Genomic DNA, 56,912 nt, shown 5'->3' on the forward strand with positions numbered 1-56,912 from the left:
CAAGGGTAATTCAATACCATGAGCGATACGTTCTCTCTCTGGGGTATTGTCAGCGCCATTGGCATACTCACTGGCTTAGGGGTTGGCTTCGGCGCTCTATTAGGAGCCGTTAGCGAGCGCTTCAAGGGCGACGAGCATCCGCTTGTTGACCAGATTGATGCGCTGCTGCCCCAAACTCAGTGCGGCCAGTGCGGCTTCCCAGGCTGCCGCCCTTATGCTGAAGCGATTAATGAAGGCGATGCCCTGAACAAGTGCCCGCCTGGCGGCGAGGCAACCATTCATGCCCTGGCCGATTTACTTGGCCGCGAGCCCGAGCCGCTTGATGGGGACGCCCCCAGCGAAGCAAAGGTAGCGTTTATCCGTGAAGCTGAGTGCATCGGATGTACCAAGTGCATTCAGGCGTGCCCAGTGGACGCCATTATTGGCGCCGCCAAACAGATGCATACCGTTATTGAAGATGAGTGCACGGGCTGTGACTTATGCGTCGACCCTTGCCCGGTAGACTGTATCGATATGCTTCCCAGGAGTACGCCCCTTAGCCAGTGGCAACCGATTGTGTCTCCCGATCACAGTGTCATTGCAAGCGACCGTATACCAGCAACCGTACACCAACAACCAGGGGGCTAGATGGCACGCCTATTTGATTTCCCAGGCGGTGTTTATCCTCCCGAGCGCAAAGCCCGTTCGGCGCAATCACCGCTACGCCGCGCTCCCCTACCTGCACAGGTAGTGCTCCCCTTGCGTCAGCATAGCGGCCGCCCGGCAACGCCCTGCGTTAGCCTCGGCGATAACGTCCATACGGGTAGCCTGATCGCTAAACGCGATGGCCTGATATCCGCCGCTGTGCACGCAACGGTCAGCGGCACGGTTAGCCAGATGGATGGCGATACTATCGTAATTGACAGTGATGGTCAGGATACCCGGCAAAACCTGCCCCCGCTTGATTGGCGCGCAACAGATGCGCCTGTTCTGCTTACCCGCTTGGACGAAAGCGGTGTGGTTGGGCTAGGCGGTGCCGGGTTTCCAACCCATATCAAAGCCCGGGTGATTGAGCGCCACGCTATCGATACGCTGGTGATTAATGCCGCCGAATGCGAACCCTATATTACGGCCGATGACCTAACTCTGCGCTGCTACCCAGACGAAGTGCTCGAAGGTGCTCAATTAATTGCCTCGTTGTGCGGCGCCCAGCAGATTGTTATCGGTATTGAAGATAATAAACCCGAGGCCATTGCCGCGTTAAAGCGCGCCATATCACAAAGCCAGCCTGCAAGCGTTACGTTAACGGTTATTCCTACACGTTACCCAAGCGGCAGCGAGCGACAGTTAATTAAAAAGCTGTTGAATCGAACGGTGCCGAGCCAAGGCCTGCCGGCGGATGTGGGGGTGCTTTGCCACAACCCCGGCACGTTATTGGCAGCACTTTACGCGGTGCGTGATGGTCAACCGCTGGTTGAACGGGTAGTAACGCTAAGCGGGGAAGCCATTGCCCAACCGGGCAACTACTGGGTGCGTTTGGGCACGCCTATTGAGATACTTTTAACCCAAGCAGGGTTGGATAACGCCCGGCTCAGCCGCGTTATCCAGGGTGGGCCGATGATGGGCAGCTCAGTTGAAACGCTTGATGCGCCCGTCACAAAGACCACTAATTGCCTGATTGCAGCAACGCTTGAAGAGTTGCCTTTCGCACCAACGGAGTCACCCTGTATTCGCTGCGGTGCGTGTGAACACGTATGTCCCGCCCAGCTTCTTCCTCAGCAGTTACACTGGTACGCCCGTGCCCAGGACGATGACAAGCTTGAGCGCTACCACCTTTTTGACTGCATTGAGTGTGGTGCCTGCAGCTACGTTTGCCCGAGCCATATACCGCTGGTTGATGATTACCGCGAAGCGAAAGGCCGTCTTCGTCACAACAGGATTGAGGCAGCCAAGGCCGAACATGCCAAACATCGCTTCGAGTTTCGTCAGGCACGCTTAGCCCGTGAAGAAGCCGAAAAGCAGGCTCGCCGCCAGGCCCGGTTAGCTCACAACAAGCCCACCGATGGGGATGTCAACAACGAGAGCGCCAGCGCTCCTCCCGTCGATTTGCGTAGCCTGCGCATTGCTCAAACGGCGGCCAAGGCGGCGGTTAGAAAAGCCGAAAAAGTCCTTGCACGAGCAGCCCAGCAAGAGCCACAGCAAGCTCATGAAGATCTGGAAACGCTGCTGGCTACCGCCCAGGAAAATCTTAAAGCCGCCGACTTGCAGCTGGCCCAAGCGCGTGAAAGCGCTAAAGCACCTACCGCTGAGGACACTCCATGAGTATGTTTCACGCCTCGCAGGTTGATGATGCCTCGTCTCTATTAATGGCTCCGCCAACGGCCTCATTAATGCGCTGGGTGGTGATAGCCACGCTGCCTGGGGTGTTGGCCATGACCTATCACTTTGGCTTGGGCGTACTTAGCAATATTGCCCTGGCGTCGATAATGGGCGTCCTTCTTGAGGCGGCCATGCTGCATGTTCGTAGCCGCCCCATAGCGCCAGCGTTAACAGACACCAGCGCATTACTGACCGGTGTACTGCTAGGCGCTTCATTACCCCCGGCAAGCCCTTGGTGGCTAATAGGGGTAGGTATGCTAGCCGCCGTAGTGATCGCCAAGCAGCTTTATGGCGGCTTGGGGCATAACCCGTTTAATCCGGCCATGGTGGGCTATGCCCTACTCCTGGTCTCGTTTCCTACCTATATGACCCTATGGGCGCCGCCTCAGCCGCTGATTAACGATACGCTTTGGGCACAAATCCTGGGCACGTTACCTACTCCCCAGCTTGATGCGCTTAGCGGTGCCACGCCACTGGATGCGTTTAAACATAAAGCAGAGGAGCTGTCTGCCCAACAGTTCTGGTTAAGCAGCCCGCTGCCTGAAAAAACGCTCACCGCCTGGTACACCATTAGCCTCGCCTGGCTTGCGGGCGGTGTACTACTGCTGACTAAACGGATTATCAGTTGGCACATTCCCGCCGCCCTGCTGGGCAGTTTAGTGGCACTCGCAGCGCTATTTTATCTGAGCGACTCTGACCGCTTTGCATCGCCGATTTTTCACCTATTAACCGGCGCCACGCTGTTTGGGGCTTTCTTTATTGCCACCGATCCGGTATCCGCCGCGACCAGCCAGCGCGGCAAGTTGCTGTATGGCGCGGGTATTGGGGTGCTGATTATGGTGATTCGCAACCTGGGCGGCTATCCGGATGCCGTGGCCTTTGCCGTTCTATTGATGAACCTTTGTGTCCCGCTGATCGACCTATATACAGTACCCCGCCCAACAGGGCACGCAAAAGACGCACCTGGAGTACCACGATGACACCCATGAGTGCCATGCGGCGCGGTGCTTTCACACTGGGTGTCTTTGCGCTGATTACTGCGGGCAGCGTTGCCGTCACCCGCGCGTTGACGGCTGAGCGCATTACACAGCACCAGCAGGCCTATCAACACCGCCAGCTGCAGGCGGTACTGCCTCAGGCCTTCGCCGACACATCGATTGATCAGCTTCTGGAAAGTACATTTGACCTGCCTGATGCTGATGCCTTAGGCCATCGCAAACCCGCTATAGGCTGGCAAATAAGCCGTGACAATCACCGCGCCATTATTCTACCGGTCATTACCCGTCAGGGTTATAGCGGTGAGATTGACTTGTTAGTAGGAATTGATGAGCAGCAGCGCATTAGCGGTGTGCGGGTTACCTACCATCAGGAAACCCCAGGCCTGGGCGATAAGATCGAACGCCAGCGCAGCGATTGGATTACCCGGTTTAACGGGCTAAGTCTTGATGAGCTGCCACCCAGCGCCTGGGCGGTTAAAAAAGACGGTGGGCAGTTTGATGGATTTACCGGGGCGACCATTACGCCTCGCGCTGTCGTTCAGGCAGTTTACACGGCCTTGCAGTATGTCGCCGAGATGCCGTTACCCACTAGCGCTGAGGAGCCCTCTCAATGAATCAATGGCAAACGCTAACCCATGAAGGCCTGTGGGCCAATAACCCCGCATTGGTGCAACTGTTGGGGCTGTGTCCGCTTCTGGCCGTCAGCACGACCGTGGTCAACTCGCTGGGGTTAGCCATTGCTACGCTGTTTGTGATGGTAGGCGCGAGTACTGCCGTATCCCTGGTGCGTCATCAGGTTCCCAGCACCGTTCGGCTCCCGGCGTTTGTGATGATCATCGCCGCCTTTGTTACCTGTGCGGAGCTATTAATGGCCGCCTATGCCTACCCGCTCTATCAGCTGCTGGGTATTTTCATTCCGCTGATTGTCACGAACTGTGCCATTTTAGGCCGTGCCGATGCGTTTGCCTCCCGCCAGCCTGTTGGTCTTGCCGCACTCGATGGCCTGATGATGGGCGTTGGGTTTGGTAGCGTTCTGGTGGTGCTGGGAGGGCTGCGCGAGCTGCTGGGTCAAGGCACGCTGTTTAGCGATATGGCGCTACTGTTTGGCCCGTTCGCGGCCAACTGGCAGCTTACCCTGGTAGACGATTATCAATTTCTGTTTTTTGTTCTGCCACCCGGGGCCTTTTTCGTTGCAGGCCTGCTGATTGCACTGAAAAACGTGCTGGACCAGCGCAGCGCCGCGCGCGCCCTACCTGCAGCGGCCTCACCGCGCTCAGAACGTCGCGTCCGGGTCACCGGCATTATCAAGTAACCGTAGAGACACGCCATGAATGCCCAAAAGCGCCATGAAATTTTTGCTCGCCTTCAGGCAGCGGACCCGCACCCCACGACTGAACTCAACTGGACCACACCTTTCGAGCTGCTGGCGGCGGTGCTACTTTCTGCGCAAGCCACCGATGTCGGCGTCAATAAGGCAACCGCGCGGCTCTACCCCGTTGCCAATACGCCCCAGGCAATCATCGATTTGGGTATCGATGAGCTTAAAACGCATATCAAGACGATCGGCCTCTATAACACCAAAGCTGAAAACTTGATGAAGACCTGCCATATTCTGGTTAATCAGCACAGTGGCGTCGTGCCCGACACACGCATCGCGTTAGAAGCGTTGCCGGGTGTGGGGCGTAAAACCGCCAATGTGATTCTAAATACGGCGTTCGGGCAGCCAACTATTGCGGTCGATACGCATATCTTTCGTGTTTCAAACCGTACCGGTATCGCCAAGGGTAAAAACGTCGTTGAGGTGGAGCAAAAGCTGATACGCCATGTGCCCAAAGGATTCCGGCAGGACGCCCATCACTGGCTTATCCTTCACGGCAGATATACATGTATTGCCCGCAAACCGCGTTGCGGAAGCTGCATAATCGAAGACCTGTGCGAGTTTCCGGATAAAACCGAACTCGCCTAGCCTACTTTTACACTAGGATGCCCTTATGCCGATGCCTGCTACTCTGCTACATAGCCAACCCATTGAGCAGCGCATCGATGCTCTATTTGCGTTATCCCGCCAGCACGCTGAACACTTCTGCAGTCCCGGCGCCTGGCTTTCGCGCCAGCGCTATCTGGCGCAGCATCCGACATCCATCGTAGTCATGAAGTGCATGGATGGACGTATCCATATTCCCCACGCCACCCGCACACCGTTGGGTATCATTACCCCATTTCGCAACCTTGGTGGAATTTTCGATTTAGGCTGGCCGTATCTGGGTGAGCTACTCACCGACACCGTCGTTGATGCCGCTAACGCTGGACGGGGCACGTTACTGCTGATCACCTATCACTTTTCTCACGGCAATCAAGCGCGGGGGTGTGCCGGGTTTGGTTGTGATACTCAGGCAGCCAAAGCGCACGCCTATGCGATTGCCCGCCAAGCAGGTCAGCTGTTTGGCGAGGACCATCAGCAGGTCTACCCGCTGGTATGCGGGTTTGAAACTGACAGCGACGCGTTGATACTTCATGGCCAGGATGACGCGGTTCTGGATATTCGCGAATGGCTCGGGCAGCCTATCGAAGCCCTAAGTGCTCATCTACAGGCCGTATGCCCCGACATGCCCGCCGATATGCGCCGGGACTTACTGCCTCTGCTTGAGGGTAATCTGGCTCACGTTAATGATCTGCAAGGTGTTGAGCGTGAACTGGATATCGAACATCGTGAGTGGGCGATTTGTATCGGACGTGGGTTCGACTTTTTACATTTGCCGAATACCGCACTCATTATTGGCCCTTACGGCCCCGATTTAGCCGAGCCGATCGGCACCGCTGCCACCATCCTCGAAGCCAATATGCAGGCAGGCAGAATTCCTGATGACGGTTTTATGCTGCTGGCCTCAACGCCTTATCAGCATAGCGGCGTTGACCGCGCCCGCGCGATGTTGAAGTCACGCTTTTTATCCGATTTCGCCGAGCAGGTGATTCGTCGCGAGCATCCCGTTCTTGCTCAAAAAATGCGCCGTCACACGGCCGTCGTTCACTGGCCAACGCGGCGCCTTGACTCACTTGTCTGACGCAACGCCTGCCATGTCCGGTGCAAGCAACGAACGATACGCCTCACGCCAGGCAGACCACGCCCAAGCCTCGGTGTTTAAAACACTGGGGCGTGTTTCAGGGGTAGTAAGCCAGGCATGTAACCGCTGATAGAGCCCTTCTGAAGTGCCATCGTAACGGTAGCTGTCAGTATATAGTTCAGGAAAGCACAGCCTGTCCGGCACCAATGGCAGAGCACCCTGCTGGGCGGCTTCCATGATCGCCAGCCCCTGAAACTCATGCCAGGTAGTTGATACCACGATACCGGCGGTCGCCAGGAGTTCACGGTATTCCTGCTCCAGCTGCGGCCCCCAGGCCACTATATGCGCTGCCAGCTTCTCCTGAGCAATATCAAAAATGGGCGGTGTTTGTCGAAAGCGCTGGCCCAACACGACTAGCTCAAAATCAACCCCCTGCTCGCTTAAAGCGATTAACACATTAAAAAAATCGTCTGGGTTCTTGTCGTATTCCCAGCGGTGGTTCCACACAATACGCTGGGGCACCGAACGGCTAGCGTTCGCCCCAGTAATCGGAGCAAGCGGCACGGGCAGTACGTGGGCACGCGAGCGTAACGCTTCAAGGGGCTTTGCGGCAGGCAGGTTTTCGGGCATTTTCTTTAGAAATGCGCGTACGCCAGCAAAGAAAGAGTCGCGATTATAAGCGGTGTTAAATACAACGGTATCGGCGGCAAGCGCGGCGTAGAGGTTTACCATCTTGGCCTCTACCTGGGGCATCTGGTCGCTGGACTCCGGGTAGGCAAACTGGTTTTCGTGAAAATAGACAATTTTCCTGGCCCGCCCTAAATGGGGAAAAAGCCCGATCAGCGTCGCCAGATCCACCATGGACGTTGCCAGCACCACATCATAGGGTTGGTTGAGCGTCTCATGCTCTTTTAGCCACCAGCTAAGCGGGTTACCGCGGATTCGCCAGGCAAAGTGACGCGGCGGTAAACTCAGCGTTTGCCACGCCACTTCAGGAAGATTAGCCATTAAACTGTCTGCCCAATAACGGTGACTTACCGCTTCGTACGCCGAGAGTAATAGAACGCGCATCAAAACCCTTATTAAAAACCAGCATTAAAACTCGCTATTAAAAACCCTGGTGCTCAAGCTTATCAGCCAGCGATTCTAACACGTCGATCCCTTGTACATCGGTCGCCAGCCAGGGCAGTGTGGAGCGAGGAAGATGCTTAAACAGCGTATCGATGCGCTCAAGGTAGGTCGCCTCCTGCACGCGTCGTGCCTGCAAAAAAGCACCATCCGCCTCCCTGGGTATCACTCGATTAACCAGCACGCCCGCCACGTTAATATTAACCTCTTCCAAAGCGCTGACGGCTCGCTGTGTCTCAAGGATTGGTAGCCGCTCGGGAGTCATCACAAATAAAAAGCTGCACGCCTTGGCATCTTCTATACGCCGCCGAGCCTGGTGAAACAGCCGCCGACGGTTGATTAGCGTTTCCGCTACTTCTCGGGTCCGCTCATCCAGACCGGAAAGCGCATCTTCCGTGGGGTTGTCAAAGGGGGTGGCGACATCCTGCCCGCGTGAAGGCGTGAGATGCTTTAACACGCCACTTAACTCAGCCGATTTTCGGTTGTGCGCCAACAGTCCATCCGTCCAGGCTGCCATGGCTTCGGGCAGAGTTAAAAGGCGCAGCGTATGCCCTGTGGGCGCCGTATCGATAATGACCAGATCATACGGTGCGTCATCATCCAGAATCAGCCGAGCTAATCGCTCAAGCAAGGCCGCTTCCTGAGTGCCAGGGGACTGACGCGTGAGGCGCATTTGCCGCTCAAGCTCCTGCATCATTTCAGGCGCAGCGAAGCGGCGCATTTGTTGGGTGACTCTATTTAAATGCGCTTCAACCTCACTATCAGGATCTATTTCCATGGCATCCAGGTTCGGCAACAAACGGCGCGGCGTATCGCCTAACGTGCGATCAAACACATCACCCAGGCTATGCGCGGGATCAGTTGAAACCACCAGTACGCGCTTATTGCGCCTGGCCGCAAGAATCGCCAAAGAGGCCGCGACGGTTGTTTTACCCACGCCGCCTTTGCCGCCTACCCACAGTAAGCGGCGGTTGAGAACTGATTGCATAGGCTACCTATCTATAAGTTCATTTACCTATTTATAAGTTCATTTAGCTATCTATCTATGAGGCCATTTATCCAGGATGTATTAACCCCGAAATGACGCGTTAGCAGCAGCGAAAATGATCCAGCGGCGAATGCTCCATGCCCATTCGCGTATGCCAGTCGTGAAAACGCTCAAGCAACAGCGGCTGAAGCTCCAGCGTGTAATAGGACGCGGGATTGGGTACTCCCATCATTTCTGAAAAGACTAACAGCATGAACAGGTCATCTTCATCACGGCGCGCCCGTGCAATAGCTCCACGGTAGCGCGCGCTGTAGACCTCTTCGGTGAAAAAACGGGCCTGCCCCAACCAGGCCCGCAACGTATCACGCTTGGATGACGCCACTTTATCCGAGTCATCGCGCATTATGATGCCCTCTTATTTAGTCGCCTTGGGCCGCCATTTCAGCGCGCGAGCGTTTAAGCGCTGCGGCACACTCCATCGCAACCAAAATCGCCGCCATCAGCACCACAATATCCAGCACTAACAGGAACATGTTGCCCTGATTCCAGAAGGTACGCAGCTGGATAAGAAGCGCCAGAATAGTCATGACCAGCAAGAAGCACAGAGGCGCCAGGGTGTACCACATGGGGCGCCGCAGGCGTACCAACATAACCGTAATCACCAAGAGCGTTAGCCCGGCCAGCAGCTGGTTGGTGGTGCCAAACAGCGGCCAGATAATCAAGCCACCGGAGCCATTCGCACCGCCGGCGCCAAACGCCAGTAAAAGGCAGGTGCCAACGGCAAGTGCGGTTGCTAGCGAAGGTTTTTTCATCCATTGCTGGTTATAGATATCGCCCCACTCTTGGAAGATATAGCGCTGCAAGCGTAAGCCGGTATCCATGGTAGTGCCTGCAAACAGCGCGGCCATGACGGTTAAAAGCGTCGCCGCGGTAGCCTGGGGCAGCCCAAGGCCGTTATGGATGATAAATGCCCCGCCTTCTACAAACGCATTTACCCCACCTTGGCCAAAGGCGCTGTACATGGCCTGCCAATCGCCAAATGTCGCAAACCCTGCGGTGGCTGCCAGAATAGCCGCTAGCGCCAGCATGCCTTCGCCTACCGCACCAAAGTAGCCTACAAACCGCGCGTCGGTTTCTTTATTGAGCTGCTTGGAAGTGGTACCTGAAGAGACCAGCCCGTGAAAGCCTGATATTGCACCGCAAGCAATCGTTACAAAAAGCAGCGGTATCATCGAAGGCGTGCCGGCAGGCACATTGTCATTAAAGGCAGGCGCGACCAACGTTGGGTTAAGCAGTACCAGCGCTCCGTAAAGAATCAGCAGGCCGATAAATAGCTGCAAACCGTTGATGTAGTCCCGTGGCTGCAGCAGCATCCATACCGGTAAAAGTGATGCGATGGCCGCGTAGCCAAATAGAATTATGATCCAGATCGCATTACCCGACATCCCGGCAACTTCGGCTGGCATTTGTACGGGCACCATAGGACCAATGCCAATCAGCGCATAAAGAGCGATAACGCCTACTACAGATACCACCGCTAGGCTCATTATCCGCCGATAGATCAGTTGGCCAATGATCAGGGCCACAAAAATCGCGCCCCACACCGGCACCACCGCACTGGGGAAATTCATCATCAACCCGGCAATTACCACGGCAAACACGGCATTGACCATGAGCAGCACCAGGAAGATCACGATCATGAAAATGCTGCGGGCCCGCTTACCCACCACATCGCCCGTCAAGGCGCCTACCGATTTGGCTTTATTGCGCACGCTTGCCCAAATAGCGCCAAAATCATGTACACCGGCAAAAAAGATGGTGCCAAACACCACCCATAAAAACGCGGGTGCCCAGCCCCATATTACTGCAATAGCAGGCCCTACGATGGGTGCCGCCCCAGCAACCGAGGTGAAGTGATGCCCCCAGAGCACGAAGCGGTTGGTCGGTACATAGTCGATACCGTCTTCGAATTCATGGGCAGGGGTTTTGAAATTGGGGTCTAACTTATAGATCTTTTGAGCAATAAATTTGGAATACACAAAGTATCCTAAAGCCATTGCCCCAAGTCCGATTAATAGCAGGATAACAGCACTCATATGCGCGGCTCCTTTGGTAATGATTGTTGTTGTTTATTAAAACCAAGGCACGTATAGGTGTTTCTGTTTACATGTTGGTACGGCTTATTGAATACGTCTATGCCTAAATTCCTTTAAACCCCACTCTTCATCCAAAAGTCTTAAGCTGGCGTCCGCATTGGCTTTCTATTCGGCCAAGGTCGTCTTGGCTCGTCCTGCTTGGCTATCTACACTCTTAATGGTGTAGCGTATTTTAAATAACAACCGATTAGGTGGGCTCCATGGCAAAAGTGCTGGTGGTCGATGACGAACCGAACATTGTGCTATCGATCGAGTTTTTAATGGAGCAGGCAGGGTTTGAAGTTACCAGTGCAGCCGATGGTGAACAGGCACTTGAACAGGTAGCGACCCATACGCCAGATGTCGTGCTACTGGATATCAGCCTTCCAGGCATTAGCGGGTTCGATGTGTTAGAAGCACTGCGCACCCGCTCGGCGACGGCATTACTACCGGTTATCATGCTCACGGCCCATGGGCGAGAGGTAGAGCGAGAGAAGGGATTTGCGCTGGGCGCTAACGCCTACATTACCAAGCCGTTTTCAACCCAGGCCCTTGTCGATCAAGTGCAAGCCGTGCTGGCAGAGAAAACCTTATGAAGCCCAAGGGGCTGCCTAAACGACAGCGCTTGATTGGCGCCTGGTTGTTACTAACCGCTTTTAGCCTGCTAGGCGGCGCCCTGTTTGCCGTGTGGCTGGATAGCCAATTGGAAGTGACCGGCGTCTATCAGCTGCTGCTCTGGCTGGGATGCTTTTCAGGTGGCGCCACAATATTTGCAGTGGGTTTATTGCTTGAACGCATGCTGTTTAGTCCTGTGCGTCAGCTACAGGCGCAGCTCGCCCGCTTGGTTGCCAACCCTGATACTGAAGATTTCTCGCAACCACAGGGCTGGCTGAAAGGATTAGCTCCGGACTTGCGCCGCGCGCAGGAGAGCTGGCAGTCAGACCGACGTAGCCTGCATAGAGCCCATGCGGACGGCGCCAAAAGCGCTACCCGCATTCGAAAAGAGCTTGAGGCCTTGCTTCAAGTGCTGGAAACGCCCCTTCTGCTTTACGATAAACACCGCCGCTTGATGCTCTTTAATCAGGCGGCCGAGCAGTTTTTTGCTGGCACACCTAGCTTGGGTCTGGGTAAGCGGCTCGAAGCGCTGTTTCCACTGGCGAGTTTGCAACAAACCCTAAGCCAGTTGCCAGCCGATGGTACCCAGCGAGAACTCCTGGTGCCTTGCGATTGCCGCTGGCTGAAAGTAATCGTACGCCGCGTGCCCGAAAGCCAGGATGAAACGCTGATTACCTGTAGCGATGCGACAGCTGCCTGGTCAAACGAAAGAGGCGTTCGTGCGGAGCTTGCGCAAATGCTCACCCCGTTGCGCCAACATACGGCAAGCCTGGTAACCGCCACCGACGCACTTAGCCAGCTGCGCCAGCACGATCATACAAGCGGCTCCCTTGCCCACCGTCTGGAGCAGGTGGCGAATGAAGAAAGTATCGCCCTGAGTGAGACAGTGGCCAGAGTTGGCGGGCTTATCGAAGCCATACAGCAACAAGGCGAGCGTCTTACCTCCATATGGTCCAATGATTTCTGGCAAATGTTGGACGACTACCTGGACCCGGCCCACCGCCTGATTACTCCGATTGGGGTGCCTGCATGGTTTAAAGGAGATGCCCCGGCCCTCATGGCACTGTTTAATTCGCTGGTTAAACACCTTAGCGATTATTTTAAAAACAATCTCAATGACAATATCAAAAACAGCATCAAGAGCAGCATTTTTGAGGGCGAAGTCTCTATCAGCTCCAAACATACCTACCTGGACCTTATATGGTTGGGCCCGCCAATACCCGAACGCGAACTTAACCAATGGCGCCAACAAATATTGGATGCCCTTCCTCTAAGCCCTAGTGCTGCCGACGTACTGCGTCAGCATGCCAGTGAAGTATGGAGTATCCAGGACGCCGACGGTCAGCATGCACGTCTTCGCTTACCCTTGCCTTCTGTTGAGCAAAGTGAGGCACCGCGCGTCGTTACTCCCCGCCCTGAATTTCATGACTTTGGGATTGCCGATTTACCCCCTCCGGACGCCGCCTTGGCCAATCGCCCCTTACGTAGCCTGGAGCTGGTTATTTTTGATACTGAAACAACAGGGCTCGAGCTTCGCCGGGGCGACACCGTCATTAGCTTAGGCGCCTGCCGTATCGTCAACGGGCGCTTATTGGCCAGCGATGTGTTTGATCACTACGTTAACCCGCAACGGCCGATTCCTGCGGCAAGCACCGCTATCCATGGGATTACCGATAATGATGTTATCGATGCGCCATCACTAATACCCGTACTGGCACACTTTCATGATTACATCGGTGACGCGGTGTTACTTGCCCATAATGCCGCCTTTGATATGCTCGCAATTAGCCAAAATAGCGTTTTATTCGATATGCCCGTGCTGGATACCTTGCTAATTTCACGAGCATTAGATGAAGCACTCGACGGCCATGACCTGGACAGCCTTGTACAGCGCTATGGATTAATATTTCCCACGGGAATGCGCCATACGGCGTTGGGTGATGCCCGGGTGACCGGAGAGCTTTGGCTTGCTCTATTGCCTCGGTTGGAAGCGCGCGGTATTACGACGCTTGAGCAGCTACTGCACTTTCAAGCAAGCGCGTTTGACCGCGAGGATGCCAGCGCCTCATGAAGCCTTCAAACCCACGCTATCGTGAAAGGCTGTTGGTGCTGGTCATTCTGGCACTAATACTTTTTTGCCCGCCGTTATTACTAGTGATCGACCGCCTCCCAACGTTAAGTATTGGCTGGTTACCGATGTATCTTTTTTGTAGCTGGGCCTTGATTATTGGCCTGACCGCGTGGCTGATGGAACCTACTACAAGGCGATAATCATGCGAACGGATGCGCTGATACTAAGTGCGGTGTTCGGTTATTTAGGGCTGCTGTTTCTGGTGGCGGCCTGGGGTGATCGACGCGCCGAACAGGATCGTTCTATCATTAATTCGCCGACTGTCTACGCACTTTCCATTGCGGTTTACTGTACCGCGTGGACCTTTTACGGAAGCGTAGGGCGGGCAGCGCAATTTGGTCCAAGCTTTTTACTTATCTATCTTGGGCCAACGCTTGCGATGATGCTATCACCGTTTATCATCCGCAAGATGGTACGCATTGCCGCGCGCCAGCGGCTGACCTCCATCGCGGATTTTATTAGTGCGCGATACGGCAAAAGCGTCGGCCTTGGTGCGTTAGTGGCACTCATATCGCTGATTACCATTACGCCCTATATCGCGCTGCAATTAAAAGCGATTACGGTTAGCCATGCAGTGCTGATCAATTATCCCCAAAGCGCCGATTCGATACTGTATAACGAGCGCTTCTGGATGGATCGGTCACTCTGGGTGGCCCTCGTATTAGCCGTATTTATCATTTTATTCGGTACCCGCCATCTGGACGCCAGTGAACGCCACGAAGGCATGGTGGCAGCCATTGCCCTGGAATCGCTGGTCAAGCTGATGGCCTTCTTAGCGGTAGGCATTTTTGTTGTTTTCATTCTATTTGAAGGGCCAGGCGCGCTTTTTGCCCAGGTTGCCCAAACGCCTGCGTTAAGCCAATTAATGCAGTTGGAGAGTGTACCGGGTGGAGCAACCGGCTGGGTGGGCATGTTGATTCTCGCCTTTCTGGCGTTTTTAACCTTGCCACGCCAGTTTCAGGTGCTGGTGGTGGAAAATGTCGATGAACAACATCTGGCTCGCGCCAGCTGGCTGTTTCCCCTTTATCTACTGCTGATCAACCTATTCGTTATACCCATCGCACTGGCGGGATTACTACTCGATGCGGGGGACCCAGACAGTTTTGTGCTTACGCTACCGCTTTCTGCAGGGCTCGAAGGCCTTCCCCTTCTGGTTTTTATTGGCGGGCTTTCTGCGGCCACCGGCATGGTCATCGTTGAAACCATTGCACTCTCTACCATGGTCAGCAACCAATTGATCATGCCACTTTTATTACGCTCCAAAGCCCTGCATGTAGATAGCCACGGAGGCCTTGCCCGATTGCTGCTAAGAGTGCGCCGGGTAGCCATCGTGCTTATTTTGCTGCTTGGCTATCTCTATCACGCACTCATTGGCGATACCTACAGTTTGGTTACTATTGGGCTGGTCTCTTTTGTCGGCGCGGCACAGTTTGCGCCAGCACTTCTGATTGGCCTTTATTGGCGTGGAGCAACCCGGCTGGGCGCAATGTATGGGTTAATCGCCGGTTTTTTAATCTGGGGCTATACGCTGCTTCTGCCCGGTTTTGCTCAATCCGGCTGGCTGGACGCAGCGCTGCTCACCGATGGCCCGTGGGGGGTTGGCTGGCTAACGCCCTATGCACTTTTTGGGTTGAAGGAATGGGATATCTATAGCCATTCACTCCTGTGGAGTATGCTCGCCAATGTAGGACTGTTAGTGGGAATTTCGCTATTTATGCGCCCCACCCCGCTTGAACAAACCCAGGCGGCATTGTTTACCGAGGCGCTCCACCCCAACTTGCAAACAACGCCGCTCCAGCGCGGCCAAACCACCCAAGGCGCGCTTTATGAGCTGCTGGTTCGCTACTTGGGCTTTAAGGTTGCCTTGCGGGTTTTCTCAAAACGCACCCATAATTTTGAATTAACCCAGCCCCATCTACCCGCGTCGGATGACGTTATTATGCGCGCTGAGCAGGCGCTCGCGGGCTCGCTGGGCAACGCCTCGGCACGCATCCTGATCAACTCGGTGGTAAGAGGTGAAGCGCTCGATATTGAATCGATCCTGAGCATGCTGGATACCACCACGCAAACGCTGGAATATAACCGTCAGTTAAAGCAGAAATCAGACGAGCTTGCGCGCATAGGACAAGACTTGCAAAGCGCCAATGACCGTCTCCGTGAGCTTGACCGCTTAAAAGATGAGTTTGTGGCCATGGTCAGTCATGAGCTACGCACGCCGCTTACTTCCATTCGTGCGTTTGCCGAAATTCTCGCAAGCCATCAGGACATCCCAGAAGCCAAGCGGCAGCATTTTTTGCAAGTAATGGTATTAGAGAGCCAGCGCCTATCACGCCTGATTGATGAAATTCTCGATCTGGCTCGCCTGGAAAGCGGTCGCATGCCTCTTAATGCCGTGCCGCTAGATTTGGCGGCAATTGCTGATCATAGCCTTGAAGCCATTGCGAGACTTCAGGAAGAACGCAACGTGAGCCTTACCGTTGCGATTGATGAACGGCCCGCCCACGTTATCGGCGACCCCGACCGTTTAGAGCAAATCATTATCAACCTATTGGATAACGCCAGTAAGTTTGCCAATCATGAAAATCCACGCGTTTTACTGCGCCTTTTCAAACACGATCAGCATATCTATCTATGCGTAGAAGATAACGGCATGGGTATTGAAGAGAAGGAGCGCGAGCAGGTATTTGAAAAATTTAATCAACTACTATCTAGTGATAAAGCAACGAGTAAGCGCCCAAAAGGCAGCGGCTTAGGGCTCCCCATAAGCCGGGCAATTGCTACGCATCTCGGTGGCAGGCTTTGGATAGAAGATGCCCAGGTGTTAAACGGCGCATGTTTTGTATTAGAGCTCTCTGAAGCCGTTAACACGTAATGACCATGTATTGACATAACAATGACAATCGCACTAGCGTTAAGCAACCCACTTAAGCTATTCTTTTACTAATTAAGCTTCATTCAAAGTGGTTGTTCACGGAAGATCTGATGCAGAATCAACAAGACCAGTCTTTTAATGAGAATAGCAACAATTATACTATTGCGATACAGCCTATTGTAGATAGCAACTTACAACATGTAGCAGACGAACTGTTGTATCGTTCTAGCGACGCTTGTAATTCAGCCCACATTGATGATGATGTCCAAGCAACAGCGCGTGCATGCGCCGTTGCTGTCTATGAAATTGGGCTTGAGAATCTTTGCGGATCACGTCAACTTTTTATCAATGCCTCTTACGGTTGGCTTACCAATCCCAATTTGCAAGGCTTGCCGAGCCAGCAAATTGTTATCGAAGTGCTTGAAAATACGCCTGTAAATCAAGAAGTGCTTACGTCTTTACAGTCTTTAAAGCAACAAGGTTACACGATAGCACTTGACGATTTTATATTAGATAAAAACAATGAGAAGTTATTACCTTATTGCGATATTGTCAAAATTGACATTTCAAACCCAATACAAAAAGAAGTCATAAAAAAATTGGTGTCTCAAGGTTTTACATTACTAGCCGAACGCGTAGAAACACAGCATGAATTTGAACTATGCCAATCCTTAGGCTTTACGCTATTTCAAGGCTATTTTTACGAAAAACCTAAAACTCAGGCATCTGGCTCGATTCGACGCACGGCCTCTCGGGCTAATCAACTGCAACTTTTAGCTTGTCTTTATAGTGAAAATGCTAGCTTAGCAAATATTGGATCTTTGATCACAAGAGATCCTTACTTATTAAGCGCAGTATTTAAACGGGCAAATTCAGCTGAAAAAGGAGCCGGCAAGCCTACCACCAAACTCATCAATTGCTTGCAAATGATTGGTTTGAAAGAACTTAGAACACTTGTTTCAATACTCATGTTAGCTAGCAATAGCCCAGCTAGTCGCTTGAACTTAATAAAAGCATTAACAAGAGCTTTTGCATGCGAGATAGTAGCTGAGCAAAGACATATTGATGAGCAAGAAAGCTTTATCACAGGCTTGTTCTCATTAATGCCCTCTATCTTAGAAATAGATTTAAAAGCAGTGTTAAAAGAAATTCATCTAGGCAAAAAAATTGAAAACGCCTTAAAGAAACAAGCAGGACCGCTTGGAGAGCTATTGAGAGACATCAAGATCGCAGAGACAAGCACTATGCCCAATGACTTCCCAGCAAATACGATGCTTAGAGCGGCTGCACAAGCAAGGGCACTGATTGATACTCACGCATCAACAACCTAAAGCTAGTATTTTAGGCAGTTAATGTTAACTAAAAGCGACACATCGAAAGCAATTAGCGTGACTACTTGATCATATCTTCAAGCAAGCCGTCATTTATTAACTAATGACTTGCCTGGCGGGGATCGGGTTCAAAAATAGCCTCGCCTACTTCATCAATGTAGCGCTGCGCTTTGGTCACCATCATGGCGTCGCAGGCATCGCGGCTGGGTAACATATCCGAGCGTTCAAAACGGTGTTCGCGGGGTTCTCCGCTATCGCTTGGCTGCTTGATCCATCCGCTGACGCGGTATTGGCCGCTTTGCTGATCGGGCTGAGAAATAATAAAAAAGCCTTTGTATTCCACCGGGTCAGCCGCGTTGACACCCGCGTTAGGGGCTCCGCTACCTTCACCGCCAAACAGACCTGAAAAGAGCTTCTTAAACATACTGGCTCCTAGCGTTATAAAAAAAGCGGCAGGACAACCTGCCGCCTTTAACGGGATTAGCTCTGCTGACGACCTTTGCCAGCAGCAATCCGCAAGCGTAAAGCATTAAGCTTAATAAAGCCTTCCGCGTCTTTCTGGTTGTAAGCACCGGCATCGTCTTCAAACGTTGCGATAGACTCATCGAACAAAGACTGCTCGGACTTACGCCCTACTACGGTAGCGTTGCCTTTGTAGAGCTTCATGCGCACAACGCCGGAGACGTTTTTCTGTGTCTCGTCGATAGCGGCTTGCAGCATGCGACGTTCAGGGCTCCACCAGTAGCCGTTGTAGATCACTTCGGCGTATTTCGGCATCAATTGATCTTTCAGGTGAGCCTCTTCGCGGTCCAGCGTCAGCGACTCGATCGCACGGTGAGCACGCAACATGATGGTGCCACCAGGAGTTTCATAACAGCCACGTGACTTCATGCCCACATAGCGGTTTTCTACGATATCCAGACGGCCAATGCCGTTGTCGCCGCCGACTTTGTTGAGTTTCTCAAGTACTTCGTGGGCTTTGAGAGCCTCACCGTCGATCGCGACGATATCGCCTTTCTCGAACGTCAGCTCAACATAGGTAGGTTGATCGGGTGCCGCTTCTGGCGACACGCTCCAACGCCACATATCGTCTTCGGCTTCGGCCCATGGGTCTTCCAGAATGCCGCCTTCGTAAGAGATATGCAGCAGGTTGGCGTCCATGGAGTACGGCGATTTTTTCTTCTTGTTGGAGAAGTCGACCGGGATATTGTGCTCTTCGCAGTAAGCCATCAGCTTTTCACGCGACGTCAGATCCCACTCGCGCCACGGCGCAATGACTTTAACGCCCGGCTTCAGCGCATAGCCGCCCAGCTCGAAACGCACCTGGTCGTTACCTTTACCCGTTGCACCGTGAGAAATGGCATCCGCGCCCGTTTCATTGGCAATTTCAATCAAGCGCTTGGCGATCAGCGGGCGTGCAATCGACGTACCCAGCAGGTATTCACCTTCGTAGATCGTGTTGGCACGGAACATGGGGAAGACGTAGTCACGTACAAACTCTTCACGCAGGTCTTCAATGTAAATTTCTTTAACACCCAGCGCCTGGGCCTTAGCACGGGCCGGCTCGACTTCTTCGCCTTGACCGATGTCGGCAGTAAAGGTCACTACCTCGCAGTTGTAGGTTTCCTGCAACCACTTAACGATTACGGATGTGTCCAGGCCGCCTGAATATGCCAGCACAACCTTTTTGACATCGGACATTCTTTGCTCCTTGTTTATGAAAGCAAGTTCACTAGAAAATGCAGCACCTAATTGCGTGCTGCATGTTGAAATAAACCCTGAGTATAGCGTTCTCTATGCCCAGCGAATACCGTCAACGACGCCTTAGCAAGAAAGCTGCTAGAATCACACCACTCAAGAGGCGGCTTGCCGCCCATTTTTGACCGATTACTCGCTTTACTAAGGAGAGCTGCATGAGCGAGGCAATTGCCCGCGAATTAATGGCCCAACGTTTTCGTAGTTATCTACCGGTTGTCATTGATTTAGAAACGGGTGGCTTTAATGCCCAAAGTGATGCCGTGCTTGAGATTGCAGCCGTCACGCTCACCATGGACCCAGAAGGCAATCTGCTGCCTGATGCGACCTATGCCTATCACATCAAACCGTTTGAAGGGGCCAATGTCGAGCAGTCCGCACTGGATTTTACCGGCATCAATCTTGATGACCCATTGCGGCGCCAGGTAGCGCTCAGTGAGTCTGAAGCATTAGGCGAAATTTTCCGGCCCATACGCAAATCGATAAAAGCGCACGGCTGCTCTCGGGCGATTTTGGTTGGCCATAATGCCGCCTTTGATCAAGGGTTTCTCAACGCGGCCGCTAACCGGTGCAACGTTAAGCGTAACCCCTTTCACCCTTTCTCGAGTTTTGATACCGCAACGCTTGCTGGCCTGGTCTATGGGCAGACGGTGCTGGCGCGGGCTTGCCGCGCAGCGGGCATCGAGTTTGATAATAAAGCGGCGCACTCTGCACGCTACGATACCGAGCGCACCGCAGAGCTATTTTGCGCCATGGTTAATCGTTATAAAGATTTGGGTGGCTGGCGTTTAGCCCAGCGTGAGCAAGATCTGGATGATGGCGAATAAGCCGTTCGTTGGATGCAGCCATTATCGCTTTACGCTAAACTTCGCCACCTTGAGGCACCGGTAGTGAACGTATTTAACACTTTCCGCGTGCTCCACTTTTTCGCTTTTCAAGAGATGAGACGTTTCAATGGCTCAGCATAATGCCTTTTACGCCCAGTCAGGCGGCGTTACCGCCGTTATTAACGCTAGCGCCTGTGGCGTTATCGAAGCTTGCCGTCAGGCGCCCGAGCAAATTGGCAAAGTGTATGCCGGTCATAACGGCATCATTGGCGCGTTGACTGAAGATCTTATCGATGTAAGCCAGGAAAGTGACGAATCGATCGCTGCGCTACGCCATACGCCAGGCGGCGCATTCGGTTCTTGCCGCTACAAGCTGAAAGATATCGACACGCACCGTACGCAGTACGAGCGTCTGATCGAGGTTTTTAAAGCCCACGATATTCGCTACTTCTTCTATAACGGTGGCGGCGACAGTGCCGATACCTGCCTGAAGATTTCCCAGCTGTCTGAAAAACTGGGTTATCCGCTGACCGCCATCCATGTGCCTAAAACCGTGGATAACGATCTGCCGATTACCGATAACAGCCCGGGCTTTGGTAGCGTTGCCAAATATATTGCCACCTCTACCCGCGAAGCGTCGCTGGATATCGCGTCCATGTGCGCAACGTCTACTAAAGTATTCGTGCTTGAAGTGATGGGCCGCCATGCTGGCTGGATCGCTGCCGCAGGCGGGCTTGCCGGGGAAGGTGAAGGCGAGCCGCCACATTTGATTATTTTCCCCGAAATTGCCTTCAATCGTAAAGCGGTGATGGCGCGTGTAGAAGAAAGCGTTAAGCAGAACGGTTACTGCGTGATTGTGGTATCCGAAGGCGCGCGCTACGAAGACGGCACTTTCCTGGCCGATGCGGGTAATACCGATGCCTTTGGCCATCGCCAGTTGGGCGGTGTTGCCCCCACGCTAGCCGGTATGATCAAGCAAGACCTGGGCTATAAGTACCACTGGGCCGTCGCAGACTATTTACAGCGTGCAGCACGCCATCTGGCATCTAAAACCGACGTTGAACAGGCCTATGCGGTCGGCCGTGAAGCCGTGACGCTGGCCCTTGCCGGTAAAAACTCGATGATGCCGGCGATTCGGCGTGTTTCTCAATCGCCTTACCAGTGGGATGTCATTTCCGCACCGCTTTCGCAGATTGCCAACCAGGAAAAGTTTATGCCGCGTGACTTTATCAGCGAAAGCGGTTTTGCGATTACCCAGGCGTGTCGTGACTACCTCTCGCCGCTGATTCAAGGCGAAGACTTCCCGCCGTTTGAGAACGGTTTGCCCAAAGTGGCTAAGCTCAAGCTTGCCAAAGTGGAACAAAAACTCCCCACTTTCACGCTGTAAGCCAAGCGTATACCAAAACGGGCGATGATTATTTCATCGCCCGTTTTTTATGGTCAGCTATTTTATAACCGTTTTAATATAGCGGCCCTAACGTAGCAGCCACGACAGCACGAGCAGTAACAGCAATACGCCAGCGACCCCCTGCCAGAAATGACGCCGAGGCTCCGTGCGGGGTTCATCCCGGGCGGGTAAACGACCAAGCGGCACACGCAGCGCATGTAAAAATTCCGATAGCCGCCTAAAGCGCAGCGCTCGCTGAGGATCCAGTGCGCGTCTTAACGCTTCATCTAACTCAATGGATATTTCAGGGTTCTGGGCACGTGAGCTGCGGTAACTAAGTTCTTCTAAATCCGTATGACTGCGCAATTTGTTAGGCGTGAATTGATACGGCAACGCCCCGGTCAACAACCAATAAGCGGTTGAGGCTAGCGAGTACTGATCGCTGCGGCGTCCAACGCTGTCGCCTAGCGCATACTCAGGCGCGGTATGCTCGTTAAAACCAATTTGGCGCAGCAACTCTCCCGATTGACGGTGGCCATCCGCTTCACGCATATGACATGCGCTAAAATCATTCAGAATCAGCTTCCCATGCGTATCAATCAAGATATTATCCGGGGTAATTTGTTGATGGATAATATCCCGGTGATGCAGTGCCTGAACGGCTTTGCCCAGCTGATTGGCAATATCGAGCCGCTGGACAAGGCTTGCCTGGGGATGCCTTTCGGCCCACTGGCGAAGCGTCTCGCCTTCCACATGCTGCATTAGATAATAAAGATAGCGCCGCGGCCTTGAAGGCTTTATCACTTTGACAATGAAGGGTGAGTTAACCCGCTCCACAATCCATTGCTGAAGTAGAAAATGCTCCAGATAAGCATTACGCAGTGAAAGCTCGGGGCTTGGCGCCTTCATGACCATTTCCCGCTCCGTATGCACATCCCGTACGCGGTAAACCCGAGACTGCGCATTACGTGAAAGCACTTCAATGACTTCCAGACCATCCAAGCGTTCACCGGGGGCAAGCTCGGGCGGAATCGGTAAGTCGCCGTAAATCAGGCTTGGGTCATCCGGCGACTCTTCGGGAAGCTCATCAATACGCACCAGTTGAAAGCAAAACTGTTCTCCACCGTAGCCACGCTCCTGGGCACGCTGTTTGGCTTCACTGGCCAAGCGCTCGCAGGCAGCATCCAGGTCACTGGCATCCTGGCGAATCAGTCTCACGTAATCTGAGGGCAGCAGCGTGCCGCGCACACCCCGCGTGGTAAATAGAAAAATATCGCCTTGCTTGAGCCCTAGATGGGTGTAATCAATATCCACACTGCCATCCATTCCCAGCGCCCGGGATGGGTAGTGATAGCCGCCGATGTCGGTGACATGATCACGGCTCAGCTGCTCAAACTCAGCGCCACGCAGTCGAAAGACCAGTGTATCGCCCATATGAAACAGATGGGCTTCGCGCTGACGGAAGACCATGACCGACATGGAGGAAACAAAGCCGCCCTCTTTTACATGTTGGCTTTGGCTATAGCACCAGCTGTTCAATGCCCGTAGCACACGAGTTGCCGATGTTTTTGTATCCCAATGGTCGGGCGTGGAAAAGTAGTCTGCCAAAAACCCCCGCACGCTTAAGTCGCCCGCCTGCTTGGCCAGCGTATTGCGTGACACGGAGTCGCTGATAACCGCACAGCCCCCTTTAACTTTCAGTATCGGCGCATCAGGGAAACGCACCGACATGGAGCTGCGATGCAAGCGCCTATCAGGAGCCACAAACGCTTGACCATAACTGATTAGCAACTGGGCATGCCCCACTCATCCTCCTTGGCTAGCCGCTCAGCATAAATTTCTCAGCCGCTATGATACACGCAACGACTTCAATGCGATGCCCAACTAACGTCACGTTTGCACTGATAAACATGATGCGTCGCTGGCACTTGCACGGTGATACGCCCCTAGCACTATGTTGCATTGGCAATCGTTGAGTCATCTTCGTATAATTCCCGCCTATTCGTGCAACGCATCAATTGCTTAGCCACTGCATCACCCAAGGACTTAAGGACTCAACGATGAACTTCGATAACATCCCTGCTGGAAAGGATTTGCCGAACGATATTTACGTGGCGATCGAGATTCCTGCGAACCACGCTCCTATCAAATATGAAATCGATAAAGACATGGGCGCGCTGCTGGTTGACCGCTTCATGGCTACGCCGATGTTCTACCCCGCCAACTATGGTTTTATCCCGCACACACTGGCGGATGATGGCGATGCGCTAGACGCGCTGGTGGTTACTCCTCACCCGGTAGCGCCTGGCAGCATTATCCGTGCGCGCCCCATCGGCATCCTGAACATGACCGATGAAGCGGGCGAAGATGCCAAGCTTGTGTGCGTACCGCACCCTAAACTCAGCACGCTTTATGATGACATTCAAGAAGTTACCGACCTGCCTGAGCTACTGCGTCAGCAAATTGCACACTTCTTTGAGAACTACAAAGACCTTGAAAAAGGCAAGTGGGTAAAAGTTGAATCCTGGGAAGGCGTCGAAGCCGCACGCAAAGCCATTGAGAAATCAGCGGCTGCTTACCAAAAGGCATAAAGTGAACTAACGCTCACGTTTTGTCTCTATTAAGAAGGCCGCCCTCAAGGCGGCCTTCTTATTATGCCAAGCCAACGTTTTTTTATCGTGCTGCTGCCCTATTAAAGTGTCCGGTTTTCCCTGCGCGAGATCTATGCAGGTGCTTATCCCGTCACACCGCCGTTAAGGATGTATCGTGTTATCCATCAAACGCTTAAGTTCGCTCTTGCTTCTCTGTTGCCTGCCCCTGGTTGCCCAAGCACAGTGGTTTTCATCTAGCAGTGAAGATGCGTTTTTACCGGTGATGGAGGCGTTTCAGTCCAGCGCCTGGCACGATGGCGAAACGCTTTATGTGGGTATGCAGATTACTCAGGGCTACTACCTTTACCGGCATCAGTTTGCTGTTGAAAGCCAGACGCCGTCGGTAACGCTGGGTGGCTCCGTTCTGCCGGAAGGCACATTTACCACCGACGAATTTTTCGGCGACGTTTACACGTTCCGTGATCAGGTAGTATTCGAAACGCCTCTGGAAAGTGCCTATTCAGGCCCTATTGATATTGCACTCACCTTTCAGGGATGTGCCGATGCCGGGCTTTGCTATCCTCCAGAACGCGTAGACCTTCAGGCGGCAGAATCAGAACCGCCCGCCCAATATGCTGATTGGCTAAGCGAGAATACCAGCCAAGCTGCTGGCAGCGTAAAGTCTGGCAACACGTCAGACCCCGACATGGCCAGTTCATTCTCAAGCTCTGCTTCAAGTTCTGTTTCAAGTTCTGTTTCAAACCCATCTATAGGCACACCACAAAGTGCCGATAGCCGCTTTAGCACGCTTTTAAGCGAGGCAAGCCTGCCATTGGCATTAGGGCTATTTTTTCTTGCAGGGCTTGGTCTTACGTTTACACCCTGTGTACTACCCATGATTCCGATACTTTCCTCTATTATCGTAGGCCAGAATCCGACCAGACCGCGTGCTTTTGTACTTTCGGCAAGCTACGTACTGGGTATGGCCGTCACTTACGCGGTCGTAGGCGTGCTGATGGGGCTTTTTGGGGCTGGACTGAATCTACAGGCGCGCCTTCAGTCGGCACCGGTATTAATTACGTTTGCTGTTTTATTTACGCTATTTGCACTGGCCATGTTTGGCGCCTTCGAGCTGCGCTTTTCACAACGGCTCACTAATCGTATTGATGCTTGGCAGGCACGCGCCCAAAAAAGCGGCCCTGGCGGTCTGGCTTTAGCGGGGGCACTTTCCGTTTTAGTAGTATCTCCCTGTGTAACGGCCCCTTTGGCGGGGGCGCTGGTGTTTATTTCCTCAACGGGCGATGCCGTTATTGGCGGCGCGGTATTGTTTGCCTTAGGCCTAGGGATGGGCTTGCCGCTGTTGCTCGTCGGCACATTTGGCGTAACACTGCTACCCCGCACAGGCGCTTGGATGAATGGCGTTAAAACCGCCTTTGGCCTGTTGCTGCTGGGTGTCGCGGTCTGGATGATCGAGCGCTTGGTTGCAGGGCCTATCGGGCTATTACTTTGGGCGGCCCTGGCTATTGGCAGCGCGCTGGTGCTTGGCGCTTTAACGTTAAACCAGCGAGCAGGCTGGTCACGTGCTCGACAAACGCTAGGGCTAATGCTGCTGGCCTGGGGAGTCGCCTTAGTGCTGGGCGCAGCCCAGGGCAATAATAACCCCCTGCGCCCGTTAAGCGCCTCAAGCACATCTGAGGCAAGCGCCAACAGAGCGCTCACATTTGAAGAAGTGGGTAGCTTGGACGAGCTGCAGTCAGCACTTGCCCAAGCAGACAACGCTAACCGCCCCGCATTTGTTCATTTCACTGCTGAATGGTGCATCTCATGCAAGGTGATGGAGCGTGATGTTTACCCAGACCCACGTGTTGTGGCTGCCCTGGACGGCTTTACGCTGATTTCAGTCGATGTGACTGATACCACTGCGCAGAGCCGACAGCTGCTGAATCAATACCAGCTCTTTGGCCCGCCAAGTCTACTGTTCTTTAATCAAGGTAATGAGATACGCACAGCGCGCATTCAGGGGGAAGCCACCGCCAATGAGCTTGCCGAACATCTTTCGTCCTTAAAGCAGTGGCTATCGAACTAAAAATATAATCCTTCTGCTTTTGCCTTTGTAGTACTCGGCTCGCGCTAACCATAGGACGGTTATCGCTAAACAACGGCTAAGCTGCTTAGGCCGATAAGGACGGTAGTGGCATGGCGGTCCATCGGACAAGCGCTGGACATGCACTTGTTTTTTCGGCAAACTCCGCTTCCATATTAGTTAAATTCTCAATTTTTTAGCTGTAGAAGGGGTAACGTTCGCTAACATGCAGCGTTCTCTTGTTTTCTTTAATTGGTTTACTGCGCGCCGAACATGCCACATTTCGCTTTACGTTCAGCGTAGCCAGCTCGCAACCTTCAGACATTAATGGGGCTCAGTATGGATATTCGCAAAGTAAAAAAATTGATCGAACTGCTCGAAGAATCAAACATTAGTGAAATCGAAATTCAGGAAGGCGAAGAGTCAGTACGCATCAGCCGCCATCCTAATGGCGCCACTTGGCAGCCCCAGCCAATGCCGCAGTACGGCTACCCGACACAAGCCCCCGCACCAGCCCCGGCCCCCGTTGCTCCAGGCGCTGACATTGAGCCTCAGGGCGCAAGCTTCCGTGGCGATGCCGTTAATTCACCCATGGTCGGCACGTTCTATCGCAGCCCTGCACCCGGCGCTAAATCGTTTGTAGAAGTGGGCGACACCGTTAAACAGGGTGATACCGTTTGCATCGTGGAAGCGATGAAAATGATGAACCAGATCGAAGCCGATCGCGACGGTGTGGTTGAAGCCATCCTGGTGGAAGATGGTGAGCCGGTGGAATTTGATCAGCCCATGATCGTCCTCGCTTAATCTTTCACATCAACACGGGTGGACTCTCCCATGCTGGACAAGGTACTTATCGCGAACCGCGGCGAGATAGCCCTACGTATCCTGCGGGCCTGTAAAGAACTGGGCATCAAAACCGTAGCGGTACACTCTAAGGCCGACCGTGAACTGATGCACGTACGCCTGGCGGATGAAGCTGTGTGTATTGGCCCGGCTTCATCGGCCCAGTCGTATTTAAATATTCCTGCACTGATCAGCGCCGCTGAAGTCACCGACTCAAGCGCGATTCATCCGGGCTACGGCTTTTTGTCTGAAAATGCCAACTTTGCCGAGCAGGTTGAGCGTTCAGGTTTTGCGTTTATTGGTCCGCGCGCTGAAACCATTCGCCTGATGGGCGACAAAGTCAGCGCTATCGAAGCCATGAAGAAAGCCGGTGTACCGACCGTTCCCGGCTCTGACGGCCCGCTTGGCGATGATGATGCTTCGAATCTGGCCGCCGGTAAGCGCGTTGGCTATCCGGTAATTATCAAGGCAGCCGCTGGCGGCGGTGGCCGTGGTATGCGGGTAGTGCATTCCCAAGACCAACTGCTTGAAGCGATTAGCATCACCCAAAACGAAGCCCAGGCAGCGTTTGGTGATGGCACGGTCTACATGGAAAAATTCCTTGAGAAACCGCGTCACGTGGAAGTGCAGGTACTTGCCGATGGCCAGGGCAACGCCATCCACCTGTATGACCGGGACTGCTCACTTCAGCGCCGCCACCAGAAAGTATTGGAAGAAGCCCCCGCCCCCGGCATTGAGCCACAAGCACGTGCTGACGTGCTCGAAGCCTGCCGTCAGGCGTGTATCGAAATCAATTACCGCGGCGCAGGTACGTTTGAGTTTCTGTATGAAGATGGCAAGTTCTTCTTCATCGAAATGAACACCCGTGTTCAGGTAGAGCACCCGGTTACTGAAATGGTAACCGGCGTCGATATCGTTAAAGAGCAGCTGCGCATTGCCTCTGGCCTGCCGCTGTCGATTCGCCAGGAAGACGTAAAGCTTAACGGCCATGCGTTTGAGTGCCGGATCAATGCCGAAGATTCGCGTACCTTTATGCCTTCACCGGGTAAAGTAACGGTATTTCATGCGCCGGGTGGCCTTGGCGTTCGTATGGACTCGCATCTTTATACGGGCTATACCGTTCCGCCTCACTACGACTCCTTGATCGGCAAACTGATCACCTGGGGGGCTGACCGCGAAACGGCGCTGACGCGCATGCGCAACGCCCTGGATGAGCTGCTGGTTGAAGGCATCAAGACCAATATCGATCTGCAGAAAGACCTGGTACGCGATAGTCATTTCCGTCAAGGGGGTGTCAACATTCACTACCTGGAAAAGAAACTCGCTGGCTAATTTAGAAATCAGCTAATTTTACTGGTTAGCCGATAGTGATGCCAAACGGGGTGGCTGAGTCCACCCCGTTACCGTTTTTGTTTCTACTGCGGAGACACGCCATGCCCTGGCTTCAACTTAAAGCCCACGTCGCGCCTGAGCAGGCGGAACTACTCGAAGACCTGCTGCTTGAAGAAGGCGCAACGGCCATTGGGCTTCAGGATGCTCACGACGATCCCGTTTTCGAGCCTGAGCGCGGCACCACGCCTTTATGGCAGGATACGATCTTAACCGGCCTGTACGATGATCTTGAAGGCGTTGAGAGCATGCTTATGCGTATAGCAGCGGCTTGGGCTGAACAGATGCCTGACGAGCCCTGCCCGGCGATTGAGTATGAGCTGCTAGCCGATCGCGACTGGGAACGTGAATGGATGGATGACTTCACGCCACTTCAGATGGGACAGCGGCTCTGGATTGTTCCCAGCTGGCACACCCCACCGCAAGCCGATGCAGTCAACTTGATTCTAGATCCAGGCCTGGCCTTTGGTACCGGCACCCATCCCACCACTGCGCTGTGCCTTGAATGGCTCGATCAGCTAGCGGTTGAGGGCACGCTTGCCGACCAGAACGTGCTGGATATTGGCTGTGGTTCGGGCATTCTGGCGATTGCCGCACTCAAGCTTGGCGCACGCCATGCCGATGGCACGGATATAGACCCCCAGGCGCTGCAAGCAAGCCGCGATAACGCCGAACGTAATCATATTGCTGAACACGATTTAGCGCTTTATTACCCCGAGCAGTTAACTGGCGGCCCCTACCCGGTTGCCACCGCTAATATTTTAGCCGGGCCCTTGGTAGAGCTGGCGCCAATGATCGCTGGACATATCGCACCGAAGGGACGTCTTGCGCTGTCAGGCATTCTTGCCAACCAGGCCCAAGACGTGCTTAGGGCCTACGAAGCAGAAGGCATCATGATGGATGAACCCGTCATTCGCGAAGGCTGGGTACGGCTCACTGGCTATCGCCCCGGTTAATCTGCGAAACAGCCTTCATTCCAATCCCGAGTAGGCGTATCATACGCCTCCTTGAAACGACCTACTCGTTATCCAGCAGCGCAATGTCCATGACCATAGCCACGCAAAAATCGACAGCCATCGGCCCTTACACGTTGTCCAATCAGGTAATTCTGGCGCCTATGGCCGGTGTTACCGACCGTCCCTTTCGCCAGCTATGCCGACAGCTGGGCGCGGGCTGGGTGGTGGGTGAAATGGTAACCGCCGACCCGAGCCTCTGGCATACGCGCAAGTCACAGCTGCGTATGGACCACCAGGGCGAGCCCGACCCGCGCGTAGTCCAGATTGCGGGCGGCGATGCAGAGATGCTTGCTCAGGCAGCTCGGCTAAACGTGGAGCTTGGCGCACAAATTATTGATATCAATATGGGCTGCCCGGCGAAAAAGGTCTGCAACAAGGCAGCAGGGTCTGCCCTGTTACGCGATGAAGCCTTAGTAGCGGAAATTCTGGATGCCGTGGTCAAGGCTGTTGAGGTTCCGGTTACGCTAAAAATTCGTACCGGCTGGTGCGCTGAATCGAACAACGGCGTACGTATTGCTCGGCTTGCAGAAGATGCTGGTATTCAAGCACTGGCCGTTCATGGCCGACATCGCGAACAGCGCTATACTGGATGGGCAGAATACGACACGATTGCCGATATTAAATCGCGTCTTTCGATCCCTGTGATTGCCAATGGTGATATTACAAGCCCTGAAAAAGCAGCTGAAGTCCTTCGTTATACCGGTGCAAACGCGGTAATGGTGGGGCGAGGCGCCCAAGGCAATCCGTGGATTTTTAAACAGATCACCCACTATCTCGAACACGGCAAGCAATTAGCATTGCCAAGCCTTGAAGAGCGTCGCCGCGTGCTCCTAGCGCATGTAGCGGCCCTTCATGCGTTTTACGGAGACACAATGGGTGTGCGTATTGCTCGCAAGCATATTGGCTGGTATCTCGAAAGTGACCAGCGCTTTTGCGAGGCAACACGCCGCCAATTGAAACAACAATTTAATGCGTTAACGTTACCTGAAACGCAATTTAATTGGATTAATGACGCGATGGCGCTTGATGCTGACAAGCGTCTGCTAGCTACAGGAAGCCATGCTGCATGAACGAACGCGATTTTCTTTCCAGCGAGTTATCCTCGCGCCTAGCGGGCACGCTCGCTGACCCGGCGGCAAGCGTTCCACCGCAGCCGTTAAGAGAGGCCGTGGAAACCGCCATGCGCCGCTACTTCGAGCATCTCGATGGCAGCCAGGCCACCGACCTGTACGCCATGGTGATGGCCGAAGTAGAAGCGCCGCTGCTCACTTGTGTCATGGAGCATACGGAAGGTAACCAAACACGAGCAGCTGACGTACTTGGATTAAACCGGGGGACGTTGCGCAAAAAACTCAAGCTTTACGGACTTATCGAAGGTGACGCCCCATAACCATGGGGCGTTGTTGTTTTTATTTCCAACTCTGCATATGAGCACTCTAATGGTTGATAGTACTGCTACCCCTGTTCGCCGCGCTCTTTTGAGCGTTTCTGATAAAACCGGCATCGTGGAGTTTGCCCGCGGCTTATCCGAGCGCGGTATCGAGCTGCTTTCTACAGGCGGTACGTTCCGCTTGCTACAGGAAAATGCCATTGCGGTGACGGAAGTTTCCGAACATACCGGCTTTCCTGAAATTATGGACGGCCGGGTAAAAACCCTGCACCCGAAAATTCATGGCGGCATTCTGGCTCGCCGCGGCCAAGACGATGCCGTCATGGCTGAAAACGATATCACCCCGATTGATATGGTCGTGGTTAACCTCTACCCCTTTGCGGCGACAGTAGCCAAGCCTGACTGCAGCCTGGAAGATGCTATCGAGAATATCGATATCGGTGGCCCGACCATGGTGCGCGCTTGCGCTAAAAACCACGCGTATACCACCATCGTGGTTAATGCCGACGATTATGCCCGCGTGCTTGCAGAGCTTGCGACCAATGATGGTCAAGTGAGCACTGCCACGCGTTTTGACCTTGCGGTAAAAGCCTTTGAACATACCGCAGGCTATGACGGCGCTATCGCGGATTATTTGGGTCGCAAGGTTAATGAGAGCGACGCGACCTTTGCGCGCACGTTTAATCTGCAGCTGCATAAAAAGCAGGACATGCGCTACGGCGAAAACCCGCATCAGCAGGCGGCTTTTTACGTTGACCCTTCCGCCTCGGAGCCCAGCGTTGCTACGGCCACCATGCTCCAGGGCAAACCGCTCTCGTTCAATAACGTGGCTGATACCGATGCGGCCTTTGAATGCGTGAAAGCGTTTGATGAAACGGCCTGCGTGATTGTTAAACACGCTAACCCGTGCGGCGTCGCGATCGGTGCCACCGCGCTAGAGGCTTACGACAAAGCGTTTGCGACCGACCCCACCAGCGCCTTTGGCGGCATTATTGCCTTCAACACGCCGCTTGGAGCCGATACTGCCCGTGCCATTGTTGACCGACAGTTTGTTGAGGTCATTATCGCGCCTGGGGTAAGCGATGAAGCGGTTGCAATTATCGCTGAGAAGAAAAACGTTCGCCTGCTGGATGTAAGCGCTCATTGGCCTGGAGAAACCCAGCCCGCATTTGATTTCAAACGGGTCAACGGTGGCCTGCTGGTACAAGAGCGTGACCAGGGTATGGTGACGCGTGAAGAGATTACCGTGGTAAGCGAACGCGCGCCCTCAGAACAGGAGCTGCGCGATTTGGCATTCGCATGGCGCGTGGCCAAATTCGTTAAATCCAACGCCATTGTTTACGCCAAAGCTGGCCAAACGATCGGTGTCGGTGCAGGCCAGATGAGCCGCGTGTACTCGGCCAAAATTGCGGGTATTAAAGCGGCCGATGAAAACCTGTCCGTACCGGGTTCAGTCATGGCTTCTGACGCTTTCTTCCCGTTCCGTGACGGTATTGATGCAGCCGCCGCCGCGGGTATCACCGCCGTCATTCAGCCGGGCGGCTCGATGCGTGATCAGGAAGTAATTGACGCCGCCAATGAAGCGGGCATCGCCATGGTCTTCACCGGCATGCGTCATTTCCGTCACTAAACAGTAGTGAAATAAATGCGCTAGATAAACAAAAGCCTCGCAAGCACCGCCTGCGAGGCTTTTTTTAACGGCAACAAGCCTGCGATATTCTACTCATGTTAGCCAAGATCAATACACAGGTACTTGGTTTCCAAATACTCTTCCAAGCCTTGATGACCGCCTTCGCGCCCTAAGCCTGACGCTTTGACCCCGCCAAACGGTGCCGACGCATTGGAAATAAGGCCGGTGTTGATCCCGACCATGCCATATTCCAGCGCTTCAGCAACGCGCCAAACTCGCGAGAGATCCCGAGAATAGAAGTAAGACGCCAGCCCATACTGGGTGTCGTTGGCCATTTCAATAGCGGTTTCTTCATCATCAAAGGGGAAAACAGCGGCTAAGGGACCAAAGGTCTCTTCCTGGGCCACCTTCATGTTTTCCTTTGCAAAGCTGATAAGTGTAGGCGTGAAGAAATTGCCACCCAGAGGATGAGGGTGACCGCCCAACAATAGCTCAGCCCCCTTATCAAGCGCGTCTTGAACATGCTCGCTGACTTTCTTGACCCCATCTTCATCAATCAGCGGGCCAATATTAATATTCGGCTGCGTGCCATCACCCACGTTTAGCTCGCTGTTCATGGCTACTGCTAGCTTTTCACAAAATGCATTAATGACGCTGGACTGAACTAAAAAGCGGTTAGTGCAGATACAGGTTTGCCCCGCATTGCGGAACTTGGCAGCCATCGCACCTTCAACGGCAGCATCTAAATCAGCATCTTCAAAAACAATAAACGGTGCGTTACCACCAAGTTCCAGCGAGATTTTCTGTACATGCTCTGAGGCCTTCGCCATCAGCGTTCGGCCCACTTCGGTGGAACCGGTGAAAGTAATTTTGCGGACTTTAGGTGACTGGGTGAGCGCTTCGGCAATTTCACCGGCGCGACCCGGCACCACATTAAAGACGCCGCGCGGTATGCCTGCACGCTCAGCCAATAGCGCTAATGCTGTCGCGGAGAACGGCGTTTGACTGGCAGGCTTGATCACAATAGTACAACCCGCTGCTAAAGCAGCACCGGCCTTGCGGGTAATCATCGCCGCCGGGAAATTCCAGGGGGTAATCGCGCCTACAACGCCAACCGGCTGTTTGGTAACCATGATGCGCTGGTTTGACTTCGAGGCAGGGATGGTCTCGCCGTATACGCGCCGGGCTTCTTCGGCAAACCAGCGCAGAAAACTCGCCGCATAGGCAATTTCACCTTCGGCTTCTTTAACCGGCTTGCCCTGCTCAAACGTCATCAGCAGCGCAAGATCATGCTGATGCTCAAGCATTAAATCGTGCCACTTGAGTAGAAGATCAGCGCGCTCCTGCGCGGTTAACGAACGCCATGCGGGTAAAGCGGCGTCGGCTGCATCAATCGCACGCTCAGTTTCCGCTTTGCCTAAGCGGGGCATGTCCCCCACCGGCTTGCCCGTGGCGGGGTTAATAACGTTAATTTGTTCTCCACTGTCAGCGGCTACCCAACTGCCGTCGATATAGGCAAAGGGGCTATACAGCTGTGTCTCTTTTAACGCTTCCATGACAGACTCCTGGCCAAAAGATGGCCCTGTGGGCTCATATTTACGCTTTCATGCTAAGACGAAACCACGTAATTAACCAAGTGTTTGGCCAATATCGCCACTCTGACCATGGAAACGCCACCTTAATTAATCAGCGTTAAAAACTCCTGACGCGTGGCGGGGTTATCACGGAACCCACCCAGCATTACCGATGAAGTCATGCTTGAGTTCTGCTTTTCTACGCCACGCATCATCATGCACAAATGCCGCGCTTCCACCACGACAGCCACCCCTTTCGCACCGGTCACCTGCTGGACAGCATCGGCAATTTCACGGGTCAGACTTTCCTGAATCTGCATACGCCGCGCATACATATCGACAATACGTGCAAATTTAGAAAGCCCTAACACTTTGCCATCCGGTAAATAGGCAATGTGGCATTTACCAATGAAGGGTAATAAGTGGTGCTCACACATAGAGTAAAGCTCTATATTTTTTACCAGCACCATCTCATCGGTCTTGGATTCAAAAACCGCTCCGTTAATGATTTCTTCGAGCGATTGCTGATAGCCTGCGTTTAAAAACTGCATGGCCTTAGCTGCGCGCTTAGGCGTATCCCGCAGCCCTTCACGATCAGGATCTTCACCAAGAGCAGTAATAATTTGGCGATAATGCTGGGCGATGTCATCGGTCATATCAAGTCTCACTAAAACGGTGCCTGTCTACTCGATGCAACTGCTCATCGTGGCAACTCCATCGACAAGCCAAGCATCCTAAGCAGTGCCTAAGCCCTTTATTCATAAGTTATGCAATATGAAGTCAGTAAAAAGCTAATGCAAATTAATATAAGTATTAAAAAAACGCGTTATCAAATTATTTTAACGCACCTAATCGCTATGTGGCAGATGGCAACGACTTTTAAAACGGTAATTACGCCGCTCTTAAGCTGTCTGGAGCTTTTAAATAAATGCTTAAGCCAGCCATATAGGACGCTCAAGCTGCAAACACTGCTGCTCTAGCTGACGAATGTGCTGATCCCAGTAACCGCTTTCGGCCATCCAGGGAAAAGCCCGTGGAAACGCAGGATCGCCCCAGCGCGACACCAGCCAAGCACTATGCCGAATCAATCGATAGGCCCTTAATGGTTCAATTAACGACATCTGATCATGAGGAAACGGCTGCGACTCCTCATACCCTTCACTGATTTCATTAAGCTGTGCTCGCCAGCCGTCGGGGTCGTCGGTCGGCAGCAACATCCAGATGTCCTGAATGGCGGGCGCCATCAGGCAGTCATCAAAATCAACTAAGGTAAATTGCTCATCCCGCCCCAGCACGTTGCCCAAGTGGCAATCACCATGGCAACGCATTAACGAAGCGGAATCGAGCGCTTTAGATGCCAGCAGCCGCTGCATTTTTTCAACCACCGACTGATAAGCACGCTGCTGGAATTGACTCAGCCACTGGCTCTGAACGACCCGCTGGCGGGCATTTTCTATTCCGCTTTCAAGCACTAGTTGAGGGCGATGCTGAAAAGCTTTGCGGTGCGATACTTTATGCAGCCGCCCTAACACTTCGCCCAGCGCATAAAGATGCGCGGGGTTATCGAGCTCCGGTGCCTGACCTGCACATTGACGAAAAAGCGTAAAACGAAAACCGGCGTAGCGATGCAACGACTGCCCTTCACTATTGCGCCAAGGCGCCACTACCGGCACCCCCGCTTTATCAAGCTCCTGTAAAAAATCATGCTCTTCTTGAATAGCGGCATCCGACCAGCGCTCGGGACGATAAAACTTTATCACCCAGCTTCGTGCTTCATCATCACGAAACATCAATACACGGTTTTCATAGCTATTAAGCGCAAAAGGCTCGCCGGCTGGCCAAATATCGACAGATTCGGCCGCCGACATGACCGTATCAGGCGACAGTGCACTGAAAAGATGTGACATAAATCGCTCCTGAGTAACCAAACGCCTATCTTATCAACTATTGCCTAGCGGCGTTCTGGCAACAGCCCAGATGTCTACATGCATTGCACCAGCCTTTTGGGCAACCCTTGCCAGTGCGTTGGTAGTGGCCCCGGTTGTGACAACATCGTCAATCAGAGTTATATGCGCGGGAAGCGGCCCTTTTATGCTGAAAGCGCCACGTAGATTAGCCGCTCGCTCCTGTCGGTTTAGCGTACGTTGCGAAGCTACTAGCTTGTGACACTCAGCATTGAGCAGTTCAAGGCCTGTCCGTCTGGCTAGCTGCTCTGCTAGCCAGTACGCCTGATTAAACCCTCTCTCTCGCGCCCGCTGATGGTGCATTGGCACAGGCAGTAACGCAGAACCCAAAAGATCGGGCTTATTCACTAACATCAACTCCACCAGAAGCATCCCCGCTCGAGGCGATGCATTAAATTTAAAATCATGCATAAGCTCTTTAATCGAGGACTGATAGAGCAGGCTCACATGAGCACGTTTGATAGGCGGTGGTTCCATCAGGCAGTGACCGCATAGCGATTGCGCCGGTTGGCGTAGTGGTTCGCCACACCGTGTGCAGCAAAGCGTATTCCAAGGCAGCTCAGCCAAACAGTCGCGACACCACCCCACACCATCGTGGGCGGGCATCAGGCAAAAGGCACAATATCCCGGCAGGGCTTCTTGCAACCCTCGATGCACCCGTTGCCACCCTTTCATTAACCCCATACAGCTCCTTAGTTGAGCAATGCCTGACAACTATGTTGTTTAAAGCGTTGACATTATCCATAAATTTGATAATATACGTCTCGTCTTCTGCGGATGTGGTGGAATTGGTAGACACGCTAGATTTAGGTTCTAGTGCCGTAAGGTGTGGGAGTTCGAGTCTCCCCATCCGCACCAATTTTAGTTAGTTATCTCATTTTTATTATATTCCTATCAATCGGTAAGCATATGCTTACCGATTTTTTTATGGTTTTTTCACCCCTATTCACCACCTCCCCCTTTAGCTAACTTCTGCTAACCTTTTAGCAACGTTAGTGTTTTGCAATTCGGCATCTTGCCTTGAGAAGGATCTCAATTATGGAATGGCTCAACGAGCACGCACAGGCAATCTCCGCTGCTAGCAGCATCCTCACCTTATTTGTTTGGGTTTTTTATGCTCAATTGCTTTATGGCGGCTATGCGCGCCAACGTCGGCCTCGGATTATTATTAACCGAGGTAAAGGAATAGGCTTGGATGCGCTTTGCTTAGTTAGCAGTATGAGCAACGAAGCCATTTACGTTCAGCATCTTGTTGCGGTTCTGCATACCAAGGAGCAAAGCTACCAGCTTGATATCGTTGAATATCAGCAACAGGGCGATGAAGATGAAGAGGTAGATTACCGCACGCACCAAGGACCGCTTAGCTCAGGTGATTACATTCACATCCAGTCCTTTGAATCGATCATCAAACGACTAACCCAGTATTGGGACTTGGATGAAGAAGTCATCAAACAGCAGGAGCTGCTGCTTGAGATACGTGTTATCGCCATCTACGGCTCAGAAGATATGCCGATTGGCGCTTCACGGCGTTTTCATTTGAATCTATCCGCCGAGCCTGTTGGCCAACTCATCCCCTCCAGCGTGGATACTCACCGCATGAACAGCCGACGCGATCGTAAACGCGTGCTAAAGTGGGCAAAGGATATAGAAATACACAAAGCTTCCTAAGCCTAAGCTAGCGCTTCATATAATTTTAAAAACGATCATTCGAGATAATTACATGAAACAGTTTTTTGCCTTGCTATGCCTAGGCACTTTAACGCTTGTCACTTCTCAGGCTTACGCCGAGGAAGAAACTAGTGACTTACCCGATTGGGCCGAAGAGCAAGTTGAGCCGTTTCGTGCCCGTGTTGGCAACTGGGTGGACAATACATCACGCAACATTGATTCATTTTTTGGTGGGGAATACTATAACAACTCCGTTAATAACGAGTCCTACTTGCGCCTGGGCCAAGAGATTGACTGGATGGAAGGAGAGGGTGTGGGCGGCGACGTCAGCGTACGTTATCGGATCGACCTACCCACTACCGAAGAGCGTTTACGCCTAGTCATTGAAAGCGATCCGGAAGAGTCACAAGGAACCTTGGCCGATCAAGGCTCTGGCCGCCTGTATAACGACCAGCGCGACCGTCGTAACTCGACATTTGGGCTGGACTGGCTTGAAAGCCGGGATAAACGCGAAAACTGGAGTAACCGGATTGGTGCGGGTGTTCGCTTACGCCTGCCTCTAGATCCTTACGTACGCTTTACCAGCGAACGGCTCTGGGATATCGGTGACGGCCCCTGGCAGCTGGAATCGTTTAACCGCCTTTCGTGGTTTAACAATGAAGGTTACTCCGCGCGCACCGAGTGGGATATTGGCCGCCCTCTTTCTGAAAATCGCCACCTGCGCTTTATCACTAACGTTCAGTGGCGAGAAGAAGAAGATACGCTAGAGTACAGCGAAATTGCCGAGCTTAACCAACGGCTCAATAAGCGTAGTGCGCTGCGCTATTCAGCTATTGCCATTGGCGAAAGCGTCTCTAATCCGCGCATAACGAACTACTATTTACAAACCCGTTATCGCCGCGATGTCCATAAAGGCATTTTATTTGCCGATGTCATTCCAGAGCTGCACTTTCAACGCGAAGTTAGCTACGACCCTCGCTGGGCAATGACGCTACGCCTGGAAATGTACTTTCAGCGTGAAATAAATCGTGACTATTTTGGCTTCTAGTCCCCTTGGTTTTTCAATTACCTTGTTTCTAATTACCTGACTTATAGCTAGCTGATTTTGTAATAAACGCTTAAAGCGAGCCGAGGGCGTAAGCCCGGCTCGCGGTCTTAGCGTTTTTTTCAAATAGAATTACAGCCGCAAGCCGCCGTCACATTCGATAATCCGCGCACTGAAATAGTCGTTATCAAAAATAAACGCGACACTTTTGGCAATATCATCAGGCTCTCCCAAGCGCCTCAACGGTACGCTTGATGAGATTCTTTCCAACATGTCGGGGCGCATGGCCGCCGTCATATCAGTTTCGACAAAACCCGGCGCCACGGTACCAGTGCGAATACCATAGCGAGCCAGCTCCTTACCCCACGTCACCGTCAGCGCGTGAACGCCCGCTTTAGCCGCTGCATAGTTACTCTGCCCCGCATTGCCGGCTCGTGAAATGCTTGAGATATTAACGATAACGCCCTCGTGCCCCGCTTCAATGATCTGGGTCGCCGCCTCACGGCCACATAGGAACACACCGGTCAAGTTAACATTAAGAACCCGTTGCCAAGTCTCAAATGACATGCGTTTTTCTACATGACCATCAGTGGCTTTTACCAGCAGAGCATCATCAGTAATACCTGCATTGTTAACACAACCGCTAATAGGCCCCATGCGTTTCGCAATATCACCAAACGCCGCAATGACCGAAGCCTCCTCAGCGACATTCACGACAAATGCTTCCGACTGAATACCATCTCGCTTAAGCTCTGATACCGCCCGATCTAACGCTTCAGCACTCATATCCAGCAAAGCAAGTGCTGCCCCTTGCTGGCCTAAACGCTGTGCTATTGAAAAGCCTAGCCCCCGAGCACCTCCCGTAATAGCGATCACCTTACCGGCTAATTGCATGCTTCTCTCCTTACCCATTGGTTTGTAAAATAACTCTACCTCAGCTTTCATCAACAGCCCATTAACACTGAGTCTCAGGCGTGCATTGCGAATCAATAAACATAACGAGAAGACGCTTGTTTTTTGCACTTATGACACAATAATGATCGATTACGCCTGTTACGGAGCCGGTCATGCCAATTCTTGTATTCATCTCTTTATTTACCTTACTCGATTTCATACTGTTGTTTTCAATCGGCAGCCAAATAGGCCTACTCACCACCCTGTTGCTTGTTTTAGCGACGGGCGTCATTGGGCTACACCTAATTCGCAAAGAAGGTGTGTCTACGTTTGCCCGCGCCCGTCAACGCATGCAGGCAGGTGAAATCCCGTCCAATGAACTGCTAACGGGCGCGGCGCTTATTTTCGGCGGCGCCCTTCTGATGGCGCCAGGTTTCTTATCCGACATAGTGGGAATCGCCTGTCTGCTGCCGAACGCACGGCAGCTTATGTATAAAGCCCTAATGTGGCTTGGCTTGAAAACCAGCCTCTATAGCGGGCAAAACGATCAACCTAAAACACATCGCCAGCAACGTACTTCCTATCATGGAGGTAATGGCGATAAAACTGGTGCTTTCAATGAAACGGGGCCGCTGGAAGGTGATTTTATTAGTCGCGATGATGGCTCCCGGCGTCGCTAGCGTCGATTAATATAAAAAAATCAAATAAAAGGCGCTTTTTTCATCGCTGCCCCTTGAAAGGGCTTTTGAAGCCCCCACTTTTTGAACCAGCATACAGGCTCGGTGGTGACGGTTACGTTGCCACCATTAACAACGAAGGTTGTGAACCTTCATTTCTCGTGGTAATGCCCTCGAGAATCTTGTTTTAGCTATCTGCCCTATTAGGGCCTTGACGATACTCAGGAGAACGTGAGCATGAAAATCCGTCCTTTGCACGATCGCGTCGTAGTTCGCCGCGTGGAAGAAGAACAGAAAACTGCTGGTGGCATCGTGCTTCCAGGCAATGCACAAGAAAAGCCCACGCGTGGCGAAGTTCTTGCAGTAGGCAACGGTCGCATTCTCGATAACGGCGAAGTACGTCCGCTAGACGTTAAAGTTGGCGACAGCGTAATTTTCAAAGATGGCTTTGGCGTTGAGAAGCAAAAAATCGACGGCGAAGAAGTCTTGATCATGAGCGAAGCCGACATCCTGGCGGTCGTTGAAGGCTAATCATCGCCTCAACTACTTACTTTCACCTTTTATAATTCGATTTTAGGAAGTAACGAACATGGCAGCTAAACAAGTTAAGTTTTCTGATGACGCACGTAAACGTATGGCTCGCGGCGTTGACGTTCTCGCCAACGCGGTAAAAGTTACCCTGGGCCCCAAAGGCCGTAACGTTGTGCTCGACAAATCCTTTGGTGCGCCGACCGTTACTAAAGACGGTGTGTCGGTTGCCAAAGAGATCGAACTAAAAGACAAGTTCGAAAACATGGGCGCACAAATGGTTAAAGAAGTTGCTTCCAAAACTTCTGACGCAGCTGGCGACGGTACCACTACAGCCACCGTACTGGCTCAAGCCATTGTTGCAGAAGGCCTGAAAGGCGTTACTGCTGGCATGAACCCGATGGATCTTAAGCGCGGCATTGACCAAGCAGTCACTGCAGCGGTTAAAGAAATTCAGGCAATGTCTGTACCCTGCACCGACACCAAGTCGATTGCTCAGGTAGGCACTATCTCTGCCAACGGCGACAAGCGCATCGGTGAAATCATCGCTGAAGCGATGGAAAAAGTTGGTAAAGAAGGCGTTATCACTGTCGACGAAGGCCGTGGCTTTGAAGACGAGCTGGAAGTCGTTGAAGGTATGCAGTTTGATCGCGGCTACCTCTCGCCCTACTTCGTGACCAACCAGGACACCATGGCGGTTGAACTGGAAGATCCTTACATCCTGCTCGTGGATAAGAAGATCTCCAACATTCGCGAACTGCTGCCGGTTCTGGAAGCTGTTGCCAAGCAAGGCAAACCGCTTGCCATCATCGCTGAAGATATCGAAGGCGAAGCACTGGCGACGTTGGTTGTAAACAACATGCGCGGCATCGTTAAAGTAGCCGCTGCCAAGGCACCTGGCTTCGGCGACCGTCGTAAAGCCATGCTGCAGGATATCGCTATCCTGACTAACGGTACCGTTATTTCTGAAGAAGTCGGCCTGACGCTTGAGCAAGCGAACCTGGATCACCTGGGTACTGCTAAGCGCATGACGATGTCTAAAGAAAATACCACCATCATTGATGGCGCCGGTGTAGAAAACGATATCGAAGCACGTGTTAACCAGATCCGTGCGCAGATCGAAGACACTTCTTCTGATTACGACAAAGAGAAGCTGCAAGAGCGCGTTGCCAAACTGGCAGGCGGCGTTGCCGTTATCCGCGTTGGTGCGGCTACCGAAGTCGAAATGAAAGAGAAGAAAGCTCGCGTTGAAGACGCGCTGCATTCTACTCGTGCAGCCGTAGAAGAAGGCGTTGTACCTGGCGGCGGCACCGCACTGGTTCGCGTAATGGCCAAAGTACAAGGCTTGACTGGCGAAAACGAAGACCAGAACCACGGTATCAACATGGCGCTGCGCGCTATGCAGTCTCCGCTGCGTCAGATCGTAACCAACGCTGGTGAAGAAGCGGCTGTGGTTATCAACCGCGTTAAAGATGGCGAAGGCAACTTCGGCTACAACGCTCAAACGGGTGAGTACGGCGACCTGTTCGAAATGGGTGTTCTTGACCCGGCGAAAGTAACCCGTACTGCACTGCAGTCTGCGGGCTCTGTTGCTGGTCTGATGATCACAACTGAGTGCATGATCGCTGATGACCCAGAAGAGAAAGAAGCCGCGCCGGATATGGGTGGCATGGGTGGAATGGGTGGAATGGGCGGCATGATGTAGTGCGACGAGAGTCGCGCAGGTAGCTAGCCTGGCTGGGTTACGTCCTCTGGGAGCACTTACTTTAAATAGGTAAGTGCCCCTTTTCCAGCAGAAAATAGCATTCTATAAACCCGATATCCGGGCTGAACACCAGCTCGGGTATCGGGACTCCTTAATGGAGTATTCGATCGCGAGTATTGGCTTAAGCCTGTACCCCTCCTATGAAGGATACACGTTGAAGCAGCTTTAAATTTCAAGCTGTGATGCAACGGGGATACCTACGTTTAAAAGAAAGCTAAGCACCTGCCGGTGTGAAGCTGTGTCTGATGATTGTTCCACGTTTTCTTGTCCAAAAGTAACTTGGTCAAGATAGCGAGAGGAACCCGTTGTGCAACCAACGGTAGTCTAGGGATAGTGCGTCGCTGGTAACGGCGGGGTTCGAAGCTTCCTGACAATGTACTCCCCATACGGGCTTGAATTTCATCGTGAGGTGGATCAAGGATACCGCCAGTAGCAGGCGGTTGAGAGGCTAGGCTGAGTCATATGGTTAACTTATGTGAACTGCTAAAAAGCACCGTCAGCCGCAATGAGCGCAAGCTACTGATGCGCTCTGACCAAAAGGTATAAGGCTAGCTATCCCTCTTACATCTAGGGATACGTTGCTATTCAGCCTTCGGTGTATTGGCAGAACCTAAGTGACTCATGTCATCGACACGGAACTCGGAAACCCTGTATCTCCGCCCTTCTTGGGCAGGCAAAGAGCAATCGATGCTGTAGGAGGTGCAGGCTTAGGATGTTGGAAAAAGCGAATGCCATCCTGTAATGGGATGGATAAGAGGTTAAACGTTCCTCTACCGGAAACGGGGCCCACGTCCAACTGGTCTTTAATCGTGTGATAGTGCTGTAAAGCGCTCTTCATGCAGACATGACGATAAAGGTATAGGCTCTTCCAGAGCCTTACCAATACCCTTGCGGGAGCAAATACACTCCCGCAAGGGACTAATGTATTTGTTCTCCGAGGGTCGTCCTATCGGCATTTCGGAGGATAGCAAGATGAGTACTGACTTTAACCAAGTACCTGCGTTCTCCCACCCGCCCGAAAGCTGGCACACCATTGATTGGTCTGTCGTTAATAGGCAGGTGAGAGGGCTACAAGTGCGGATCGCGAAGGCGACTAGGGAAAAACGTTGGCGCAAGGTGAAAGCCCTGCAACGACTACTTACCCACTCGTTTGCGGCCAGAACATTGGCCGTTAGACGTGTCACTGAAAACCGGGGCAAGAAAACGCCCGGTGTTGATGGTGAATTGTGGAGCACTCCACAAGCCAAGTGGTTGGCGTTAGGCAGGCTAAAAAGGAAGGGCTATCGCCCGGCCCCATTACGCCGTGTCTATATTCCCAAAACGGACGGCTCACGCCGCCCACTAGGGATACCTACGATGCGGGATCGAGCCATGCAAGCACTATATTTGCTGGCGCTCGAACCAGTTTCGGAAACGGTAGCTGATCGTAATAGCTATGGATTTCGTCCCTGGCGCTCAACGGCCGATGCGATAGAGCAATGCTTTGTCAATTTGAGCCGTAAGCACTCTGCTGAATGGGTGCTGGAAGGCGATATCAAGGGGTGCTTTGACAATATCAGTCACGACTGGCTACTAGCTAAAGTCCCTATGGACAAGCACGTGCTCAAGATGTGGCTGAAAGCGGGATTCATGGAGTCCAGACAACTGTATCCGACAGAGGCAGGAACACCTCAGGGTGGGATTATCTCTCCGGTATTAGCCAACTTGGCGCTTGATGGGCTGGAAAAAGTGTTGGAATCCCATTTTGGGAAGAAAAATACCAAAGCCAGCTACAAGACCAAAGTTAATTATGTGCGATACGCCGATGATTTCATCATTACTGGCATCTCAAAAGAGCTGTTAGAAAATGATGTTCTACCTGTCGTTACTGCCTTCATGGCAGAGCGCGGACTAACATTGTCGACCAGCAAAACCTTGGTCACGCACATTACAGAAGGATTTGATTTTCTTGGGCAGAACCTGCGGAAGTACAACGGTAAGCTGTTGATTAAGCCTAGCCGTAAGAACCTGCAAAGACACCTGAGCAAAATCAAGGACATCGTCAAAGTGAACCGTACGTCACGACAAGACATATTGATAAAGCAGCTCAATCCAGTCCTACTCGGTTGGGCTAACTATCATCGTCATGTCGTGGCCAAGGAGACATTTGGCTATGTTGACTACCGTGTTTGGAAACTCTTGTGGCGCTGGAGCTGTCGGCGTCACGGTAATCGTCAAAAACGCTGGGTGAAAAAGAAGTATTTTCACTCAGTCAAAAGCGAGAACTGGGTTTTCCAAAGCACCTTATTGCCCGGCAAGCCAGTGAGGTTGTTGAGCAGTAAGGATATCCCAATTGTGCGACATACCAAGATCAGGGCGGAAGCGAACCCTTATGACCCTAGAGACGAGCAATATTTTGAGGACAGGCTGGAGCGTTCTTGGAAGGCGTCGACGAAAGGTCGTAAGAAACTGCAAACGCTCTGGACTCGGCAAGGTAAACGCTGCCCGATGTGCCGTAGTGTTATCACCTGGGAAACTGGGTGGAATGTTCACCACGTGGTGGAACGGCATAAAGGTGGTGGTGACGAGCTGAGTAACTTGGTGTTGCTGCATCCTAACTGTCATCGTCAGTGGCACGCTCAACAGGAGAACAGTGTCGCCGGCCTTTCACTTAAGAGGCTTATAAAGGCTTGAGCCGTATGCGGGGAAACTCGCACGTACGGTTCTTAGGGGGCGGCGGTGCAGTAATGCACCGCTGCTACCCGACATGCCCCTCTGAGCCTATCGCTCTGACATTTAGCGTCATCAAAAACCCCGCCTTGTGCGGGGTTTTTGTCGTTTAGCGGCAGCCCGGCGTGAGCGATTCACACACGCCACTCATTATGAAAGCGTGCTACCATCAGCGCCTTTATTAGGCAGCTTTTAGGTCGTTATTACCGTGCTTTCCAATATACGCATCGTGCTTGTGCAAACCTTCCACCCTGGCAACATTGGCGCCGCCGCGCGCGCCATGAAAACCATGGGACTAACCAACCTTGTACTGGTTAATCCTCGTTGCTTTCCTGATGAAGAAGCAACGCGGCTAGCGGCAGGTGCAACGGATGTTCTGGAAAAAGCGCTAGTGGTTACTAGCCTCGAAGATGCTGTGCAAGACTGCGTGCAGGTAGTAGGTGCCAGCGCGCGGCTGCGCAGCCTGCCGCTGCCCCACTTCGACGAACCCGATGATATGGCCGAGCAGGTCATCTCGAACGCGACCAACGCGCCGGTTGCCCTGGTATTTGGTCGTGAGCGCTCAGGCTTAACCAACGACGAGATACGCTGCTGTACCCACCAAGTAAGTATCCCGGCCAACCCTGAGTACGGTATCTTAAATCTTTCTCAAGCCGTTCAAATTCTGGCCTATGAGACCCATCGCGCTTGGCGAAAACGTGATGCGAGTGACTTTAGCTACCAGCGCCCCCTTGAAGCTACCCCGCCCAGCCGCGAACAATTTGTGCATTTCCAGGATCATCTGGGCCGTTTAATGCAGCAAAGCGGCTTTCTTACCCAACCGCATGCACGCACCGAAGAACAGCTTCAAGCCCTTTTTTCTCGCGCCCAGCCCAGCCGTAAAGAGCTTTCACTGCTGCGTGGATTACTTAGCGCCTTCGAAGCCCATTTGCCTAAATAGCCACAACCGCTTACATAAAAACGGCAGCCACTGGCTGCCGTTTTTATGACGTTATTTTTCGGTGCTAATTTTTTTAAGAACTATTTTTTAAGAACTATTTTAAGAATTTTTTTAAGAGCTTCTTTTTTAGCACTGCTTGGTAGCTACAGCATGACGATTAAAGCGTCATGGCCGCCAGCCAGCCAAAGACAATCAGCGGCAGATTGTAATGCAAAAACGTCGGCACCACGCTATCCCATATATGGTCATGCTGCCCATCGACATTTAAGCCAGCCGTTGGCCCAAGGGTTGAGTCAGAAGCGGGTGAACCAGCATCCCCCAGGGCGGCTGCGGTTCCCACTAGCACGACCGTCGCCAAGGGCGAAAATCCAAACTGTACGGCCAGGGGTACAAAGATCGCGGCAATAATCGGGATCGTTGAAAAAGAAGAGCCGATGCCCAGAGTGATGAATAGGCCCACCAGCAGCATTACCAGCGCTGCGACGCCGCGGTTATCACCAAATATCTCAAAAGCTCCCGCAACCAAAGCATCAATATCACCGGTCGACTTCATTACTTCGGCAAAGCCAGCCGCCGAAATCATGATAAATCCGATCAGCGCCATCATCCGCATACCGCTGGTGAACAGGTCGTCGGCTTCACGCCATTTAAAAATCCCGCCGATGGATAGCAGGCCGATGCCAACCAAACCGCCTAAAATCATCGAACCGCTGTAAAGCTGTAACCCCAGTGCCGCCACAATTGCCACACCGGACATTATCAAGCCTAACTTATGCGGTTTGGCAGGCGTATTTACGTGCTGCGCGTTGCTCATCGCCAGATCTTTGCTGGAATACTCGCGGCCACCGCGATAGCTAAAGAACAAAGCCACTAAAAGCCCAATGGCCATGCCGCCCACAGGTATCGCCATGGCCATAGGCACCATGGCACGGGTAATTTCCAGACCCAGGGGGGCACCTGCGCTGTTTAAATTCGCCAGCAGAATATCGTTAAGGAAAATAGCCCCAAACCCGACCGGCAGCAGCATATAAGGCGCGGTTAAGCCAAAGGTCAGCGCGCAGGCTACCGCACGACGGTCTAGCTGGAGGCGATTCATGACGGTTAACAGCGGCGGAATTAAAACCGGAATAAAGGCGATATGCACGGGGATCGCATTTTGCGATGAAATCGCCACCAGTAACACGGCAGTGAGGAGCAGCATTTTAACGCGCGCCTGATGCTTTATCGTCGTCTCTTTACCCAGCATGGTAATCAATCGATTCGCCAGCATGTCTGGCAACCCAGAGCGCGAGATTGCCACGGCAAAAGCGCCCAGCGTGGCATAGGCCAGCGCCACTTGAGCGCCCCCGCCGACCCCGTTGTTAAACGCCTCCAGGGTTTGATCAAGCGTAAGGCCGCCCACCAAGCCCCCAACCAAGGCGCCTAAAACCAAGGCAAAGACAACAGACACACGTAAAAGCGACAGTACTACCATAACGAGTACTGCAAGTATCACTGCATTCATGAAGAGTTCCAGAGCGATGACAAAGTGATCAGGACGTGTACGAAAAGCAAGCGAACGCCTTGCGGCGCACTAATGAGCCAGCGGTTTGATACATAGCCTAATATCGAAGGGGGCAAATTTTAGCAGATCGTTCGCTTACAAAAAGCATCCATTGCGTTATTTCTAAACGCCTGCGCTTACATATGGCGCTACTACTTTAGTCCCCCTACCATTGCTGCTTTGCAACATACTGCCTAGTATCCAAACCTTGGCGCTTATTTAATATTACTAATTTATATTTCTCTGGAGCAAAGAACATGGGCACGTTGGCGATTGCTGTTTCTCTGCTGTTATTGATGTTCCTGGCCTATCGAGGTATTTCGGTTCTCTTACTTGCGCCGTTAATGGCATCACTTGCGGTACTGTTATCCGGTGACGGTGCATTTTTACTGCCGATCTATACCGACACGTTTATGCAGGCGCTGGGGAACTACGTTATGCAGTTCTTTCCGCTATTCTTGCTGGGCGCACTGTTTGGTCAATTGATGGCGGACTCCGGCGCGGCGCAGTCCATCTCCCACGGTATCGTCAGCAAGCTGGACACCCACCACGTTGTGCTCACGGTGGTGCTTGCCTGCGCCCTACTTACCTACGGCGGCGTTTCATTGTTCGTAGTGGCGTTTGCCATTTACCCCATCAGCCGCGAGCTGTTTCGCCAAGCCAATGTTCCCAAACGCTTAATTCCGGCCAGTATTGCTCTGGGATCCTTCACCTTTACCATGACGGCCCTGCCGGGGACCCCCGCCATTCAAAATGCGATTCCTATCCCCTTTTTTGAAACCAATAGTTTTGCCGCGCCGGGGCTTGGGATTATTGCGGGGCTTATTATGCTAGGATTGGGTACTACCTACATACAGTCCCGCGTAAAAAAAGCGGCTGCCAACGGTGAAGGCTACGGCACTCATAAAGAGCGTGAAACAAGCACGGATAACGCCGACGCAACGCCCATCACGATGCCCCTGGCACTCGCAATAATTCCTTTGATAATGGTTATTGGCCTCAACGCCCTGTTTACCTACGGCATTTTTCCATCGCTGGATTTAAGCTTTATCAGTGAGGCCTTCGAAAATGTATCGCCAGACGCTCAGACCGGGCTCTGGGCGATTCTAATTGCGCTGTTAAGCGCATCGGCCTGGCTGATCATTACGCGCTGGAAATATTGGCTGGATTTAAAAGACACCATCAATAGAGGCGTCATGGGGTCGCTGTTACCGATTTTTAATACAGCTTCAGAAGTCGGCTATGGCGCCGTGATCGCAAGCCTTGCCGGCTTTGCAATTATTCGTGATGCGGTGCTTAACGTATCACCCAATAATCCGTTAATTTCCGAGGCGCTTGCCATGAGCGTACTGGCGGGGATTACCGGATCCTCATCAGGCGGCCTTTCAATTGCTCTGCAAACCCTAGGCAGTGAGTACCTAGCAATGGCCCAGGAAGCGGGTATTAATCCTGAGCTAATGCACCGTGTGGCTTCAATAGCCGCAGGCGGTATGGATACCCTGCCCCATTCCGGCGCGGTAATCACCCTGCTGGCTATTTGTGGTCTCACTCATCGTCAGTCTTATGCCAACGTTGCGATGGTCACGATAGTGCTACCCGTGATCGCACTTATCAGCGTGATTACCTTGGGTACCTTGTTTGGCAGTTTCTGAGTTTAAAGAACGAGCATTTGCGTAAGATCAAAATTTTATACGAGGAAAACCGTTATTCTTTCTATCACCTCCCATTAACACACTACCCTCGGCCTGATGAAGCATGGAAATAGTCGTATCGCTTGTAAGGCAAATGCGTGAAAGCCTGCGTGACCTGGCCCCAGTAGTATTGGTCATGGCTTTTTTTCAGCTGGTAGTTCTCCGCCAACCTCTACCCTCAACACTTGACCTGGCTGACCTGCTAACGGGTCTAATATGTGTTGTTATTGGGCTGACGCTTTTTATCAAAGGGCTTGAGTTCGGTCTATTTCCGGTAGGCGAAAGTTTAGCGCGCGCATTTGTCACCAAAGGGTCTCTTGTGTGGCTTCTGCTATTTGCCTTTGCCCTAGGGTTTGGCTCAACAGTTGCCGAACCCGCCCTGATAGCCGTTGCCAATCAGGCTGCTAACGTTGTCGCCGAAGGCGGTCTTATCAATCACACCGATGCTGCCCGCCAGATGTTTGCGTCAAGCTTACGTATGGTGGTGGCTGCTTCCGTGGGTAGTGCCGTGGTTGTAGGCGTACTACGGATTTTCAAAGGCTGGCCGCTGCACTTAATGATTATCAGCGGCTACGTGATCGTACTTTTATTAACACTATTAGTGCCTGCAGAAATAGTGGGTATCGCCTACGACTCCGGCGGCGTCACTACATCAACCATTACCGTGCCGCTGGTAACCGCGCTAGGTGTAGGTTTGGCGTCATCCATTAAGGGCCGCAGCCCTATGCTGGACGGTTTTGGCTTGATTGCTTTTGCGTCGGTGATGCCGATTATTTTTGTGCTGCTGTTTAGCATTATTGGCTTACCTTTTCTCCCCGGTGTGGCCTTATGAACTTATGGGGCACGCTATGGGATACGCTGCTGGATATACTGCCCATTGTGGCGGTAATCTTTGGCTTTCAATACGGGGTGATACGTAAGCCCATAAAACATCTGTCTCGAGTTATTGTGGGCTTTGTGATGGTCTGGATAGGTCTATCACTTTTTTTAGTGGGTCTTGAACAGGCACTTTTCCCCATGGGTGAGTTGATGGCCACCCAGCTAACCAATGCCGATTTTTTACCCATGCTTGAAGAAGGCGCACAGCGACATTGGCGTGATTACTTTTGGGTCTATGTATTCGCGTTTACCATTGGTGCCAGCACCACACTTGCTGAGCCTTCGTTAATTGCAGTGTCCATTAAGGCAGGCGAAATATCCGGCGGAACGATTAACCCTCTTATGCTGCGTATTGCCGTTTCGCTGGGTATGGCACTCGGCATTACGCTAGGCGCCTGGCGAATCGTGATGGGCTGGCCGTTACATTGGTTTATCTTTGCGGCTTACCTACTGGTGATTATTCAAACGCTTCGCTCACCGCGCTCCATTATTCCGCTGGCCTTTGATTCAGGCGGGGTCACTACCTCTACCATTACCGTGCCCATTATTGCTGCGCTAGGGCTCGGTTTGGCATCCTCCATCCCAGGACGAAGCCCTCTAATGGACGGATTTGGAATGATCGCACTGGCCTGTCTATTTCCCATCATTAGCGTTATGGGGTACGCCCAGATCGCACAGTGGGCCAGTAAATGTAAACCTAAGAAAAAACCTCAGCAAATGCCAAGAGAAGACAACAATGCGCTTTAAATTGATTGTGGCACTGGTCGAAGATGAAAGAACCGACGCTCTTTTAAAGGCGGCACGTGACGCTGGCGCCACGGGAGCGACCGTCATCAACAATGCCCGGGGCGAAGGCCTGGAAAAAGCCCGAGGCATTTTCGGTATGGAGATTACGGCTCAGCGCGATATGCTGCTTTTTTTGGCGGAAGAGCATATTAGTCGCCATATTCTAGAATCCATTGCTCGCGTGGGCGAGTTCGATGAGACCTCAGGCACCGGGATCGCCTTTCAACTTGATGTGGAAGATGCCGTTGGCGTCAAACATCAAATTGAAGCGCTTTCCGGCGCTCCCGGCTCGCCCCTTTAACATGGCTGCTAGCCCATTCTCCAATGGCGCCACTGCCTTGAAATAAGACCCTGCTTGGGCGAAAAGAGCAGCGCCATCACGAAGAATGCAAATGCCACCAATACAATGGCACCGCCGGAGGCAACGTTAAACACAACCGATAGCCAAAGCCCGATGACCGCAGAGCAAACGCCGATAGATACCGAAATCAGCAGCATTATTTTGAAACGATCCGTTAGCAGATGCGCCGTTGCCCCTGGGGTAATTAACATCGCCACTACGAGAATAATGCCCACAGTTTCCAAGCTGGCAACAATCGTCAAGGTTAGTAAAAGAATCAGGCCGTAATGAATAATTTGAGTATTAAAACCTAGCGCTTGCGCCTGCTGGGGATCAAAGGCATATAACAGCAAAGGGCGATACGCGAGCCACACCGTTAAAATGGCAATGACGCTGGCAACAAAGGTGAGCATTAGCGCTGAATGCTTAACACCCAATACGTTGCCAAATAAAATGTGCATTAAGTGGGTGCTGGAAGCCAGCTTACTGATAATCACCACCCCCAGGGCAAACGAGGCGGTAAACATCAGCCCCATTGCGGCATCGGATTTGATCCGCGTGTTCCTTTCAATCGCCCCGATACCCACCGATGTCAGTGCGCCGGTAATAAATGCGCCCACAAAAAAAGGCCATCCCAGCAAGTACGCAATCGCCACACCAGGCAGCACGGCATGGGAAATGGCATCGCCTAAAAGCGACCAGCGCTTTAGCACTACATAGCAGGAAAGCATTCCACAAATGGCGCCAACCAGAACCGATGTAAGCAGCGCCCGTTGCATAAACGCATATTGAAAGGCATCGGATACGCTGCTGGGCAACAGGTTAACCACGGTCATTAATGCCGTTATCAATCCACTTACCAGGGCGTCGCTAAACGCTTCAATCATCAACATACTATCAACCACGTTATTTACCCTTGAGCGGGGCCATAGGCAGCCCCTGGCATTGTTTGACGATCATTGACGGTCTGTTCGGTTGAGCTAACCGCAAGCTCCGCCAGTTTTGCTTCACTTAGCATTTCTTCCGGCGTACCGGTGCCTCGTACAAAACGGTTGATCAGCACGACATGATCCACATGGCGACGTGCACCCGGCATATCATGAGTGACCATAATCACGGTATTACCCGCCTCCCGCTCACGGCGCAGTACCGAAAGAATAAGTTTTTCGCTAGGCGGATCAACACCCGCCAATGGCTCATCCAAAAGTAAAATATTAGCCTGCTGGGCAAGCGCCCGAGCTAACAGCACACGTTTTTTCTGGCCGCCAGAAAGCTCTCCGATCGGCCGATCCGCATAGGCCAGCATATCCACGGCCACCAACGCGTCTCGCACCGCTTCGCTATGCCGAGCATGGTGCCAGCGAGCAGGCAGCAGCCTGCGCCACAAGGCGTCCTGTCGCATATGCCCATAGCGCCCCCCCATGACGGTTTCCCATACCGAGACGGGAAAGTCCCATTCAATCGCCTCTCGCTGGGCCATATAGGCGATATGCCCTGCCCGGCGATGGATGACAATCGGCTCGTCAAAGGCCTTTACACTGCCCTGCAGCGGCTTCATGCTGCCGGTCAATACGTGAAACAGCGTCGATTTACCCGCACCGTTTGGCCCAACGATCGCCGTCCATTTGCCCTTGGGAAATGCAAGCTCGATGTTCTCTAGCACGGTGTTTCGCTGATAAGCCGCGTACAGGCCCTTCACTTCGATAGCTGCCACGGCACTCTGTGTGTTTCCTGTCATGGTGGGTTACTCGTTTGCCAACGCGCGACGCAACATCGCAACGTTATGCCTTAACATTGCAAAATAATCTCCCGCCTCACCGTCAGGCTCGCTTAGCGAATCCACATACAGCGGACCCGCCACAGGAATACCCGTATCTTCAGCAAGGCTTGAGACATAGCGGTCTGAAATCGTGCTTTCCCAGAAGATTGCCGCTGGCTGACGTTCGTTGATCATATCGATTACCCGCATGAGCTGGCGGGGTGAGCCTTCTGTTTCAGCGTTATTCCCCCAGATACCGTCATGCTCAAAACCATAGGCATCGGAAAAATACAGAAATGCCGCTTCACTGGAGAGCAACACACGACGCTCTTCAGGTATATCGCTCAACGCCTTTTGAAGCTCCGCATGCAGATCCTGCAGCTCTGCCGTCAACGCCTCAGCGCGGGCTTCAATACCCTCAGCCTGTTCAGGCAATAAACTTTCCAGCTCACTGGCGATCACCTGCACATAAGCGATGGCCGCCCGCGGGTCGGTCCACAGGTGTGGGTCTACATCGCCCTGCATATCGCCAATTGCGATGTACTGGACCGGGTATTCAGAGGCCTCGGCAACAGGAATCAAGGCAACGTCGTCTTGAGTGGTCGCCTCTACCTGACGCATCCACTGCTCCAGCTGATAGCCGTTATAGAAAACGATATCGGCATCTTCCAGAGCCGCAAAATTATCCGGCGTCAATTCCCACTCATGTACTTCGGCGTTTATCGGCGTCAGCACAGACACATGTGCATCGTCGCCCGCTACCTTGGCAACTAAATCGCCCAATACCGAAAAGGTGGCGACAACATTAATAGGGGGTGAGAGCGTTTGCGCATGAGCGGTTGTGATACTGCTCACGGCAGCAAGCAATAGGCCTTTTTTTAACCATGCTTTTCGCTGGCTCATACCGTACTCCATTCAGGATCGCTTTGATTACAACTTTAGCTCAACAAAAAAGCATTGTGCAAACAGTTTAGCCTTGGCTAACAATTATTCCATAAAATGCGCTACCATGCCCCATTAGGGTTTCCATTCATCTCGATATAGTTTACCAATGAGTGATAACGATCAGTCGCTTCCCAACGCCGCCGCCAGTATGAGCAACAGCAACTGTGGCGATGCATTACCGCCCGTTGGTCAACATACACGGCAATATGAAACCGTGCGTAATGCCCATGAAACCGAGTTAATCGAAGATTATGTCGAGCTGATTGGCGACTTGATCCGCCATCGAGGTGAAGCCCGGGCTGCCGATATTGCCAACCGTATGGGCGTAAGCCAGGCAACGGTTTCCAAGATGATCCGACGCCTTAACGAGCTTGGACTGGTAACCAGCAAACCCTACCGTTCTCTGTTTTTAACGGAGGAAGGCCAAAAAATGGCGGAAATTTCCCGCACCCGGCATGATATTGTCCTGCATTTTTTGCGCGCCCTGGGCGTTAATGACAATACCGCGCGAATCGATGCCGAAGGTATGGAGCATCATGTCAGTGATGAAACGTTAACGATCATGCAGCGCTTTATCGACCAGCATGCCAAACGCTAAAAGCTACGCGCCAGGATGATAGGCGCTTAGTCGGTTAACCTGCGCGACACTACCGTTCCAGATCATTTCCAGATGCGTAGTCTGAACCACATCACTAACCTGCCTGGGCGTCATGAGCGCCCAGCACGTGGCTTCTGGCTCGCGTACCGAGTGATAACGAAGCCCGCCTGCCTGAGCCTCACGCACTGACCAGCCAAGCGCTCTTGACGCGCGGTAGTCATTAGGGGCGTAAATCGGATTGGAACGTTTAAGCACTGTTGCGTCCCGACAGCCGCGCTCATTAAATGCACACTTCAATCCACGAAAAACAAAGCGCTCAAAGTGTAGGCCTGTCACATTTGCCCAATAAATCTGTTGATGATATTTCACTTCCGCAATCGCGGCAGTCAGATTATCGGCCACATATAACACCCCAAACCCGCCATCACTGAAGCGTGACCCGTTGGGGTTTACGTGGGTAAACGGTGCCACGGCGTAAGAGCATCCGCGAATGCCAAACGGTATCTCCTTAACGGGCAACAGGGCCAGATTACCCACTTCATTTTGCAGGCGCGGGTTGGTTAACGCCTGAAGCGCATGCAGCGCGGCAAATTCATCTTCATCGGCTACATCATCAAACAGATCTATCGGCGGAAACTTACTGTTAATCAACCGATAGCCAATGACTGGCTGAGCGGGCAGCTCGGGTAGTGTTTCGAGTGCTACCATTGCGCGCCTCGCAGGCTATCAATGCGCTTGAACGTTTCGTAGAGTGCGGCAAAGTCACCGCTGCTCATAACGTCCAATGGCGTACGTCCGTTAAAGTAGGGGTTGTGGTTTGCCATTTTGACGAACCCATAGAGGTTATCCGGGTTTTCAAACAACATGCGCAGCGCCGCGTGAATATTAAGCAGATAGCTGATCCGAGTCAGCTGGTCGCTATCAAGCTTTATCTCGGCAATATCGCCCCGCCTCGCTCGAGCATAGGTACTGTGAGATACCCGCAGTATGGCTTCGCCCTGCTCTCCACTCGCCCGCCATTTATCCAAAATGCGTACGGCGGCTTTTAAACCTGAGGCAGCGGCAGCTTTGTTTTGAGCAATATCATTGGCTGTTTGCATAACAGCTCCCTGTGATCTATCTGTAAATACTAGAATATAAAAAAAGTATCTGCAAATATAGAGAGGGTTTCGTTACTAAAAACAGTTTTTGTAGGCACAAAAAAGCCCCATGCCGTTTTTTTCCGACATGGGGCCTAACGAATAAGCTTAAAACGCTTTAGGGAACATCGTTTGAGGCAGGAACAAGAATACGCTGGGCAGAAGAATAACCGCCAAAATGACCGCCATGATTAAACCCACCAATGGCAGCACCGCCATAAAGGCACGCGGCATGGAAACTTCACCAATTTGGGTGGCGATTAATAAGCAGATGCCATAGGGCGGCGTTATCAAGCCCAGAGTTAATGACAAGATAACCACTAATGCCATGTGGATTTGATTAATGTCCGCGGCGATACAAATACTCTGAATAATCGGCAGGAAAATAATAACGGCCGTTACGGGGCTTAATACCGTCCCGATCACCAGCATAAAGAGCATTACCATCAGCATGATGCCAATACGGTGGTCAGTCACCGATAAAATGAAGTTGGCGACATCCTGGGCAATGCCCAGATAAGAAATTAACCAGCCCATAATGCCTGCCGAGGCAACTGCAAACATAGGCAGCGAAAAAGAGATCGCTGACTCTGCCAGAATAGACGGCAATTGCTTAAAATGAATCGCGCGATAAAACACAACGGCTAGAATCACGCCAACCAATACCGCCACCGATGCGGCTTCTGTCGCGGTAAAGACACCGGTGGTAATACCGCCAAGCACCACGAGAGGCAAAGCCATCGGCGGAGCCGCGACAACCGCCGTGCGCCCCATTTGCTTAAACGAAAACTTGCCTGTCGCTTTAATATTCTCCCGCTTGGCGATGTAGTAGACGTAGCCCATTTGCATAAGCCCCACCAGGATCCCCGGAAGAACGCCGCCTAGAAACAGTGCGCCGACGGATACATTGCCAAACGCACCGTAAATAACCATCAGTAT

The 56,912-nt window shown here is 52.6% G+C and carries 53 protein-coding genes and 1 tRNA gene (2 of these 54 cut by a window edge); 35 read left to right on the plus strand and 19 right to left on the minus strand.

The window, feature by feature from the left end; all coding sequences use genetic code 11:
- The 8 genes in view from rsxA to ACT3XD_RS04675 are tightly spaced (at most 25 nt apart) and all read left to right on the plus strand, a layout consistent with a single transcriptional unit that may run on beyond the window.
- A protein-coding gene (gene rsxA, locus ACT3XD_RS04640) for an electron transport complex subunit RsxA (protein WP_018916043.1) crosses the window boundary here: on the plus strand, nucleotides 1–9 show its end. Its footprint begins 573 nt before the window's first position; 9 of the gene's 582 nt are visible here — the last part of the coding sequence; its start codon lies off the left edge, out of view; the stop codon is at nucleotides 7–9.
- A 9-nt stretch (nucleotides 10–18) separates the two neighbouring features.
- Nucleotides 19–627, plus strand: coding sequence for an electron transport complex subunit RsxB (rsxB, locus tag ACT3XD_RS04645; protein WP_192537895.1), 609 nt, complete (start codon nucleotides 19–21; stop codon nucleotides 625–627).
- Complete coding sequence (gene rsxC, locus ACT3XD_RS04650; RefSeq protein WP_192537896.1) at nucleotides 628–2,301, plus strand: electron transport complex subunit RsxC; 1,674 nt, start codon at nucleotides 628–630, stop codon at nucleotides 2,299–2,301. It begins immediately after the preceding gene.
- A complete protein-coding gene (locus ACT3XD_RS04655; RefSeq protein ID WP_192537897.1) occupies nucleotides 2,298–3,338 on the plus strand; it encodes an RnfABCDGE type electron transport complex subunit D in 1,041 nt (346 codons plus the stop codon). Before rsxC ends, ACT3XD_RS04655 begins: the two co-directional genes overlap by 4 nt.
- Entirely contained in the window at nucleotides 3,335–3,970 is a 636-nt protein-coding gene (gene rsxG, locus ACT3XD_RS04660; RefSeq protein ID WP_192537898.1) for an electron transport complex subunit RsxG, read from the plus strand. The genes ACT3XD_RS04655 and rsxG overlap by 4 nt, the downstream gene beginning before the upstream one ends.
- Nucleotides 3,967–4,668 (plus strand): electron transport complex subunit E, encoded by a 702-nt coding sequence (locus ACT3XD_RS04665; RefSeq protein WP_192537899.1) that lies wholly within the window; start codon nucleotides 3,967–3,969, stop codon nucleotides 4,666–4,668. Before rsxG ends, ACT3XD_RS04665 begins: the two co-directional genes overlap by 4 nt.
- Before the next feature lie 15 nt (nucleotides 4,669–4,683).
- A complete protein-coding gene (gene nth / locus ACT3XD_RS04670; protein ID WP_192537900.1) occupies nucleotides 4,684–5,322 on the plus strand; it encodes an endonuclease III in 639 nt (212 codons plus the stop codon).
- A 25-nt stretch (nucleotides 5,323–5,347) separates the two neighbouring features.
- A complete protein-coding gene (locus ACT3XD_RS04675) occupies nucleotides 5,348–6,418 on the plus strand; it encodes a carboxysome shell carbonic anhydrase domain-containg protein (protein WP_192537901.1) in 1,071 nt (356 codons plus the stop codon).
- Here the strand turns inward: ACT3XD_RS04675 and ACT3XD_RS04680 are convergent.
- The 4 genes from ACT3XD_RS04680 to ACT3XD_RS04695 form a co-directional block, all read right to left on the minus strand.
- Entirely contained in the window at nucleotides 6,407–7,489 is a 1,083-nt protein-coding gene (locus ACT3XD_RS04680; RefSeq protein WP_192537902.1) for a tRNA-queuosine alpha-mannosyltransferase domain-containing protein, read from the minus strand. The genes ACT3XD_RS04675 and ACT3XD_RS04680 overlap by 12 nt on opposite strands.
- Before the next feature lie 37 nt (nucleotides 7,490–7,526).
- A complete protein-coding gene (locus tag ACT3XD_RS04685) occupies nucleotides 7,527–8,534 on the minus strand; it encodes an ArsA family ATPase (RefSeq protein WP_192537903.1) in 1,008 nt (335 codons plus the stop codon).
- 100 nt (nucleotides 8,535–8,634) lie between these two features.
- Entirely contained in the window at nucleotides 8,635–8,937 is a 303-nt protein-coding gene (locus ACT3XD_RS04690; protein WP_192537904.1) for a cory-CC-star protein, read from the minus strand.
- 16 nt (nucleotides 8,938–8,953) lie between these two features.
- A complete protein-coding gene (locus ACT3XD_RS04695; protein WP_192537905.1) occupies nucleotides 8,954–10,630 on the minus strand; it encodes a carbon starvation CstA family protein in 1,677 nt (558 codons plus the stop codon).
- A 260-nt stretch (nucleotides 10,631–10,890) separates the two neighbouring features.
- Here ACT3XD_RS04695 and ACT3XD_RS04700 point away from each other — a divergent pair, with 260 nt between their 5' ends.
- The 4 genes from ACT3XD_RS04700 to ACT3XD_RS04715 all read left to right on the plus strand — a co-directional run bounded on the left by ACT3XD_RS04700 (nucleotide 10,891) and on the right by ACT3XD_RS04715 (nucleotide 17,618).
- On the plus strand, nucleotides 10,891–11,265 hold the full coding sequence (locus tag ACT3XD_RS04700; protein WP_192537906.1) for a response regulator transcription factor: 375 nt from the start codon (nucleotides 10,891–10,893) through the stop codon (nucleotides 11,263–11,265).
- Complete coding sequence (locus ACT3XD_RS04705) at nucleotides 11,262–13,355, plus strand: 3'-5' exonuclease (protein WP_192537907.1); 2,094 nt, start codon at nucleotides 11,262–11,264, stop codon at nucleotides 13,353–13,355. The genes ACT3XD_RS04700 and ACT3XD_RS04705 overlap by 4 nt, the downstream gene beginning before the upstream one ends.
- A 202-nt stretch (nucleotides 13,356–13,557) precedes the next feature.
- Nucleotides 13,558–16,287 carry a sensor histidine kinase gene (locus ACT3XD_RS04710; protein WP_192537908.1) on the plus strand — a complete coding sequence of 910 codons (2,730 nt, stop codon included), beginning with the start codon at nucleotides 13,558–13,560 and terminating at the stop codon, nucleotides 16,285–16,287.
- Nucleotides 16,288–16,397: 110 nt separating this feature from the next.
- The gene (locus ACT3XD_RS04715) at nucleotides 16,398–17,618 is read left to right on the plus strand and encodes an EAL and HDOD domain-containing protein (RefSeq protein WP_192537909.1); all 1,221 of its coding nucleotides are present in this window, start codon (nucleotides 16,398–16,400) and stop codon (nucleotides 17,616–17,618) included.
- A 100-nt stretch (nucleotides 17,619–17,718) separates the two neighbouring features.
- Here ACT3XD_RS04715 and ACT3XD_RS04720 read toward each other — a convergent pair whose 3' ends face one another.
- Together ACT3XD_RS04720 and ACT3XD_RS04725 are read right to left on the minus strand one after the other, a co-directional pair.
- Nucleotides 17,719–18,042 (minus strand): HlyU family transcriptional regulator, encoded by a 324-nt coding sequence (locus ACT3XD_RS04720; protein WP_192537910.1) that lies wholly within the window; start codon nucleotides 18,040–18,042, stop codon nucleotides 17,719–17,721.
- Nucleotides 18,043–18,098: 56 nt separating this feature from the next.
- Nucleotides 18,099–19,319 carry an argininosuccinate synthase gene (locus ACT3XD_RS04725; protein ID WP_018916025.1) on the minus strand — a complete coding sequence of 407 codons (1,221 nt, stop codon included), beginning with the start codon at nucleotides 19,317–19,319 and terminating at the stop codon, nucleotides 18,099–18,101.
- A 212-nt stretch (nucleotides 19,320–19,531) separates the two neighbouring features.
- Here ACT3XD_RS04725 and rnt point away from each other — a divergent pair, with 212 nt between their 5' ends.
- Nucleotides 19,532–20,200 carry a ribonuclease T gene (gene rnt / locus ACT3XD_RS04730; protein ID WP_018916024.1) on the plus strand — a complete coding sequence of 223 codons (669 nt, stop codon included), beginning with the start codon at nucleotides 19,532–19,534 and terminating at the stop codon, nucleotides 20,198–20,200.
- 127 nt (nucleotides 20,201–20,327) lie between these two features.
- A complete protein-coding gene (locus ACT3XD_RS04735) occupies nucleotides 20,328–21,587 on the plus strand; it encodes a 6-phosphofructokinase (protein ID WP_018916023.1) in 1,260 nt (419 codons plus the stop codon).
- A gap of 87 nt (nucleotides 21,588–21,674) precedes the next feature.
- On the opposite strand, the gene ACT3XD_RS04740 is transcribed toward ACT3XD_RS04735, so the two are convergent.
- Nucleotides 21,675–23,393 (minus strand): protein kinase domain-containing protein, encoded by a 1,719-nt coding sequence (locus tag ACT3XD_RS04740; protein WP_192537911.1) that lies wholly within the window; start codon nucleotides 23,391–23,393, stop codon nucleotides 21,675–21,677.
- 254 nt (nucleotides 23,394–23,647) lie between these two features.
- On the opposite strand from ACT3XD_RS04740, the gene ppa reads away from it, so the two are divergent.
- The 8 genes from ppa (at nucleotide 23,648) to purH (ending at nucleotide 32,529) form a co-directional block, all read left to right on the plus strand.
- Complete coding sequence (gene ppa / locus ACT3XD_RS04745) at nucleotides 23,648–24,178, plus strand: inorganic diphosphatase (protein WP_018916021.1); 531 nt, start codon at nucleotides 23,648–23,650, stop codon at nucleotides 24,176–24,178.
- Nucleotides 24,179–24,353: 175 nt separating this feature from the next.
- Nucleotides 24,354–26,264, plus strand: coding sequence for a protein-disulfide reductase DsbD (dsbD, locus tag ACT3XD_RS04750; protein WP_192537912.1), 1,911 nt, complete (start codon nucleotides 24,354–24,356; stop codon nucleotides 26,262–26,264).
- A gap of 336 nt (nucleotides 26,265–26,600) precedes the next feature.
- Complete coding sequence (gene accB / locus ACT3XD_RS04755; protein WP_192537913.1) at nucleotides 26,601–27,065, plus strand: acetyl-CoA carboxylase biotin carboxyl carrier protein; 465 nt, start codon at nucleotides 26,601–26,603, stop codon at nucleotides 27,063–27,065.
- A 30-nt stretch (nucleotides 27,066–27,095) separates the two neighbouring features.
- Nucleotides 27,096–28,436 carry an acetyl-CoA carboxylase biotin carboxylase subunit gene (gene accC, locus ACT3XD_RS04760; protein ID WP_192537914.1) on the plus strand — a complete coding sequence of 447 codons (1,341 nt, stop codon included), beginning with the start codon at nucleotides 27,096–27,098 and terminating at the stop codon, nucleotides 28,434–28,436.
- A 101-nt stretch (nucleotides 28,437–28,537) separates the two neighbouring features.
- The gene (gene prmA, locus ACT3XD_RS04765; RefSeq protein ID WP_192537915.1) at nucleotides 28,538–29,449 is read left to right on the plus strand and encodes a 50S ribosomal protein L11 methyltransferase; all 912 of its coding nucleotides are present in this window, start codon (nucleotides 28,538–28,540) and stop codon (nucleotides 29,447–29,449) included.
- A gap of 89 nt (nucleotides 29,450–29,538) precedes the next feature.
- On the plus strand, nucleotides 29,539–30,579 hold the full coding sequence (dusB, locus tag ACT3XD_RS04770; protein ID WP_192537916.1) for a tRNA dihydrouridine synthase DusB: 1,041 nt from the start codon (nucleotides 29,539–29,541) through the stop codon (nucleotides 30,577–30,579).
- A complete protein-coding gene (gene fis, locus ACT3XD_RS04775; protein ID WP_192537917.1) occupies nucleotides 30,576–30,899 on the plus strand; it encodes a DNA-binding transcriptional regulator Fis in 324 nt (107 codons plus the stop codon). Before dusB ends, fis begins: the two co-directional genes overlap by 4 nt.
- A 49-nt stretch (nucleotides 30,900–30,948) precedes the next feature.
- Entirely contained in the window at nucleotides 30,949–32,529 is a 1,581-nt protein-coding gene (gene purH / locus ACT3XD_RS04780) for a bifunctional phosphoribosylaminoimidazolecarboxamide formyltransferase/IMP cyclohydrolase (protein ID WP_192537918.1), read from the plus strand.
- A gap of 98 nt (nucleotides 32,530–32,627) precedes the next feature.
- On the opposite strand, the gene ACT3XD_RS04785 is transcribed toward purH, so the two are convergent.
- The 4 genes from ACT3XD_RS04785 to ACT3XD_RS04800 form a co-directional block, all read right to left on the minus strand.
- A complete protein-coding gene (locus ACT3XD_RS04785; protein ID WP_192537919.1) occupies nucleotides 32,628–34,085 on the minus strand; it encodes an NAD-dependent succinate-semialdehyde dehydrogenase in 1,458 nt (485 codons plus the stop codon).
- Between the two features lie 122 nt (nucleotides 34,086–34,207).
- On the minus strand, nucleotides 34,208–34,759 hold the full coding sequence (folE, locus tag ACT3XD_RS04790; protein ID WP_192537920.1) for a GTP cyclohydrolase I FolE: 552 nt from the start codon (nucleotides 34,757–34,759) through the stop codon (nucleotides 34,208–34,210).
- Nucleotides 34,760–35,035: 276 nt separating this feature from the next.
- Nucleotides 35,036–36,010, minus strand: coding sequence for a serine/threonine protein kinase (locus ACT3XD_RS04795; RefSeq protein ID WP_192537921.1), 975 nt, complete (start codon nucleotides 36,008–36,010; stop codon nucleotides 35,036–35,038).
- A 33-nt stretch (nucleotides 36,011–36,043) separates the two neighbouring features.
- Nucleotides 36,044–36,742, minus strand: coding sequence for a ComF family protein (locus tag ACT3XD_RS04800; protein WP_225736133.1), 699 nt, complete (start codon nucleotides 36,740–36,742; stop codon nucleotides 36,044–36,046).
- Between the two features lie 98 nt (nucleotides 36,743–36,840).
- On the opposite strand from ACT3XD_RS04800, the gene ACT3XD_RS04805 reads away from it, so the two are divergent.
- From ACT3XD_RS04805 to ACT3XD_RS04815, 3 genes are all read left to right on the plus strand, one after another.
- Nucleotides 36,841–36,925: transfer RNA gene (locus tag ACT3XD_RS04805), tRNA-Leu, on the plus strand.
- A 180-nt stretch (nucleotides 36,926–37,105) separates the two neighbouring features.
- Nucleotides 37,106–37,735 (plus strand): hypothetical protein, encoded by a 630-nt coding sequence (locus ACT3XD_RS04810; RefSeq protein WP_192537922.1) that lies wholly within the window; start codon nucleotides 37,106–37,108, stop codon nucleotides 37,733–37,735.
- A 52-nt stretch (nucleotides 37,736–37,787) separates the two neighbouring features.
- Nucleotides 37,788–38,783 carry a hypothetical protein gene (locus tag ACT3XD_RS04815; protein ID WP_192537923.1) on the plus strand — a complete coding sequence of 332 codons (996 nt, stop codon included), beginning with the start codon at nucleotides 37,788–37,790 and terminating at the stop codon, nucleotides 38,781–38,783.
- A 129-nt stretch (nucleotides 38,784–38,912) separates the two neighbouring features.
- Here ACT3XD_RS04815 and ACT3XD_RS04820 read toward each other — a convergent pair whose 3' ends face one another.
- Nucleotides 38,913–39,674 (minus strand): SDR family NAD(P)-dependent oxidoreductase, encoded by a 762-nt coding sequence (locus ACT3XD_RS04820; RefSeq protein WP_192537924.1) that lies wholly within the window; start codon nucleotides 39,672–39,674, stop codon nucleotides 38,913–38,915.
- 173 nt (nucleotides 39,675–39,847) lie between these two features.
- Between ACT3XD_RS04820 and ACT3XD_RS04825 the strand changes: the two genes are divergently transcribed.
- From ACT3XD_RS04825 to ACT3XD_RS04845, 5 genes are all read left to right on the plus strand, one after another.
- A complete protein-coding gene (locus ACT3XD_RS04825; protein WP_192537925.1) occupies nucleotides 39,848–40,354 on the plus strand; it encodes an FxsA family protein in 507 nt (168 codons plus the stop codon).
- A 234-nt stretch (nucleotides 40,355–40,588) separates the two neighbouring features.
- Nucleotides 40,589–40,882 (plus strand): co-chaperone GroES, encoded by a 294-nt coding sequence (locus ACT3XD_RS04830; RefSeq protein ID WP_018916005.1) that lies wholly within the window; start codon nucleotides 40,589–40,591, stop codon nucleotides 40,880–40,882.
- Nucleotides 40,883–40,940: 58 nt separating this feature from the next.
- Nucleotides 40,941–42,584, plus strand: a complete 1,644-nt coding sequence (gene groL, locus ACT3XD_RS04835; RefSeq protein ID WP_192537926.1) for a chaperonin GroEL — start codon at nucleotides 40,941–40,943, stop codon at nucleotides 42,582–42,584.
- Nucleotides 42,585–43,616: 1,032 nt separating this feature from the next.
- Nucleotides 43,617–45,317 (plus strand): group II intron reverse transcriptase/maturase, encoded by a 1,701-nt coding sequence (gene ltrA, locus ACT3XD_RS04840; RefSeq protein WP_192537927.1) that lies wholly within the window; start codon nucleotides 43,617–43,619, stop codon nucleotides 45,315–45,317.
- Nucleotides 45,318–45,561: 244 nt separating this feature from the next.
- On the plus strand, nucleotides 45,562–46,293 hold the full coding sequence (locus ACT3XD_RS04845; protein ID WP_192537928.1) for an RNA methyltransferase: 732 nt from the start codon (nucleotides 45,562–45,564) through the stop codon (nucleotides 46,291–46,293).
- 157 nt (nucleotides 46,294–46,450) lie between these two features.
- On the opposite strand, the gene ACT3XD_RS04850 is transcribed toward ACT3XD_RS04845, so the two are convergent.
- Nucleotides 46,451–47,797 (minus strand): Na+/H+ antiporter family protein, encoded by a 1,347-nt coding sequence (locus ACT3XD_RS04850; RefSeq protein ID WP_192537929.1) that lies wholly within the window; start codon nucleotides 47,795–47,797, stop codon nucleotides 46,451–46,453.
- Between the two features lie 296 nt (nucleotides 47,798–48,093).
- Between ACT3XD_RS04850 and ACT3XD_RS04855 the strand changes: the two genes are divergently transcribed.
- From ACT3XD_RS04855 to ACT3XD_RS04870, 4 genes are all read left to right on the plus strand, one after another.
- On the plus strand, nucleotides 48,094–49,488 hold the full coding sequence (locus ACT3XD_RS04855) for a GntP family permease (RefSeq protein WP_192537930.1): 1,395 nt from the start codon (nucleotides 48,094–48,096) through the stop codon (nucleotides 49,486–49,488).
- A gap of 103 nt (nucleotides 49,489–49,591) precedes the next feature.
- A complete protein-coding gene (locus ACT3XD_RS04860) occupies nucleotides 49,592–50,359 on the plus strand; it encodes a DUF1538 domain-containing protein (protein ID WP_192537931.1) in 768 nt (255 codons plus the stop codon).
- The gene (gene umpB, locus ACT3XD_RS04865; protein ID WP_192537932.1) at nucleotides 50,356–51,153 is read left to right on the plus strand and encodes a Na,Li,K/H(+) antiporter subunit UmpB; all 798 of its coding nucleotides are present in this window, start codon (nucleotides 50,356–50,358) and stop codon (nucleotides 51,151–51,153) included. Before ACT3XD_RS04860 ends, umpB begins: the two co-directional genes overlap by 4 nt.
- Complete coding sequence (locus tag ACT3XD_RS04870) at nucleotides 51,143–51,493, plus strand: P-II family nitrogen regulator (protein ID WP_192537933.1); 351 nt, start codon at nucleotides 51,143–51,145, stop codon at nucleotides 51,491–51,493. The genes umpB and ACT3XD_RS04870 overlap by 11 nt, the downstream gene beginning before the upstream one ends.
- A gap of 8 nt (nucleotides 51,494–51,501) precedes the next feature.
- Here ACT3XD_RS04870 and ACT3XD_RS04875 read toward each other — a convergent pair whose 3' ends face one another.
- From ACT3XD_RS04875 to ACT3XD_RS04885, 3 genes are read right to left on the minus strand one after another with little or no spacing between them, the layout of a single operon-like run.
- Nucleotides 51,502–52,425 carry a metal ABC transporter permease gene (locus ACT3XD_RS04875; protein WP_192537939.1) on the minus strand — a complete coding sequence of 308 codons (924 nt, stop codon included), beginning with the start codon at nucleotides 52,423–52,425 and terminating at the stop codon, nucleotides 51,502–51,504.
- Between the two features lie 17 nt (nucleotides 52,426–52,442).
- Nucleotides 52,443–53,270, minus strand: coding sequence for a metal ABC transporter ATP-binding protein (locus ACT3XD_RS04880; RefSeq protein WP_192537934.1), 828 nt, complete (start codon nucleotides 53,268–53,270; stop codon nucleotides 52,443–52,445).
- Nucleotides 53,271–53,276: 6 nt separating this feature from the next.
- Entirely contained in the window at nucleotides 53,277–54,194 is a 918-nt protein-coding gene (locus tag ACT3XD_RS04885; RefSeq protein ID WP_444280545.1) for a metal ABC transporter solute-binding protein, Zn/Mn family, read from the minus strand.
- Nucleotides 54,195–54,342: 148 nt separating this feature from the next.
- Between ACT3XD_RS04885 and mntR the strand changes: the two genes are divergently transcribed.
- Nucleotides 54,343–54,834 carry a manganese-binding transcriptional regulator MntR gene (mntR, locus tag ACT3XD_RS04890; protein ID WP_018915993.1) on the plus strand — a complete coding sequence of 164 codons (492 nt, stop codon included), beginning with the start codon at nucleotides 54,343–54,345 and terminating at the stop codon, nucleotides 54,832–54,834.
- Between the two features lie 3 nt (nucleotides 54,835–54,837).
- Here the strand turns inward: mntR and ACT3XD_RS04895 are convergent, their stop codons facing one another.
- The 3 genes from ACT3XD_RS04895 to ACT3XD_RS04905 form a co-directional block, all read right to left on the minus strand.
- Nucleotides 54,838–55,542 carry an RES family NAD+ phosphorylase gene (locus tag ACT3XD_RS04895; protein WP_018915992.1) on the minus strand — a complete coding sequence of 235 codons (705 nt, stop codon included), beginning with the start codon at nucleotides 55,540–55,542 and terminating at the stop codon, nucleotides 54,838–54,840.
- Nucleotides 55,536–55,934: an antitoxin Xre-like helix-turn-helix domain-containing protein gene (locus ACT3XD_RS04900; RefSeq protein WP_192537935.1), complete on the minus strand. Its 399-nt coding sequence runs from the start codon at nucleotides 55,932–55,934 to the stop codon at nucleotides 55,536–55,538. Before ACT3XD_RS04900 ends, ACT3XD_RS04895 begins: the two co-directional genes overlap by 7 nt.
- 147 nt (nucleotides 55,935–56,081) lie before the next feature.
- Nucleotides 56,082–56,912, minus strand: partial view of a TRAP transporter large permease gene (locus ACT3XD_RS04905; RefSeq protein WP_018915990.1) — the 3' portion only. It continues 459 nt past the right edge of the window; only the last 831 of its 1,290 coding nucleotides appear in the window; its start codon lies off the right edge, out of view — the gene reads right to left on this strand; the stop codon is at nucleotides 56,082–56,084.

The organism is Halomonas sp. AOP7-B1-5 (assembly GCF_052353045.1).
Taxonomy (GTDB): Bacteria; Pseudomonadota; Gammaproteobacteria; order Pseudomonadales; family Halomonadaceae; genus Vreelandella; species Vreelandella colorata.

What these genes read in the sequence shown, in the direction of transcription:
- rsxB (WP_192537895.1), top strand. Translation starts at nt 19, where the DNA reads ATGAGCGATACGTTCTCTCTCTGGGGTATTGTCAGCGCCATTGGCATA.
- rsxC (WP_192537896.1), top strand. Translation starts at nt 628, where the DNA reads ATGGCACGCCTATTTGATTTCCCAGGCGGTGTTTATCCTCCCGAGCGC.
- ACT3XD_RS04655 (WP_192537897.1), top strand. Translation starts at nt 2,298, where the DNA reads ATGAGTATGTTTCACGCCTCGCAGGTTGATGATGCCTCGTCTCTATTA.
- rsxG (WP_192537898.1), top strand. Translation starts at nt 3,335, where the DNA reads ATGACACCCATGAGTGCCATGCGGCGCGGTGCTTTCACACTGGGTGTC.
- ACT3XD_RS04665 (WP_192537899.1), top strand. Translation starts at nt 3,967, where the DNA reads ATGAATCAATGGCAAACGCTAACCCATGAAGGCCTGTGGGCCAATAAC.
- nth (WP_192537900.1), top strand. Translation starts at nt 4,684, where the DNA reads ATGAATGCCCAAAAGCGCCATGAAATTTTTGCTCGCCTTCAGGCAGCG.
- ACT3XD_RS04675 (WP_192537901.1), top strand. Translation starts at nt 5,348, where the DNA reads ATGCCGATGCCTGCTACTCTGCTACATAGCCAACCCATTGAGCAGCGC.
- ACT3XD_RS04680 (WP_192537902.1), bottom strand. Translation starts at nt 7,489, where the DNA reads ATGCGCGTTCTATTACTCTCGGCGTACGAAGCGGTAAGTCACCGTTAT.
- ACT3XD_RS04685 (WP_192537903.1), bottom strand. Translation starts at nt 8,534, where the DNA reads ATGCAATCAGTTCTCAACCGCCGCTTACTGTGGGTAGGCGGCAAAGGC.
- ACT3XD_RS04690 (WP_192537904.1), bottom strand. Translation starts at nt 8,937, where the DNA reads ATGCGCGATGACTCGGATAAAGTGGCGTCATCCAAGCGTGATACGTTG.
- ACT3XD_RS04695 (WP_192537905.1), bottom strand. Translation starts at nt 10,630, where the DNA reads ATGAGTGCTGTTATCCTGCTATTAATCGGACTTGGGGCAATGGCTTTA.
- ACT3XD_RS04700 (WP_192537906.1), top strand. Translation starts at nt 10,891, where the DNA reads ATGGCAAAAGTGCTGGTGGTCGATGACGAACCGAACATTGTGCTATCG.
- ACT3XD_RS04705 (WP_192537907.1), top strand. Translation starts at nt 11,262, where the DNA reads ATGAAGCCCAAGGGGCTGCCTAAACGACAGCGCTTGATTGGCGCCTGG.
- ACT3XD_RS04710 (WP_192537908.1), top strand. Translation starts at nt 13,558, where the DNA reads ATGCGAACGGATGCGCTGATACTAAGTGCGGTGTTCGGTTATTTAGGG.
- ACT3XD_RS04715 (WP_192537909.1), top strand. Translation starts at nt 16,398, where the DNA reads ATGCAGAATCAACAAGACCAGTCTTTTAATGAGAATAGCAACAATTAT.
- ACT3XD_RS04720 (WP_192537910.1), bottom strand. Translation starts at nt 18,042, where the DNA reads ATGTTTAAGAAGCTCTTTTCAGGTCTGTTTGGCGGTGAAGGTAGCGGA.
- ACT3XD_RS04725 (WP_018916025.1), bottom strand. Translation starts at nt 19,319, where the DNA reads ATGTCCGATGTCAAAAAGGTTGTGCTGGCATATTCAGGCGGCCTGGAC.
- rnt (WP_018916024.1), top strand. Translation starts at nt 19,532, where the DNA reads ATGAGCGAGGCAATTGCCCGCGAATTAATGGCCCAACGTTTTCGTAGT.
- ACT3XD_RS04735 (WP_018916023.1), top strand. Translation starts at nt 20,328, where the DNA reads ATGGCTCAGCATAATGCCTTTTACGCCCAGTCAGGCGGCGTTACCGCC.
- ppa (WP_018916021.1), top strand. Translation starts at nt 23,648, where the DNA reads ATGAACTTCGATAACATCCCTGCTGGAAAGGATTTGCCGAACGATATT.
- accB (WP_192537913.1), top strand. Translation starts at nt 26,601, where the DNA reads ATGGATATTCGCAAAGTAAAAAAATTGATCGAACTGCTCGAAGAATCA.
- accC (WP_192537914.1), top strand. Translation starts at nt 27,096, where the DNA reads ATGCTGGACAAGGTACTTATCGCGAACCGCGGCGAGATAGCCCTACGT.
- prmA (WP_192537915.1), top strand. Translation starts at nt 28,538, where the DNA reads ATGCCCTGGCTTCAACTTAAAGCCCACGTCGCGCCTGAGCAGGCGGAA.
- dusB (WP_192537916.1), top strand. Translation starts at nt 29,539, where the DNA reads ATGACCATAGCCACGCAAAAATCGACAGCCATCGGCCCTTACACGTTG.
- fis (WP_192537917.1), top strand. Translation starts at nt 30,576, where the DNA reads ATGAACGAACGCGATTTTCTTTCCAGCGAGTTATCCTCGCGCCTAGCG.
- purH (WP_192537918.1), top strand. Translation starts at nt 30,949, where the DNA reads ATGGTTGATAGTACTGCTACCCCTGTTCGCCGCGCTCTTTTGAGCGTT.
- ACT3XD_RS04785 (WP_192537919.1), bottom strand. Translation starts at nt 34,085, where the DNA reads ATGGAAGCGTTAAAAGAGACACAGCTGTATAGCCCCTTTGCCTATATC.
- folE (WP_192537920.1), bottom strand. Translation starts at nt 34,759, where the DNA reads ATGACCGATGACATCGCCCAGCATTATCGCCAAATTATTACTGCTCTT.
- ACT3XD_RS04795 (WP_192537921.1), bottom strand. Translation starts at nt 36,010, where the DNA reads ATGTCACATCTTTTCAGTGCACTGTCGCCTGATACGGTCATGTCGGCG.
- ACT3XD_RS04800 (WP_225736133.1), bottom strand. Translation starts at nt 36,742, where the DNA reads ATGAAAGGGTGGCAACGGGTGCATCGAGGGTTGCAAGAAGCCCTGCCG.
- ACT3XD_RS04810 (WP_192537922.1), top strand. Translation starts at nt 37,106, where the DNA reads ATGGAATGGCTCAACGAGCACGCACAGGCAATCTCCGCTGCTAGCAGC.
- ACT3XD_RS04815 (WP_192537923.1), top strand. Translation starts at nt 37,788, where the DNA reads ATGAAACAGTTTTTTGCCTTGCTATGCCTAGGCACTTTAACGCTTGTC.
- ACT3XD_RS04820 (WP_192537924.1), bottom strand. Translation starts at nt 39,674, where the DNA reads ATGCAATTAGCCGGTAAGGTGATCGCTATTACGGGAGGTGCTCGGGGG.
- ACT3XD_RS04825 (WP_192537925.1), top strand. Translation starts at nt 39,848, where the DNA reads ATGCCAATTCTTGTATTCATCTCTTTATTTACCTTACTCGATTTCATA.
- ACT3XD_RS04830 (WP_018916005.1), top strand. Translation starts at nt 40,589, where the DNA reads ATGAAAATCCGTCCTTTGCACGATCGCGTCGTAGTTCGCCGCGTGGAA.
- groL (WP_192537926.1), top strand. Translation starts at nt 40,941, where the DNA reads ATGGCAGCTAAACAAGTTAAGTTTTCTGATGACGCACGTAAACGTATG.
- ltrA (WP_192537927.1), top strand. Translation starts at nt 43,617, where the DNA reads ATGAGTACTGACTTTAACCAAGTACCTGCGTTCTCCCACCCGCCCGAA.
- ACT3XD_RS04850 (WP_192537929.1), bottom strand. Translation starts at nt 47,797, where the DNA reads ATGAATGCAGTGATACTTGCAGTACTCGTTATGGTAGTACTGTCGCTT.
- ACT3XD_RS04855 (WP_192537930.1), top strand. Translation starts at nt 48,094, where the DNA reads ATGGGCACGTTGGCGATTGCTGTTTCTCTGCTGTTATTGATGTTCCTG.
- ACT3XD_RS04860 (WP_192537931.1), top strand. Translation starts at nt 49,592, where the DNA reads ATGGAAATAGTCGTATCGCTTGTAAGGCAAATGCGTGAAAGCCTGCGT.
- umpB (WP_192537932.1), top strand. Translation starts at nt 50,356, where the DNA reads ATGAACTTATGGGGCACGCTATGGGATACGCTGCTGGATATACTGCCC.
- ACT3XD_RS04870 (WP_192537933.1), top strand. Translation starts at nt 51,143, where the DNA reads ATGCGCTTTAAATTGATTGTGGCACTGGTCGAAGATGAAAGAACCGAC.
- ACT3XD_RS04875 (WP_192537939.1), bottom strand. Translation starts at nt 52,425, where the DNA reads ATGTTGATGATTGAAGCGTTTAGCGACGCCCTGGTAAGTGGATTGATA.
- ACT3XD_RS04880 (WP_192537934.1), bottom strand. Translation starts at nt 53,270, where the DNA reads ATGACAGGAAACACACAGAGTGCCGTGGCAGCTATCGAAGTGAAGGGC.
- ACT3XD_RS04885 (WP_444280545.1), bottom strand. Translation starts at nt 54,194, where the DNA reads ATGAGCCAGCGAAAAGCATGGTTAAAAAAAGGCCTATTGCTTGCTGCC.
- mntR (WP_018915993.1), top strand. Translation starts at nt 54,343, where the DNA reads ATGAGTGATAACGATCAGTCGCTTCCCAACGCCGCCGCCAGTATGAGC.
- ACT3XD_RS04895 (WP_018915992.1), bottom strand. Translation starts at nt 55,542, where the DNA reads ATGGTAGCACTCGAAACACTACCCGAGCTGCCCGCTCAGCCAGTCATT.
- ACT3XD_RS04900 (WP_192537935.1), bottom strand. Translation starts at nt 55,934, where the DNA reads ATGCAAACAGCCAATGATATTGCTCAAAACAAAGCTGCCGCTGCCTCA.